The 56,077-nt window shown below is 64.3% G+C and carries 54 protein-coding genes and 1 tRNA gene (2 of these 55 only partly in view); 36 read left to right on the top strand and 19 right to left on the bottom strand.

The annotated features are described in order from the left end of the window. The 6 genes from bioF to AC4BCN_RS00985 all read left to right on the top strand — a co-directional run. Positions 1-1,012 carry the 3' portion of an 8-amino-7-oxononanoate synthase gene (bioF, locus tag AC4BCN_RS00960; RefSeq protein WP_490492359.1) on the top strand. It extends 185 nt beyond the left edge of the window, so only the last 1,012 of its 1,197 coding nucleotides appear in the window; the start codon falls outside the window, past its left edge; it ends in the stop codon at positions 1,010-1,012. Then, positions 1,002-1,793 carry a dethiobiotin synthase gene (bioD, locus tag AC4BCN_RS00965; protein WP_490492360.1) on the top strand — a complete coding sequence of 264 codons (792 nt, stop codon included), beginning with the start codon at positions 1,002-1,004 and terminating at the stop codon, positions 1,791-1,793. Before bioF ends, bioD begins: the two co-directional genes overlap by 11 nt. Positions 1,794-1,838: 45 nt before the next feature. Then, complete coding sequence (bioB, locus tag AC4BCN_RS00970) at positions 1,839-2,885, top strand: biotin synthase BioB (protein WP_070303144.1); 1,047 nt, start codon at positions 1,839-1,841, stop codon at positions 2,883-2,885. Between the two features lie 159 nt (positions 2,886-3,044). After that, positions 3,045-5,072: an acetyl/propionyl/methylcrotonyl-CoA carboxylase subunit alpha gene (locus AC4BCN_RS00975; RefSeq protein WP_490492361.1), complete on the top strand. Its 2,028-nt coding sequence runs from the start codon at positions 3,045-3,047 to the stop codon at positions 5,070-5,072. A gap of 10 nt (positions 5,073-5,082) precedes the next feature. Further along, the gene (locus tag AC4BCN_RS00980; protein ID WP_490492362.1) at positions 5,083-6,015 is read left to right on the top strand and encodes a 2-hydroxyacid dehydrogenase; all 933 of its coding nucleotides are present in this window, start codon (positions 5,083-5,085) and stop codon (positions 6,013-6,015) included. Position 6,016: 1 nt separating this feature from the next. Then, on the top strand, positions 6,017-6,940 hold the full coding sequence (locus AC4BCN_RS00985; protein WP_456148073.1) for a hydroxymethylglutaryl-CoA lyase: 924 nt from the start codon (positions 6,017-6,019) through the stop codon (positions 6,938-6,940). A 173-nt stretch (positions 6,941-7,113) separates the two neighbouring features. Here AC4BCN_RS00985 and AC4BCN_RS00990 read toward each other — a convergent pair. The 3 genes from AC4BCN_RS00990 to rsmI form a co-directional block, all read right to left on the bottom strand. After that, positions 7,114-7,190 (bottom strand) — tRNA-Pro (locus tag AC4BCN_RS00990). A gap of 96 nt (positions 7,191-7,286) precedes the next feature. After that, positions 7,287-7,769 (bottom strand): hypothetical protein, encoded by a 483-nt coding sequence (locus AC4BCN_RS00995; RefSeq protein WP_490492363.1) that lies wholly within the window; start codon positions 7,767-7,769, stop codon positions 7,287-7,289. Between the two features lie 267 nt (positions 7,770-8,036). Beyond that, positions 8,037-8,945 (bottom strand): 16S rRNA (cytidine(1402)-2'-O)-methyltransferase, encoded by a 909-nt coding sequence (gene rsmI / locus AC4BCN_RS01000; RefSeq protein WP_490492364.1) that lies wholly within the window; start codon positions 8,943-8,945, stop codon positions 8,037-8,039. Positions 8,946-9,005: 60 nt separating this feature from the next. Here rsmI and AC4BCN_RS01005 point away from each other — a divergent pair, with 60 nt between their 5' ends. From AC4BCN_RS01005 to AC4BCN_RS01035, 7 genes are all read left to right on the top strand, one after another. Continuing rightward, positions 9,006-10,328 (top strand): penicillin-binding protein activator, encoded by a 1,323-nt coding sequence (locus AC4BCN_RS01005; protein WP_490492365.1) that lies wholly within the window; start codon positions 9,006-9,008, stop codon positions 10,326-10,328. Positions 10,329-10,337: 9 nt separating this feature from the next. After that, positions 10,338-10,697, top strand: a complete 360-nt coding sequence (locus tag AC4BCN_RS01010; protein ID WP_490492366.1) for a YraN family protein — start codon at positions 10,338-10,340, stop codon at positions 10,695-10,697. Between the two features lie 57 nt (positions 10,698-10,754). Then, the gene (locus AC4BCN_RS01015) at positions 10,755-11,351 is read left to right on the top strand and encodes a phosphoheptose isomerase (protein WP_034752465.1); all 597 of its coding nucleotides are present in this window, start codon (positions 10,755-10,757) and stop codon (positions 11,349-11,351) included. Next, entirely contained in the window at positions 11,344-12,027 is a 684-nt protein-coding gene (locus AC4BCN_RS01020) for a BON domain-containing protein (protein WP_230516818.1), read from the top strand. The genes AC4BCN_RS01015 and AC4BCN_RS01020 overlap by 8 nt, the downstream gene beginning before the upstream one ends. Positions 12,028-12,109: 82 nt before the next feature. Beyond that, on the top strand, positions 12,110-12,631 hold the full coding sequence (locus AC4BCN_RS01025) for a peroxiredoxin family protein (RefSeq protein WP_034752467.1): 522 nt from the start codon (positions 12,110-12,112) through the stop codon (positions 12,629-12,631). A gap of 92 nt (positions 12,632-12,723) precedes the next feature. Further along, positions 12,724-13,314, top strand: a complete 591-nt coding sequence (locus tag AC4BCN_RS01030; protein ID WP_139092134.1) for a sigma-70 family RNA polymerase sigma factor — start codon at positions 12,724-12,726, stop codon at positions 13,312-13,314. Further along, the gene (locus tag AC4BCN_RS01035) at positions 13,311-14,006 is read left to right on the top strand and encodes an anti-sigma factor (protein ID WP_490492367.1); all 696 of its coding nucleotides are present in this window, start codon (positions 13,311-13,313) and stop codon (positions 14,004-14,006) included. Before AC4BCN_RS01030 ends, AC4BCN_RS01035 begins: the two co-directional genes overlap by 4 nt. Before the next feature lie 67 nt (positions 14,007-14,073). Here AC4BCN_RS01035 and AC4BCN_RS01040 read toward each other — a convergent pair whose 3' ends face one another. Both AC4BCN_RS01040 and AC4BCN_RS01045 read right to left on the bottom strand, forming a co-directional pair. Beyond that, positions 14,074-14,496 carry a PaaI family thioesterase gene (locus AC4BCN_RS01040; protein WP_034782761.1) on the bottom strand — a complete coding sequence of 141 codons (423 nt, stop codon included), beginning with the start codon at positions 14,494-14,496 and terminating at the stop codon, positions 14,074-14,076. 84 nt (positions 14,497-14,580) lie between these two features. Further along, positions 14,581-15,738, bottom strand: coding sequence for a PepSY-associated TM helix domain-containing protein (locus AC4BCN_RS01045; protein WP_490492368.1), 1,158 nt, complete (start codon positions 15,736-15,738; stop codon positions 14,581-14,583). A 221-nt stretch (positions 15,739-15,959) separates the two neighbouring features. Here AC4BCN_RS01045 and AC4BCN_RS01050 point away from each other — a divergent pair, with 221 nt between their 5' ends. From AC4BCN_RS01050 to AC4BCN_RS01065, 4 genes are all read left to right on the top strand, one after another. Then, positions 15,960-16,505: a YbhB/YbcL family Raf kinase inhibitor-like protein gene (locus AC4BCN_RS01050; protein ID WP_338680198.1), complete on the top strand. Its 546-nt coding sequence runs from the start codon at positions 15,960-15,962 to the stop codon at positions 16,503-16,505. Next, a complete protein-coding gene (locus AC4BCN_RS01055) occupies positions 16,495-17,316 on the top strand; it encodes a helix-turn-helix transcriptional regulator (protein ID WP_338680199.1) in 822 nt (273 codons plus the stop codon). The genes AC4BCN_RS01050 and AC4BCN_RS01055 overlap by 11 nt, the downstream gene beginning before the upstream one ends. A 171-nt stretch (positions 17,317-17,487) precedes the next feature. Further along, positions 17,488-17,727 carry a hypothetical protein gene (locus AC4BCN_RS01060; RefSeq protein WP_490492369.1) on the top strand — a complete coding sequence of 80 codons (240 nt, stop codon included), beginning with the start codon at positions 17,488-17,490 and terminating at the stop codon, positions 17,725-17,727. A gap of 89 nt (positions 17,728-17,816) precedes the next feature. Further along, positions 17,817-19,973 (top strand): TonB-dependent receptor, encoded by a 2,157-nt coding sequence (locus tag AC4BCN_RS01065; protein ID WP_490492370.1) that lies wholly within the window; start codon positions 17,817-17,819, stop codon positions 19,971-19,973. A gap of 61 nt (positions 19,974-20,034) precedes the next feature. On the opposite strand, the gene ung is transcribed toward AC4BCN_RS01065, so the two are convergent. From ung to pdxR, 4 genes are all read right to left on the bottom strand, one after another. Continuing rightward, a complete protein-coding gene (gene ung, locus AC4BCN_RS01070; RefSeq protein WP_490492371.1) occupies positions 20,035-20,703 on the bottom strand; it encodes a uracil-DNA glycosylase in 669 nt (222 codons plus the stop codon). Positions 20,704-20,846: 143 nt separating this feature from the next. Beyond that, complete coding sequence (gene lipA, locus AC4BCN_RS01075) at positions 20,847-21,854, bottom strand: lipoyl synthase (protein WP_034752483.1); 1,008 nt, start codon at positions 21,852-21,854, stop codon at positions 20,847-20,849. Between the two features lie 39 nt (positions 21,855-21,893). Beyond that, positions 21,894-22,598 carry a lipoyl(octanoyl) transferase LipB gene (lipB, locus tag AC4BCN_RS01080; protein ID WP_490492372.1) on the bottom strand — a complete coding sequence of 235 codons (705 nt, stop codon included), beginning with the start codon at positions 22,596-22,598 and terminating at the stop codon, positions 21,894-21,896. A 75-nt stretch (positions 22,599-22,673) separates the two neighbouring features. Further along, entirely contained in the window at positions 22,674-24,146 is a 1,473-nt protein-coding gene (pdxR, locus tag AC4BCN_RS01085; RefSeq protein ID WP_490492373.1) for a MocR-like pyridoxine biosynthesis transcription factor PdxR, read from the bottom strand. Positions 24,147-24,270: 124 nt separating this feature from the next. On the opposite strand from pdxR, the gene AC4BCN_RS01090 reads away from it, so the two are divergent. After that, positions 24,271-25,473: a multidrug effflux MFS transporter gene (locus AC4BCN_RS01090; RefSeq protein ID WP_490492374.1), complete on the top strand. Its 1,203-nt coding sequence runs from the start codon at positions 24,271-24,273 to the stop codon at positions 25,471-25,473. On the opposite strand, the gene yfcF is transcribed toward AC4BCN_RS01090, so the two are convergent. Further along, complete coding sequence (yfcF, locus tag AC4BCN_RS01095) at positions 25,430-26,062, bottom strand: glutathione transferase (RefSeq protein ID WP_490492375.1); 633 nt, start codon at positions 26,060-26,062, stop codon at positions 25,430-25,432. The two genes, AC4BCN_RS01090 and yfcF, sit on opposite strands and share 44 nt — an antisense overlap. A 108-nt stretch (positions 26,063-26,170) precedes the next feature. On the opposite strand from yfcF, the gene gcvA reads away from it, so the two are divergent. Beyond that, positions 26,171-27,076 carry a transcriptional regulator GcvA gene (gene gcvA, locus AC4BCN_RS01100; protein WP_490492376.1) on the top strand — a complete coding sequence of 302 codons (906 nt, stop codon included), beginning with the start codon at positions 26,171-26,173 and terminating at the stop codon, positions 27,074-27,076. Here gcvA and AC4BCN_RS01105 read toward each other — a convergent pair. From AC4BCN_RS01105 to AC4BCN_RS01115, 3 genes are all read right to left on the bottom strand, one after another. Then, complete coding sequence (locus tag AC4BCN_RS01105; RefSeq protein ID WP_034752493.1) at positions 27,069-27,365, bottom strand: DUF493 family protein; 297 nt, start codon at positions 27,363-27,365, stop codon at positions 27,069-27,071. The two genes, gcvA and AC4BCN_RS01105, sit on opposite strands and share 8 nt — an antisense overlap. A 315-nt stretch (positions 27,366-27,680) precedes the next feature. Further along, positions 27,681-29,420, bottom strand: coding sequence for a DUF6600 domain-containing protein (locus tag AC4BCN_RS01110; RefSeq protein ID WP_490492377.1), 1,740 nt, complete (start codon positions 29,418-29,420; stop codon positions 27,681-27,683). A gap of 107 nt (positions 29,421-29,527) precedes the next feature. Next, complete coding sequence (locus AC4BCN_RS01115; RefSeq protein ID WP_490492378.1) at positions 29,528-30,169, bottom strand: LysE family transporter; 642 nt, start codon at positions 30,167-30,169, stop codon at positions 29,528-29,530. Between the two features lie 193 nt (positions 30,170-30,362). Between AC4BCN_RS01115 and AC4BCN_RS01120 the strand changes: the two genes are divergently transcribed. From AC4BCN_RS01120 to AC4BCN_RS01185, 14 genes are all read left to right on the top strand, one after another. Continuing rightward, the gene (locus AC4BCN_RS01120) at positions 30,363-31,310 is read left to right on the top strand and encodes a DUF808 domain-containing protein (RefSeq protein WP_128140663.1); all 948 of its coding nucleotides are present in this window, start codon (positions 30,363-30,365) and stop codon (positions 31,308-31,310) included. Between the two features lie 84 nt (positions 31,311-31,394). Beyond that, the gene (yiaA, locus tag AC4BCN_RS01125; protein WP_128140664.1) at positions 31,395-31,826 is read left to right on the top strand and encodes an inner membrane protein YiaA; all 432 of its coding nucleotides are present in this window, start codon (positions 31,395-31,397) and stop codon (positions 31,824-31,826) included. Positions 31,827-31,871: 45 nt separating this feature from the next. After that, positions 31,872-33,980, top strand: coding sequence for an EAL domain-containing protein (locus AC4BCN_RS01130; RefSeq protein WP_128140665.1), 2,109 nt, complete (start codon positions 31,872-31,874; stop codon positions 33,978-33,980). A 195-nt stretch (positions 33,981-34,175) separates the two neighbouring features. Beyond that, positions 34,176-35,837 (top strand): methyl-accepting chemotaxis protein, encoded by a 1,662-nt coding sequence (locus AC4BCN_RS01135; protein WP_490492379.1) that lies wholly within the window; start codon positions 34,176-34,178, stop codon positions 35,835-35,837. A 24-nt stretch (positions 35,838-35,861) separates the two neighbouring features. After that, entirely contained in the window at positions 35,862-37,310 is a 1,449-nt protein-coding gene (gene hemN, locus AC4BCN_RS01140) for an oxygen-independent coproporphyrinogen III oxidase (protein WP_128140668.1), read from the top strand. Between the two features lie 9 nt (positions 37,311-37,319). Continuing rightward, complete coding sequence (locus AC4BCN_RS01145; RefSeq protein WP_319991938.1) at positions 37,320-38,087, top strand: sulfite exporter TauE/SafE family protein; 768 nt, start codon at positions 37,320-37,322, stop codon at positions 38,085-38,087. A gap of 22 nt (positions 38,088-38,109) precedes the next feature. Further along, entirely contained in the window at positions 38,110-40,548 is a 2,439-nt protein-coding gene (locus tag AC4BCN_RS01150; protein WP_490492380.1) for a heavy metal translocating P-type ATPase, read from the top strand. Between the two features lie 2 nt (positions 40,549-40,550). Then, positions 40,551-40,727, top strand: coding sequence for a cbb3-type cytochrome oxidase assembly protein CcoS (ccoS, locus tag AC4BCN_RS01155; RefSeq protein WP_490492381.1), 177 nt, complete (start codon positions 40,551-40,553; stop codon positions 40,725-40,727). Between the two features lie 222 nt (positions 40,728-40,949). After that, on the top strand, positions 40,950-42,377 hold the full coding sequence (ccoN, locus tag AC4BCN_RS01160; protein ID WP_034752511.1) for a cytochrome-c oxidase, cbb3-type subunit I: 1,428 nt from the start codon (positions 40,950-40,952) through the stop codon (positions 42,375-42,377). 15 nt (positions 42,378-42,392) lie between these two features. Further along, positions 42,393-43,007: a cytochrome-c oxidase, cbb3-type subunit II gene (gene ccoO / locus AC4BCN_RS01165; protein WP_034752513.1), complete on the top strand. Its 615-nt coding sequence runs from the start codon at positions 42,393-42,395 to the stop codon at positions 43,005-43,007. Position 43,008: 1 nt separating this feature from the next. Beyond that, the gene (locus AC4BCN_RS01170; protein WP_490492382.1) at positions 43,009-43,212 is read left to right on the top strand and encodes a cbb3-type cytochrome oxidase subunit 3; all 204 of its coding nucleotides are present in this window, start codon (positions 43,009-43,011) and stop codon (positions 43,210-43,212) included. Then, entirely contained in the window at positions 43,205-44,125 is a 921-nt protein-coding gene (ccoP, locus tag AC4BCN_RS01175; protein ID WP_034752517.1) for a cytochrome-c oxidase, cbb3-type subunit III, read from the top strand. The genes AC4BCN_RS01170 and ccoP overlap by 8 nt, the downstream gene beginning before the upstream one ends. Positions 44,126-44,129: 4 nt before the next feature. Next, positions 44,130-45,512 (top strand): cytochrome c oxidase accessory protein CcoG, encoded by a 1,383-nt coding sequence (gene ccoG, locus AC4BCN_RS01180; protein ID WP_490492383.1) that lies wholly within the window; start codon positions 44,130-44,132, stop codon positions 45,510-45,512. 54 nt (positions 45,513-45,566) lie between these two features. Next, a complete protein-coding gene (locus AC4BCN_RS01185; protein ID WP_490492384.1) occupies positions 45,567-46,091 on the top strand; it encodes a FixH family protein in 525 nt (174 codons plus the stop codon). Between the two features lie 3 nt (positions 46,092-46,094). On the opposite strand, the gene fnr is transcribed toward AC4BCN_RS01185, so the two are convergent. Then, positions 46,095-46,853, bottom strand: a complete 759-nt coding sequence (gene fnr / locus AC4BCN_RS01190) for a fumarate/nitrate reduction transcriptional regulator Fnr (RefSeq protein WP_139092116.1) — start codon at positions 46,851-46,853, stop codon at positions 46,095-46,097. A gap of 239 nt (positions 46,854-47,092) precedes the next feature. Between fnr and AC4BCN_RS01195 the strand changes: the two genes are divergently transcribed. Next, on the top strand, positions 47,093-50,173 hold the full coding sequence (locus AC4BCN_RS01195; protein WP_490492385.1) for a response regulator: 3,081 nt from the start codon (positions 47,093-47,095) through the stop codon (positions 50,171-50,173). A gap of 67 nt (positions 50,174-50,240) precedes the next feature. On the opposite strand, the gene AC4BCN_RS01200 is transcribed toward AC4BCN_RS01195, so the two are convergent. From AC4BCN_RS01200 to modA, 4 genes are read right to left on the bottom strand one after another with little or no spacing between them, the layout of a single operon-like run. Further along, on the bottom strand, positions 50,241-51,008 hold the full coding sequence (locus AC4BCN_RS01200; protein WP_128140927.1) for a TOBE domain-containing protein: 768 nt from the start codon (positions 51,006-51,008) through the stop codon (positions 50,241-50,243). 25 nt (positions 51,009-51,033) lie between these two features. After that, a complete protein-coding gene (locus tag AC4BCN_RS01205; RefSeq protein WP_128140677.1) occupies positions 51,034-51,735 on the bottom strand; it encodes a sulfate/molybdate ABC transporter ATP-binding protein in 702 nt (233 codons plus the stop codon). A gap of 11 nt (positions 51,736-51,746) precedes the next feature. Beyond that, positions 51,747-52,424: a molybdate ABC transporter permease subunit gene (modB, locus tag AC4BCN_RS01210; RefSeq protein ID WP_034752530.1), complete on the bottom strand. Its 678-nt coding sequence runs from the start codon at positions 52,422-52,424 to the stop codon at positions 51,747-51,749. 15 nt (positions 52,425-52,439) lie between these two features. Continuing rightward, positions 52,440-53,198, bottom strand: a complete 759-nt coding sequence (gene modA / locus AC4BCN_RS01215; RefSeq protein ID WP_490492386.1) for a molybdate ABC transporter substrate-binding protein — start codon at positions 53,196-53,198, stop codon at positions 52,440-52,442. Positions 53,199-53,335: 137 nt separating this feature from the next. Here modA and AC4BCN_RS01220 point away from each other — a divergent pair, with 137 nt between their 5' ends. Continuing rightward, positions 53,336-54,568, top strand: coding sequence for a putative DNA modification/repair radical SAM protein (locus AC4BCN_RS01220; protein ID WP_034752533.1), 1,233 nt, complete (start codon positions 53,336-53,338; stop codon positions 54,566-54,568). Then, positions 54,565-56,028, top strand: a complete 1,464-nt coding sequence (locus tag AC4BCN_RS01225) for a UdgX family uracil-DNA binding protein (RefSeq protein WP_490492387.1) — start codon at positions 54,565-54,567, stop codon at positions 56,026-56,028. The genes AC4BCN_RS01220 and AC4BCN_RS01225 overlap by 4 nt, the downstream gene beginning before the upstream one ends. Here AC4BCN_RS01225 and AC4BCN_RS01230 read toward each other — a convergent pair. Then, on the bottom strand, positions 55,980-56,077 hold the 3' portion of the coding sequence (locus AC4BCN_RS01230) for a bile acid:sodium symporter family protein (RefSeq protein ID WP_051991317.1). The gene runs 916 nt beyond the window's last position; the window shows 98 of its 1,014 coding nt (coding positions 917-1,014); the start codon falls outside the window, past its right edge; it ends in the stop codon at positions 55,980-55,982. The two genes, AC4BCN_RS01225 and AC4BCN_RS01230, sit on opposite strands and share 49 nt — an antisense overlap.

Raw genomic sequence — 56,077 nt, forward strand, 5'->3', positions numbered from 1 at the left:
GAAAGAGGGCGCCGACCTGTATGGCGCCGGCAGCGGCGCTTCGCACCTGATCAGCGGCCACAGCCGCGCCCACGCGCAGCTGGAAGAGCGGCTGGCCACTTTCGTGGGCGCCAACCTGGAACAGGCGCGCGCCCTGTATTTCTGCACCGGCTACATGGCTAATCTGGCTGTGCTCACGGCCTTGTCGGCGGGCGATCCGGACGCCGAGATTTTCTCGGAAGCGCTGAACCACGCTTCGCTGATCGACGGCACGCGCCTGGCCCGCGTCAAGACGCGCGTGTATCCGCACGCCGACCTCGATGCCCTGGCGGCCCTGCTGGCGGCCAGCACGGCACAAACGAAAATCGTCGTCACCGACAGCGTCTTCAGCATGGACGGCCACCTGGCGCCGCTGCCCGCGCTGCTGGCCCTGTGCGAACGCTATGGCGCCTGGCTGGTGGTCGACGATGCGCACGGCTTCGGCGCGCTGGGAGCCGATGGCCGTGGTGCGCTCGAACATTTCAATCTGCGTTCGCCCTACCTCGTGTATGTGGGCACCCTGGGCAAATCGGCCGGCGTGGGCGGCGCCTTTGTGTGCGCGCACGAAGCCGTGATCGACACCCTGATCCAGAAGGCGCGCCCCTACATCTTCACCACGGCGGCCGCACCCGCGCTCGCGCATGCACTGCTGGCCAGCCTGGACATCATCGCCGGGGAAGAAGGAAAACAACGCCGGGCTCACCTGGCGGCGCTGGTGGCGCAATGGAACGACGGCTTGCAGCTGCGGCGCTGGCAAGCCTTGCCGTCGGTGACCGCCATCCAGCCCGTCATCATCGGCGAGAATGCGGACATGCTGGCCGTCGCCGCCCAACTGTACCAGCAGGGACTGTGGGTCGGCGCCATCCGCCCGCCCACCGTACCAGGCGGGACGGCACGCCTGCGCGTGACCCTGTCGGCCGGCCACACGGCGCAGGAAGTGGCGCAATTGATCAATGCAGTCAACACCCTGGAAAGGACTCGCCATGAGCCTTGATGATCCTATCGTGGCGGACGTGCTGGCGGACCTGGCGCCGGCCGTGCAGCCGGCGCCGGCGGCCACCGGCCTGCCATCGCGCTTTGCCTGTTTCGTCACCGGCACCGACACGGAAATCGGCAAGACCCTGACCTCGTCGGCCCTGCTGCACGCGCTGGTCGCGCGCGGCGTGCGCGCCTGCGGCATGAAGCCCGTGGCTGCCGGCGCCGAAATGCGCGACGGCGAACTGCATAATGAAGACGCCGACAGCCTGATCGCCGCCGGCAACGTCACCATGCTGCGCAGCCTGACAACGCCCTATATGCTGAAAGAACCGGCCGCGCCGCACATCGCCGCCGCGCTCGAAGGCGTCAGCATCGAGTCCGTGCCCATCCTGGCCGCCTACCTGGAAATCGCCGCCGCCTCGGACGCCGTCGTGGTCGAAGGCGTGGGTGGCTTCCGCGTGCCGCTGTCTCCAGGTTTCGATTCGGCCGACCTGGCGCAGCAGCTCGATCTGCCCGTGATCCTCGTGGTCGGCATGCGTTTGGGCTGCATCAGCCAGGCTTTGCTGACGGTGGAAGCCGTCGAGGCGCGCGGCTTGACGGTGATCGGCTGGGTCGCCAACACGCTGGAAGTGGAAATGCGCTTCCTCGACGAAAATATCGATGCGCTGATCGAGCGCATCCCGGCGCCACTGCTGGGCAGGGTGCCGCGCCTGGCGCAGCCGAGCGCGGAAGCGGCGGCCGCGTATCTCGATTTCACCGGCTTGCCCAACTGGCCGGCGCAACAGCAGAACACTTAAACCGAACACTTAATCGTAGCAAAAAATAGAAGCGAAGGAATCACCATGTCCGTAGTCCAAGAAGCAGCAAAAACCGTCGAACTGCACCGCCCTGCGGCGCGCATCACCCTGCCCGAAGCGGCCACCTGGCCCATCGATGATGTGCTGGCCCTGTTCGACCTGCCTTTCAATGACCTGATGTTCAAGGCCCAGCAAACCCACCGCGCCAACTTCCCCGATGGCGACGTGGAACTGGCGACCCTGTTGTCGATCAAGACGGGCGGCTGCGAGGAAGACTGTGGCTACTGCCCTCAGGCGGCCCGTTACGACACGGGCGTGGAAGCGAAAAAAATCCTCGACATCGACACGGTGCTCGACGCGGCCCGCCAGGCGAAAGCCAACGGCGCCACGCGCTTCTGCATGGGCGCCGCCTGGCGCGGCCCGAAAGACCGCGACATGGACAAAGTCGAAGAGATGGTCAGCAAAGTCAAAGCGCTGGGCCTGGAAACCTGCGCCACCCTGGGCATGCTGGAAGAGGGACAAGCGGACCGCCTGAAAAACGCGGGCCTGGATTTCTATAACCACAACCTCGATACGGCGCCCGAGTTCTACGACAACGTCATCTCGACGCGCGAATACCAGGACCGCCTGGACACCCTGGGCCGCGTGCGTGAAGCAGGCTTGAAAGTATGCTGCGGCGGCATCGTCGGCATGGGCGAGACGCGTCTGCAGCGCGCGGGCCTGATCGCCCAGCTGGCCAATCTGAATCCGTATCCGGAATCGGTGCCCGTCAACCACCTGGTGCAGGTGGAAGGCACGCCGTTGTTTGGCCTGGAAGCGCTGGACCCGTTCGAATTCGTGCGCACGATCGCCGTGGCCCGCATCACCATGCCGAAAGCGCGCGTGCGCTTGTCGGCCGGCCGCCGCCAGATGGGCGAAGCCGTGCAAGCGATGTGCTTCCTGGCTGGCGCCAACTCCATCTTCTACGGCGACAAGCTGCTCACCACCGACAACCCGGAAGCGGAAGACGACCGCGTCTTGCTCGGCAAACTGGGCTTGCAGACGCGCGGCGCCATGCTCGAATCGGTACAGAAAGAGAAGTGCGGCTGCTGATGACAGCCTTGTCGGGTTACGCCGTACCGGCTAACCCGACCTACGAATACCGCCTCACCAATGCGTAGGTCGGCTTGGCGCAAAGCGCGTAAGCCGACACACCAGCAGACAAGGTCCGCCAAGAGACAGCTGCCCTTTTTGAGAGAATAGAGAGAGACCATGTTCACTAAAATCCTGATCGCCAACCGCGGCGAAATCGCTTGCCGTGTCGCCGCCACCGCGCGCCGCATGGGCATCCAGACCGTCGCCGTGTATTCGGAAGCGGACGCCAATGCCAAGCACGTCGCCGTGTGCGACGAAGCCGTATTGATCGGCCCCGCGCCGGCCAAGGAAAGCTATCTGTGCGGCGACAAGATCATCGCCGTGGCGCTGGCGACAGGTGCGCAGGCGATCCACCCCGGCTATGGTTTCCTGTCCGAGAACGCCGATTTCGCCGACGCCTGCCACGCTGCGGGTCTGGTCTTCATCGGCCCGCCGGCATCGGCCATGCGCGCCATGGGCTCGAAGTCGGCCGCCAAGTCGCTGATGGAAAAAGCGGATGTACCGCTGGTACCCGGCTACCACGGCGAAGAACAGGATGCGGACTTCCTGCACGGGCAGGCCGACAAGATCGGCTACCCGGTGCTGCTGAAAGCCTCGGCCGGTGGCGGCGGCAAGGGCATGCGCGTCATCGACAGCATCGATGATTTCAAGGCCGCGCTGGCCTCGTGCAAGCGCGAAGCGATCAGCTCTTTCGGCGACGACAAGGTGCTGGCCGAAAAATACCTGTCGCGTCCGCGGCATATCGAAATCCAGGTGTTTGCCGATACCCTGGGCAACTGCATTTATTTGTTCGAGCGCGATTGCTCGGTGCAGCGCCGTCACCAGAAAGTGCTGGAAGAAGCACCGGCGCCGGGCATGCCGGCCGAGCGCCGCGCCGCCATGGGCGAAGCGGCCGTTGCCGCCGCCAAGGCCGTCGGCTATGTCGGCGCGGGCACGGTGGAATTCATCGCCAACCAGGATGGCTCGTTCTACTTCATGGAGATGAACACGCGCCTGCAGGTCGAGCATCCGGTGACGGAAATGATCACCGGCACGGACCTCGTGGAATGGCAGTTGCGCGTCGCCTTTGGCGAACCGCTGCCGAAAAAACAGAGCGAACTTGCCATCCACGGCCATGCCATCGAAGCGCGCATCTATGCGGAAAATCCGGAGAAGGGCTTTTTGCCATCGATCGGCACCCTGCGCCACATGCAGTCGCCATCGGCCGTCACATTCGAACTCGGTGGCACGCAATTCCCGCCGTCCGTGCGCATCGATTCGGGCGTGCGCGAGGGCGACGCGATCTCGCCATTCTACGACCCGATGATCGCCAAGCTGATCGTCTGGGGCGCGGACCGCCGCGAAGCGCTGGCGCGCATGGCGCAGGCGCTGTCCGACTACCAGATCGTGGGCCTGGCCAGCAATATCGCCTTCTTGAAACGCCTGGTCGAAGGCCAGGCATTCAGCTCCGCCGATCTCGATACGGGCCTCATCGAGCGCAATCAGGCATCGCTGTTCCCCGCCCTGCAGGCGGCGCCTGACACGGCCCTGGCGCTGGCGTCCGTCGCCCTGCTGCTGGAAGAAAAAGCGGCGGCCGAAACACAATCGGCCAACCGCGCCGACCCGTGGGGCAATGCCCTGGGCTGGCGTCTGAACAGCACCCTGGGTCGCAGCCTGTCGTTCGCCGATGAATTCACCTTGGCCGGTGAGGGCAAGGCCTACGCGGCGCGCGTTGCCTACAAGACGGATGGCTGGCTGTTCAACGGCCAGCCCTTGAGCCTGACGGCGCACACAGGCAACGAGCTGCATATCAAGCTCGGTGAGCGGGCCGTGCACGGCACCGTGCGCCGCGACGGCGAACAGTTCCACGTATTTACCGGCGGCTTGCACTACACCCTGCACTACAACGACCCGATGGCGCATGCGGGCGAAGTGGAAGCGGAGGGTGGCCGCCTGACGGCGCCGATGCCGGGCAAGGTCGTCGCCGTACTGGTGAACAAGGGCCAGGACGTCAAGAAGGGCGAGCCTCTGGTCATCATGGAAGCGATGAAGATGGAGCACACGATCGCCGCGCCGCACGACGGCCTGGTGGAAGACGTGCTGTATGCCGTCGGCGACCAGGTGGCCGATGGTGCGCCGCTGCTGGCCTTCAAGGCTGCCGCATAAGGGTAAGCACATGCGCATCCTGTTACAACGTTCAGACGGCAAGGAAGCAGCGTGGATCAGCGACTTCCGCGACTTGCTGCCCGAAGCCGACATTGTCTTCTGGCGCGAAGGCGAAGCGGTTGAACCGTGCGACTATGCCGTCGTGTGGCAACCGCCCGCCGCCATGCTGCCCGAACTGGCTCACGTGAAAGCCATCTTCAACACGGGCGCCGGCGTCGACGCGCTGTTGAAGTTTGGCGACGCGCTGCCCGCCCACGTTCCACTGGTCCGCCTCGATGACGCGGGCATGGGCGTGCAGATGGCCGAATATGTAAGCCACGCCGTGCTGCGCCACTTCCGCCGTTTCGACGATTACGAGGCGCAAGGCCGCGCCGGCATCTGGCAGCCGCTGCCTGCGTTCGACAAGGCGGACTTTCCTATCGGCGTGCTGGGCATGGGCGTGCTGGGCACGCGCGTGCTGCAAGCGCTGGCGCAATTCGAATTCCCGCTGCGGGGCTGGAGCCGCAGTCGCAAGCACGCCGATGGCGTGGCGTGTTTCGCGGGTGATGAGGGACTCGAAGCATTTTTGCGCGGCACGCGCGTGCTCGTGTGCATGCTGCCGCTCACGCCCGACACGCACAACCTGCTCGACCGCGCACGCCTGTCGATGCTGCTGCCAGGCGCCTATGTCATCAACGTGGCGCGCGGCGCGCTTATCGCCGAACCGGATTTGCTGACGCTGATCCGCTCCGGGCATATCGCGGGGGCGACCCTGGACGTGTTCCGCAACGAGCCGCTGCCGCAGCAGCACCCGTTCTGGCAAGAACCGCGCATCACCATCACGCCGCATATTTCGGCCGCCACCCTGCGCCGCGAAAGCGTGGCGCAGATCGCCGCCAAGATGCGCCGCCTGCAAGCCGGAGACTCTGTCGCCGGCATCGTCAACCGTTTGCAAGGATATTGAGATGAACCCTACTACCAGTCTGCCCAAGCAGGTCAAGATCGTCGAAGTAGGTCCGCGCGACGGCCTGCAAAACGAAAAGGAAACCATCAGCGCCGCCGTCAAGATCGAGCTGGTCGACCGCCTGACGCAGGCGGGCTTCGTCAATATCGAGGCGGCATCGTTCGTCTCGCCGAAATGGGTGCCGCAGATGGCCACCAGCGCGGAAGTGATGGACAAGATCGCGCGCCGCGCCGGCACGATTTATTCGGCGCTGACGCCAAACATGCAAGGCTTTGACGCAGCGCTGGCGGCGAAGGCCGATGAAGTGGTGATCTTCGGTTCCGCGTCCGAAGCGTTCTCGCAAAAAAACATCAATTGCTCGATCGCCGAATCGATCGCCCGCTTCGAAGGCGTGGCGAAAGCGGCCAAGGAACACGGCCTGCGCCTGCGCGGCAGCATCAGCTGCGCCTTCGGCTGCCCCTACCAGGGAGACGTGCCGCTGGACGCCGTGGCCGACGTGGTGGGCCGCATGCGCGACCTCGGTTGCGACGAGATCGACATCGCCGACACCATCGGCGTGGCCACGCCGCGCAAGACGCAGGCGGTAATGGAGCGCGCGATTGCCGCCTTTCACGTGGGCGGGCTGTCCGGCCACTTCCACGACACCTATGGCCAGGCGCTGGCAAATATCTATGCGAGCCTGGAAACGGGCATCGCCATCTATCACTCGTCCGTGTCCGGCCTGGGCGGCTGCCCGTACGCCAAGGGCGCCACCGGCAACGTGGCCACCGAGGACGTGCTGTACATGATGCAGGGACTGGGCATCGCCACCGGCATCGATCTGGACCTGGTGGTGGACGCGGGGCAGTTCATCGCGCAGCAGCTGGGGCGCAAGGGATCTAGCCGCGCGGGTAATGCCATCGCGGCGAAGCGCGCAGCTGTGTAGGTCGGATTAGCGCGCAAGCGCGTAATCCGACGCCACCAAGGACATGGCCAACACTGTTGTCGGGTTACGCGCTGCGCGCTAACCCGACCTACCCGACCGACCCCGGCGTACGTGAACCGTACAGGCGAAAAAAAACCCAAGAGCCGAAACTCTTGGGTTTTTTTCTACAAATTTGGTCGGAGTACAAGGATTCGAACCTTGGACCCCCTGGTCCCAAACCAGGTGCGCTACCGGGCTGCGCCACACTCCGAAGACCAAGATAATACAGGCCGTATCGACTTCGGTCAAGGGTCAGGTGAAACTCTCTGTAAATTATTTACGCGCGGCACTGGGATGCATGTATTTTTCAACATGCCGGAAATATGCGACACTGGCTTGGCAAGTTTTCCCGATCAGACATGAAGGCGACGACGGCAATGGAGTTCAGGATAGAAACAAGCGGCGGCGGCCAGCCCGTGCCGAAGCGCCGCGGCATCGCGCTGGGCATCGCCGTGTCCTTGCTGCTGCATGGCGCATTGATCACTCTGTGGCGCCATGTGCAGCCGGCAGCGCCACCGGATACGGCCCCGCGCGTGGAGTCGATCGCTGTGTGGATACGTCCGCTGGCCGCCAAGCCGCCCCCGCCGCCCGTCGAAGTCGTCAAGCCGAAGCGCGAACCAAAACCCATCAGCAAGCCGAAACTCGCCACGGCCCGGGAAACGCCGGCGGCGCCCACGGCGCCAACATCGAGCCCGCAAGCCATCACGGTCGTGCCGGCATCACCGGCCACACCGGCGGCCAGTCCCGATACCCTCAGACAAGAAACCCCGGAAACGCCAAAGTTCGACATGGAAGCGGCCAGGAAAACGGCACGCAAGATGGCCGGCGAGCGCGATCCATCCAAGGTGGGTACGGCCGTGGGGCAAATCCCCGACAAGCCGCTGCAAACGGAAACCCAGCTGGCGCGCGACATCGCGCAGGGCAAGCGCGGCGATTGCCGCACCGCCTACTCAGGCGCAGGTTTGCTGGCGCCCGTGTTGATGTTGCTGGACAAGAAGGATAGCGGCTGCAAGTGGTACTGGCTTGACTATACGCCAGTATTGGGTAGGCCTAACCCTTATTCCTGCCCCTTCAACTGCAACGCCCGCTCATACAGGGCATTCTTCTTGCGGCCCGTGATCTGTGCCGTCAGATTCGCCGCCTGCTTGACGCTGCATTCGGCCAGCAGGATGTTCAGGATGCGCTCCGCTTCCACGTCTTCCGCGTCCTGCGCTTGCGTCGCGCCTTCGAGCAGGACGACGAATTCTCCCTTTTCGCGGTGCGCATCGGCGCGGATCCAGCTTTCCGCTTCGGACAGGGGGCAGCGGTGGATTTCCTCGAACAGTTTCGTCAGTTCGCGCGCGAACACCACCTGGCGCGTCGGTTCGAACGCTTCCACCAGGGCCGTGGCGCAATCGAGGATGCGGTGCGGCGCCTCATAAAACACCATGGTGGCCGTCACGCCGCGCAGGCTGTGCAGCATGTTTTCGCGCTGCTTGGCTTTGGCTGGCAGGAAGCCGACAAAGTAAAACTGGTCATTCAACAGGCCGCTGGCGGAAATGGCGGTGATCGCCGCCGACGGGCCGGGCAGGGGCAGCACGCGCAGGCCGGCCGCGCGCACGGCGTCGACGATGCGCGCACCGGGATCGGACACGGCGGGCGTGCCGGCGTCGGAAACGAGGGCGATGCGCTCGCCGGCCTGCAGGCGGGCGATCAGTGTTTGTGCCACTTCGCGCTCGTTATGTTGATGCGCCGCAATCAGGGGCTTGTTCAAGCCAAAGCGCGTCAGCAGGTGCGCCGTGTTGCGCGTATCTTCACAAGCGACGGCATCGGCAAGGCTCAGCAGATGCAGCGCGCGCAGGCTGATATCGGTCACATTGCCGATCGGCGTGGCCACTATATACAATGTTGCGATAGGATAGACCTGGTGCGCCGCCTCTGTCATGATGGGCAGGCTGGCGATGGAACTGATTTCTTGTACGGTCATTTTGGAGGTTAAATGCTTGCTAATAGTGTGAAGTTACTGCTTGTTTGTGCCGCGACCGGCATGCTGAGCGCTTGCAGCACCCCTTGCGACGCGCCCGGGCAATTGTGCGCGCCTATTGAATCTAACACAAGGGCGCTGCCGCCACCGAAGCCGCTGCCGCCGCCCGTGCCGCCCAAGCCGCCCGCGCCCGAACCGGTGACGTTTGCCGTGGCCGTACCCGATATTACCGCCTACGACGGCAACGGCGCGCCGCTGGCGCCCATCAATACCAAGCCGGCGACCGGCACGCCGCAAGACATGCCGGCCGCCACGGCGCCGGCGCCATCCGACGGCAAGGTCCACCACATCGGCCTGCTGCTGCCGCTGCGCTCCGCCTCCCTGGGGCCGGCCGCCGAACTGCTGCGCGCCGGCTTCATGGCCGCGTATGAGCGCGACCGCAGCGGCTTTGAAGTGACGGTGATCGACACGGGCGACGGCAGCAGCGACGTGCTGAACAAATTCGCGCAAGCACAGGAAGAACAGGACATCGTCGTCGGGCCTTTGTCGCGCTCGGCCGTCACGGCCGTGGCCAACAGCGACCTGGTACGCAAGCCAACGATCGCCCTGAACCACCCCGACAACCGCGGCGAGGCGCGCCTGCCGGCCAAGCTGCTGGTGATGGGCTTGTCGATTGAGGCGGAAGCGCGCCAGGTCGCCGCCTGGGCCGCCAGCGAACAGCCGGGCGCCAGCGCACTGGTCCTGTCGGCCGGTTCGCCCTCGCAGCGCCGCATCAGCGCCGCCTTCAAGCAGGAATGGCTGCGCCAGGGCGGCAAGATCGAGACGATGGACTTGACGGCCACGAATGGCTACCTGAGCGATGCGGAGCTGGTGCAGCTGCGCGCGCGCCTGGCCGCCACGCCGCCGGGCCTGCTGTTTGCCGCGCTCGACGCCGACCAGGCGCGCCAGCTGCGCGTGGCCATCGGCAGCGATCTGCCCCTGTATGGCACCTCGTCCTTGAATCCCGGCGCCGGGCGCGGCGCCAGCGGCCCCGAGCTCGACGGCGCGCGCCTGCTGGACCTGCCATGGCAAGTGCAGCGCGAGCATCCGCAAGTGATGGTGTATCCGCAGCCGCCGCAACCGGCCGACACCCGGCTGACGGCCGACATGGAACGCTTATATGCGCTGGGCATCGACGCCTTCCGCGTGGCGCGCGAAGTGGCGCTGCGCCCGAACGCGCCATTCACGCTCGATGGCGTAACGGGCCGCCTGGCCGTGCGCTTCGAGAATGAGCAAACAGTATTCGAACGCACGGAACAGGCCGCCACCTATCAGCAAGGCGTGCTGGGCACCTGGCCACCGGCCGCGCCGGCGCCGGCGCCTGTCGCCGTGCCGCCGGCCCAATAAGGACACGCCATGCCACCCCTGCCTTTCCAGAATAAACAGGCACGGGGACGGCAAGGGGAAGACGATGCGCTCGCGTATCTGCTGCTGCAAGGCCTGGTGCTGCTAGAACGCAACTATCTGTGCAAGGGCGGCGAGCTGGACCTGATCATGCGCGATGGCGCATCGGTCGTCTTCGTCGAAGTGCGGCTACGCAGCAGTGCAGCCTTCGGCGGCGCCCTGGCCAGCATCACGCCAGCCAAGCAGCGGCGCATGGTCGTGGCCGCGCAAACCTGGCTGCTGGGGCAAAAAACCGTGCCGCCGTGCCGTTTCGACGCGCTGGCCATCGATGGCGGGCGCATCAACTGGCTGAAGAACATCCTCGATATGTAAGCATTTTTAACAGTGCTTGTCCGCCACGCCGCGCGCCTGCACTATAATCGGCAGACTATGAATAATCAACGCATCCTCTCGCACTTCCACGAAAGTGCCGAACTCAAGATCCAGGCCGCCACCGTACTGGCGCAACCCATTGCGCAGGCGATCGACCTGATGTTTTATGCATTGTCCAACGGCAACAAGATTCTCGCCTGCGGCAACGGCGGTTCCGCCGCCGACTGCCAGCATTTCGCAGCCGAGCTGGTCGGGCGCTTCGAACGCGAGCGCTTTCCGCTGCCGGCACTGGCGCTGACGACGGATACGTCGATCCTGACGGCCGTGGCCAACGACTACAGCTACCGCGAGATTTTCTCAAAGCAGGTGCAGGCCTTCGGCCAGGCCGGCGATATCTTGCTGGCCATCTCCACGTCGGGCAATTCGGCCAATGTGATGGCCGCCGTGGAAGCGGCGCTCGAGCGCGAAATGCGCGTCGTGGCGCTGACGGGCAAGGACGGCGGCGCCATCGGCAAGATGCTGACGGACGCCGACGTGCATATCTGCGTGCCGGCCGAGCGCACGGCGCGCATCCAGGAAGTCCACCTGACCACCATACATTGCATCTGCGACGGCATCGACGTCGCGCTATTCGGAGGAGACGTGAATGACTAAATTCGGTACTGGCCCAGGCTGGAAACGCGTACAACGCCCATTGGCCACCGCACTGCTGTGCGGCGCCATGCTCACCTCGCTCACCGGCTGCATCGAATTGATGGTCGGCGGCGCGGTGATGGGCGGCGTTGCCGCAGCGGACCGCCGCACCCTGGGCGCCCAGACCGAAGACAAGTCGATCGCTGTCAAAGGCGAGTCGCGCATCCCATCGATCACCGGCGACATGGGCCATGTGAACGTCACCAGCTTCAACCGCCGCGTCCTGCTGACGGGCGAAGTGCGCGACGAGGCGATGAAAAATGCCGTCGAGCGCGAAGTGCGCAATATCGAAGGCGTGGAATCGGTGGCCAATGAATTGATCATCGCCGGTCCGGCCAGCTACACCTCGCGCTCGAACGACGCGCTGATCACCACCAAGGTCAAGGCCAGCCTGGTCGACATGAAAACCATCTCGGCCGCCTCGTTCAAGGTCGTCACCGAGAACGCTACCGTCTTCCTGATGGGCCGGGTCACCCAGCGCGAAGGCACGGTCGCCGCCGACGTGGCGCGCGGCGTGGGCGGCGTGCAGAAAGTAGTCAAGCTGTTCGACTACATTTCGGAATCGGAACTGAAGCAGTTGCAGCCCGATCCGGCGCCAGCACGCACCACCAGCACTGGCGACACGGCGCAGCAATAAACGCCTCCTCCGTTTGACCTACGGCTTTGATGCGGCGATATGGCTATAATGGCCGCATCGCCGCGCTTTTCAAGTAAAAACCATGTCAACTTCGCCATCCGCAAGCAAGTCCTGGGTCAAGCCAGCCCTGATCGCCGTCTTCGTGGCGGGCGTGGCCGCCGCCGCTTATCTGTCGCTCAATGACAAGCAAAGCGCACCGGACGTGACCTTCCACGGCATTCATGGCGAGAAAATCACGTCGGCGAGCCTGCGCGGCAAGGTCGTGATGGTCAATTTCTGGGCCACCTCGTGCACAACGTGCGTGGCGGAAATGCCGGACATGGTCGACACCTACAACAAGTACAAGGGGCAGGGACTGGAATTCGTGGCCGTGGCCATGAAATACGATCCGGCCAACTACGTGCTGAACTTCGCCGAAACGCGCCAGCTGCCGTTCAAGGTGGCGCTCGACGTGACGGGCGAAGCGGCCAAGGCCTATGGCGACGTGGCCCTCACGCCCACCACCTTCGTGCTCGACAAGCAGGGCAAGATCCTCAAGCGCTACGTGGGCAAGCCGGAATTCGCGGAACTGCACAAGTTGCTGGAAACGGCTATCGCCGGTTAAGGCTCGGCACCGCACAAAACCTTGTTGCCAAGTGTTATCAACCTGTTATAACCTTCCCAGGCGTGATCCCACTCACCTTGTGAAGGCCAGCCGTGCCCCTAGCCGCTCAATCGCTCGACCCGCAGCAACTGAAAACCTGGCTGCTCGCCACCGGCAACAGGGACGCCACCGCGTTCCGCCAGCTATATAACTCCACCTCATCGAAACTGTTTGGCTTCGCGCTGCGTATATTGCATAAGCAAGAGCTCGCAGAAGAAGCCTTGCAAGAGGGTTTCGTCGCCATCTGGAACAACGCCGCCACGTATCAAAGCCATCTGGCGGCGCCGATGACCTGGATGGCCACCATCGTGCGCAACAAGGCGTTCGATGTGCTGCGGCGCAGCGACGATACCGTGGAAATCGATGCCGAACAGTTTGATAGCGAAGTCATGAATGCACTCCGAGACCCCCAGGCCACGCCGATCGAATCACTGCAGCTAAGCGGTGACGCCAAGGCGCTGGCGTTTTGCATGTCCGCCCTGGAAGGGCTGCACCGGCAGGTGGTCGCCCTGGCGTTCTATCACGACCTGTCGCACAGCGAAGTGGCGCAGCAGATGTCGCTGCCGATCGGCACCGTGAAGACCTGGATACGCCGCAGCCTGGAACGGCTGCGTACGTGCCTGGCGAAACGGGAGGCATCATGAATATCCGCGGCAATGACACCCTGCGCCAGAAACTGGCGTCCGAATATGTGCTCGGCACCCTGAAAGGGGGCGCGCGCCGGCGTTTCGAAGGCTGGCTGCACAACGACGCCGACTTGCGCAATATCACGGCCGAATGGCGCCAGCGCCTGGAACCGATGGCCGAGTTCGCCACGCCCGTGGTGCCGCCCAAGCGCGTGTGGCAGCAGATCGAGCAGCGCCTGCACCTGAAGTCGCAGGGCGGCTGGTCCTGGTTCCGCGATTCGCTGTCGTTCTGGCGTTCGCTGGGCATGGCCTCAAGCGCCATCGCCGCGCTGCTGGTGATCGTCGTGGCCACGCGCATGATGGATGCGCCGCAGATCAGCTATGTGGCCAGCCTGACGGACGAGAAAGCACAAACGGCCCTGCTGCTGACGGCCGACAGCCGCCACGGCGCGCTCGAAGTGCGCATGGTGGGCAACGCACCCGTGCCGAGCGACAAGGATCTGGAACTGTGGGCCGTGCCGAAGAGCGGCAACCCGCGCTCCCTGGGCTTATTGGCCGACAAGGGCAACGTGAAACTGGCCTTGTCCCAGCGCGCCATCGGCAACGACGTGGCCTTGCTGGCCGTCACCCTGGAGCCGAAAGGCGGTTCGCCGAATCCGGACGGACCGACGGGGCCGATTTTGTATAAAGGTAACTGGGTGAAAATCTAACCCGAAGGCAAAAATCCGGGGTCAGTCCTGCGGGGTCTGACCCCAGCAGTTGATTTAGGGTGTCGATTTATTTGGGATATAAAATCATCTGCGTGCAGCGGAACAAGGCAATCGTCTTGCCCGTTTCCTTGCTTTTCACCACAGCATCCCACACTTGCGTGTTGCGGCCCTTGTGTTCGACTTTGGCCGTGCAGGTGAGCGTGCCTTCGCGGGCCGTGCCCAGGTGGTTCGATTTCAGTTCGATGGTCGTGAAATTGCTGGCGCCTTCGGGCAGGTTGACGATGCAGCCATAGCCGGAAGCCGTGTCGGCCAGGGTCACCACGCTGCCCGCATGCAGGTAGCCGTTCGGTGCCAGCAAATGCGGCAGCACGGGCAATTCCGCCGTCAGCTGGCCGTCGCCCACTTCCGTGATGACGATGCCCAGGTGGCCGGGCAGGCGGCCGGTGCCGCGTTCATTCAACATTGCTACGGTGATCTCGGGATTGCTCATGCTGGTCCTTGTGCGGGTGAGTCGGGGATACGCCGGAAAATACTATGATGATAGCAACTTTCCCGGCAACGGTCTGGCGACCGCTTATTTCCGGCCGCGCCGCCGTTTCCACCACACCAATGTCCCCGTCAGCATGAACAGCAGCGGCATCAGGCCAAAGGCGGTAATAAAACTGCGCCCGGCCACGCCAAACGCCTGGCCCGAGTGCAGGGGGAATTGCCAGCCGAGGAAAACGTCTCCGGCCGGCGCCCGCAAGGGATCGCGTATGCGCAGGGGCAAACCGCTGCGCGCATCCACAGTGATGCGCGTGGCGCCGTCGCCCTCGGCGATCTCGCCGGGCTGGCGCACGCGCACGTCATAAGGCTGGTCCTTGCTGGCCGGCAGCACGATGCGCGACACGCGTGCCTGCGGATACAGCTGTTGCGCGGCGGCCATGGCCTGGCCCGCATCGAGCAGGTCGCCGTCCTGCCGCAGATTTTTCAGTTTGGCCTTGTCCGGCGCCGTCGACACAAGCTCCACCAGCGGCACGATCAATTGCGGCAAATTGAAATAGATACCGGAAAAAGCAAGCACGGCCAGCACGGGCGCGGCAAAAAAACCGGCCGCCTTGTGAAACGTGTAGTTGAAGCGGGGCCAGGAACCGCCATGCGACACCGTCAAAGCGCGCTTGATGGCCGTCCACTGCAGGCGCGGCCACCACAGATAGATGCCGCTCAAGGCCATCAGCAGCAGCATCACACCCGAGATGCCCGTAATGGTTTTACCCACTTCACCCGACAATAAATAGCGGTGCAAATGAAACATGCCCGACATCAGCAGCGGACGCGTGAAGCCGAAACGCCCCCAGTCGCGCTCGCCTTTGACTTGCAAGGTGTAAGGGTCGACCATCACCTGGCGCACGATAGCCTGGCTGAAAGGCGACGGCTTGCCGGCCTGGCGGTACGAGGCCACGTACACGTCGCGCGCATCGGCGGGCGGATTGAGCTGGGCCGGCTTGCCGTAGGCGGGGTCGGCCGCGAGCCCGTCCACCACCGCTTGCACCGTGTGCGGCGTCACCTGGAACACCTGGCCAGGCGCGGGCGTGCTCGCCTGCAACAGGGTCGGATTCAGGTACGCGTCGAGCTCCGGCATCCAGGCGATGGCGGATCCCGTCAAGCCCAGCAGGACGAACAGGGCGCCGAACCACAGGCCCGCATACAGGTGCAGCTTGGCGAACAACCACTTGATCGGGCGTTTGGACATGGGGAGGCGACTCGGGGAATTTTGGGCTGCGAAACGATAGCATGAAAGGCCCGGAGTGAAAATCATGCGCAGGCAGGAAACGGCAAGCGCAACAACACGCTCATGGGAACATTGAAATCAGGTGGAAACGAGCGTTTTGGCACCATCATCGAGCGCATCGGCATCGCAAGTCAATGTTGCACGGCATACACTTTCCCCTATACTTCATCGAAAGGAAAACCATGACCACCTCCCGCCTGCTTGCCATCACGCTGGGTCTCGCTTTGCACCTGGACGCCCACGCCGCCGACTTTACCGTCACCAGCACCGACATCGCGCCGGGCCAGACCCTGGCGCCGGCGCAAGTATTCCAGGGCTTCGGCTGCACGGGCGGCAACCTGTCGCCGCAATTGTCGTGGCACGGCGCGCCGGCTGGCACCAAAAGCTACGCCGTCACCCTGTACGACCCGGACGCGCCCACGGGCAGCGGCTGGTGGCACTGGAGCGTGTTCAATGTGCCTGCCAGCACCACGTCCTTGCCAGGCGGCGCCACGGCCAGCACTCTGCCGGCGGGCGCCATGCAAGGACGCAACGATTACGGCGACAGCGCCTACGGCGGCGCCTGCCCGCCACCGGGCGACAAGGCGCACCGTTACCAGATCACCGTGTGGGCATTGAGCGTGGACAAGTTGCCGCTGGACCAGCACGCCAGCGGCGCCATGCTCGGCTACATGCTCAACGCCAACGCACTGGGCAAGGCGCAGCTGACGGGACTGTATGGCCGATGAGATCGACGCGGTGGCCCTGAGCGAACTGCGCATCGCCCACGGCACCATCGAGGCGCGCCGCGCGCAAACCCTGCGCCGCGTGCCCGTCTTCCAGAGCGCCCTGTGCCGCGTGCGGCAGGGAACGAAGCTGCTGGAATGGGGCGCTCGCCAGGCCCGCGCCGGCACGCACGACGTGGTGTTGATGCCGGCAGGACAGGAATTGGGCGTGGCCAACCTGCCCGGCGCGCAAGGCTACCGGGCCGAAGTGCTGAGTTTTTCACCGGCCCTGATCGCCCGTTTCCGCGCGCGCCATGGCGGCCTCGTCGATACCCAGCTGCGCCAGGCGGCCACGGCCAGCCTGTGCGTGCCGCTCGATGCCCACGCGGCGCAGGCCTGGGACCAGCTGATGGCCAGCCTGGCAGGTAGCGCACCGCCCGCGCTGCTGGCGCACCACGCGGAAGGCTTGCTGCTGGCCCTGGCCTTGGGCGGCCATTGCGGCCCGCTGTTGCTGGACCGCCGCGATCCGCTGGCTGCGCGCGTGCAGCAAGTGCTGCTGCTGGACCCGGGCGCCGACTGGAGCGTGGCCAAAGTCGCCAGCCATCTGCACTTGGGCGCGTCCACCCTGCGCCGCCAACTGGCCCTGGAGCAGCGCCACTTCCGCGCCATCCTGGAAGACGTGCGGCTGGGACTGGCCTTGCAGGAATTGCAATCTGGCATCTTACCCATCGGCGACATCGCGGCCGCCTGCGGCTACGCCTCGCCATCGCGCTTCGCGGCCCGTTTCCGCCAGCACTACGGCCTGTCGCCGCGCGCACTGCGCGCCACCCTGTAGCTCCCTCTAGCGCAAATCACGCAACAAGCGCTGACAACGGGGCGATTTTCTTGCTACTATGCGCCCATGTCTTCCCGCCAGCCCACCCGCAAGCTTGCTCATCACGGTGCCGCCGCCCTCCCCCGCCCACCMCGGCGGCYGTRCGGGSCACGGTCMCGKGCGCTGGCCCTCGTGTTCCTGCTGTCGACGGCCGCCTCGCACCTGCACAAGACGTCGCTCGACGCGGAAGAGTGCGCGCTGTGCGCCACGGCCATCGACAAGGTGGCCGACATCGCCGTGCCGCCGGCCATCACCGAGCCGCCCGCCCAGTTACTGCCATACCGCTTGCTGGCCGTCGCGCCCGCAACCCTGGCGCCCGCCGCCACCCTCATCCTGCCGCCCGTGCGCGGCCCGCCTGCCGCCTCACTGTAGTTCCCACGCTGTTTTCCTTTTTCAGGCTGCCCCTTGTCGCGCGATCATGCGCGCCGGGCCGCCTGGCGTTGACTATTTTGAGGTTCATCATGCAACACACACCACGCCTGAGCGCGCTGTCGCTCGCCCTTGCCAGCCTGTTTACCGTTTCCGCCCACGCCGCCGAGCCTGCCGAGGCCACTACCGATGCTGCCTCCCAAGACATGCAAAAGGTGGAAGTCACCTCTGCCCACCTGAAAAGCGCGCGCATCGAGCTGTCGCCGAAAGTCGGCACCACCATCTACAGCATCGACAGCCACATGGTCGACATGCTGGGCCAGGGCGACAACACGCCATTCAATGAAGTGCTGCTGCGCCTGCCGGGCGTGTCGCAGGACTCGAAGGGCTCGGGCGCCCTGCACGTGCGCGATGACCATGCCAACGTGCAATACCGCATCAATGGCGTGCAACTGCCAGAAAGCATCACCGGCTTCGGCCAGTCGATCGACACGCGCTTGATCGACAAGACGGATTTCATGACGGGCGCCTTGCCGGCCCAGTTCGGCCTGCGCACGGCGGGCATTGTCGATATTGAAACGAAAGAGGGCGGCATGACACCGGGCGGGCGCATCGGCATCATGGTCGGCAGCCACGACCACGTGGAGCCGAGTGCCGAATTTTTCGGCAGCGTGGGCAAGTTCAATTACTACCTGTCCGGCAGCTACCTCGGTAATTCCCTGGGCGTGGAAAACCCGCAAGACACGCGCAGCGCCCTGCACGACAAGACGCGCCAGAACAAATCGTTCGGCAGCCTGTCGTATTTCCTCGATGACAACACGCGCCTGGGTGCCATGTTCGGCACGTATAACGGCCGCTTCCAGATCCCGAACAACCCGAATCAGGCGCCGGCCTTCTCGCTCGATGGCCACAGCGATGCGCAGGCGGGCACGACCACGTTGCCGTCGTCGCAGCTCAATGAAAACCAGCGCGAGGTGAACCGCTTCCTCGTGCTGTCGCTGCAAAAGAGCCTGGGCGACGTCAATTACCAGGTGTCGGCTTTCCACCAGTATTCGGAACTGCATTTCACGCCCGATGCCATTGGCGACCTGATCTACAACGGCGTGGCTTCGGACTCGCGCCGCGCGAACAGCGCTTCCGGTGCCCAGTTCGACATCAGCTACAAATTGCACCAGGACCACACCGTGCGCGCGGGCCTGGCCTACACGCGCCAGAAGACGACCAGCGACAACACGGTGGCCGTCTTCCCGGCAATCGATGGCGCCCAGACGTCCACCACGCCAATCACGGTGCTGGACAACAGCGGCAAGACGGGCACCCTGGCCAGCTTTTACCTGCAAGATGAATGGCATATCAGCAAGCCGCTGACCCTGAACTATGGCGCGCGCTTCGACAAGGTCTCGGCCTACACGAGCGAGCAGCAATGGAGCCCGCGCGTCAACCTGGCGTATCAGCTGGCGCCAGGCACGGCCCTGCACGCCGGCTACTCGCGCTACTTCACGCCGCCGCCGCAGGAACTGGCGGCGCAGGGCAGTATTGACCTGTATGCGAACACGACAAATGCGCCGGAAATCGGCCAGTCGGACAACGTCAAGGCCGAGCGCACGCATTACTACGATGTGGGCATCAGCCACCAGGTCAATTCAAAACTGACCGTGACGGCCGATGTGTACTATAAAAAGATCAACAACCTGCTCGACGAAGGCCAGTTCGGCCAGGCATTGATTTTGACGCCGTTCAACTATGCGGACGGCTACGCCAAGGGCCTGGAGTTATCGGCCATCTACAGCGAGAAAAACTGGGGCCTGTTCCTCAACGCCAGCACGCAAAAGGCGCAGGGACGCAACATCAATTCGGGCCAGGCCCTGTTTGGCGCCGATGAGTTGAACTACATCAGCCAACACTATGTCTACCTCGATCATGATCAGAAATACACCTTGTCGGGCGGTGGACACTATCACTTTGGCGATTCGCAAGTAAGCGCTGACTTCCTCTACGGCAGCGGCCTGCGCATGACTCCGGACGGCGGCGCGCCGAATTCCGGCCACCTGCCTAGCTATTTCACCCTCAACACGGCACTCACGCATACGTGGAAAAACACGCCGGTCGGCAAGGTGGAAGGACGTTTGGCCCTGATCAACCTGTTCGACAAATCGTATCTGCTGCGCGACGGTTCCGGTGTGGGCGTGGGAGCGCCGCAATACGGCGCCCGCCGCAGTTTCTATGCCGGCCTGTCGACCAGTTTTTAACCGTTACGCGCGAAGACAGCGGCAGGGAGCAACGCCTGCCGCTGTCGGTTGCCGTACTATTTCATGACTTATCCCAGGTGATGCCTTCCTGGCCATGCGCCTGCAAATACGCATTCGCCTGGCTGAACGGCTTGCTGCCAAAGAAACCTTTGCTGGCCGACAATGGTGAGGGATGCGGCGCCGCCAGCACCAAGTGCTTGCCGGGATCGATCAGGGTGCGCTTGGCTTGCGCATAGCCGCCCCACAGGATGAACACCAGATGCTCGCGCTCGGCGGACAGGTGGCGGATGGCGCTGTCCGTCAATTTTTCCCACCCCTTGCCCGCGTGAGAGCCGGCCGCCCCGGCGCGTACCGTCAGCACGCTGTTGAGCAGAAACACGCCTTGCTCGGCCCAGTCAGACAAATCCGTGCGCGTGCGCGCCACGCCCACGTCGCTGTGCAATTCCTTGAAAATATTCTGCAAGCTCGGTTGCGGCGGCGTGCCATCGGGAATCGAGAAGCACAGCCCCATGGCCGCGCCGGGCGTGTGATACGGATCTTGCCCCAGGATCACGACCTTGACTTGCTCGAACGGCGTCAGGTCGAACGCCCGGAAGATGGTTTTACCCGGTGGAAAACACGGCCCCGCCGCATACTCTTGCTTCACGAAGGCGGCCAGGCGTTCCCAGTAGGGCTGGGCAAACTCGCCCTCCAGCCGCGCCTTCCACGATGCGTCGATGCGTACGTCCATGGCTCCCCTCATATCATGTTTTTAAAACATCATCGATCAGTATGCCAGAATAGATTGTACAGCCGCATGTTGTCATCACGCTACAATCAGGCAAAAAAAAACCGCCCGGCTAAAGCGGACGGTTTTTGATACAACTCAAGTGCTTAGAAATTCAGCGCCGATTCCACGCCGGCGCTGTGCGCCTGTTCATCCGCGTGATACGAGCTGCGCACCATGGCGCCCACGGCGGCGTGGGTGAAGCCCATCTTGTACGCTTCCTCTTCGAACATCTTGAAGACGTCCGGGTGCACGTAGCGGCGCACGGGCAAGTGGCTGTTCGATGGCGCCAGGTACTGGCCTATGGTCAGCATGTCGATGTCGTGCTCGCGCATGTCGCGCATGACTTGCAGGATTTCCTCGTCCGTTTCACCCAGGCCCACCATGATGCCGGACTTGGTTTTCACGTCCGGATACATGGCCTTGAAATCTTTCAGCAGCTTCAGCGAGTGCATGTAATCGGAACCTGGGCGCGCTTCCTTGTACAGGCGCGGCGCCGTTTCCAGGTTGTGGTTCATGACGTCAGGCAAGCCATCCTTGAACAACAGCAACGCTTTTTCCAGGCGGCCGCGGAAGTCCGGCACCAGCACTTCGATGCGGGTATTCGGCGACAGGGCGCGCGTTTGCTGGATGCACTCGACGAAATGGCCGGCGCCGCCGTCGCGCAAGTCATCGCGGTCGACGGAAGTGATGACGACGTAGTTCAGGCGCAGCTTGGCGATGGTTTTCGACAAGTTGGCCGGCTCTTCCTTGTCCAGCGGATCAGGACGGCCATGGCCGACGTCGCAGAACGGGCAGCGGCGCGTGCACTTGTCGCCCATGATCATGAAGGTGGCCGTGCCCTTGCCGAAGCACTCGCCGATGTTCGGGCAGCTGGCTTCTTCGCACACGGTCACCAGTTTGTTTTCGCGCAGGATGTCCTTGATTTCATAGAAACGGGTCGAGGCTGACGCGGCCTTGACGCGGATCCAGTCCGGCTTTTTCAGGCGCTCGACTTGCTCGATCGGAATGATCTTGATCGGGATGCGCGACGTCTTGCTGGCGCCTTTTTGCTTTTCGCTCGGGTTGTAGGCGGGAGCGGCGGGGGCGGTGCTGGAAATGGTCTCAGAAGTCATGGCTGCAAGCCCTTAACGGGCAATGTTTGGTTTGTTTGCTCAGGCATCCGCTGCCTGAGGCGCGCCTGCGGCGCTGTTTGCTTCGCTTACATCGAGTAATACGGTCAATTCATGGGCCAGGGCCCGCTGCACTTCGGCCAGCGGCGCCACCACGCCCATGCTGCGCATGTCCACCGTCTTCAGACCGGAATAGCCGCAAGGGTTAATCCAGGAAAACGGCGCCAGGTCCATCGCCACGTTGAGCGATACGCCATGGTAGGTGCAGCCGTTGCCGCGCACTTTCAAGCCCAGCGCGGCGATCTTCGCACCCTTGTCTGGCCCGCCGGCAATATAGATGCCAGGCGCGCCATCGATGCGCTCGCCAGCGAGATTATACGCCGCCAGCACGTTGATGATGGCTTGCTCGATTTTATGCACGAACTGGCGCGCATACAACTTGCCGCCCGGCTTGTTGCGGCGCAAGTCCATCAGCAGATAAATCACCACCTGGCCGGGGCCGTGGAACGTCACTTCGCCGCCACGGTCCGTCTGCACCACGGGAATCGCGTCCGCGCCAGCCAGCAGATGGCCGCGGTCGGCCGCCAGGCCCAACGTAAACACGGGCGGATGCTCGACGATCCACAGTTCGTCGCGCGTCTCCGTCGTGCGCGCGTCGGTAAAGGTGCGCATGGCGGCAAAGGTGGGCTCGTAATCGACGCGGCCCAGTTCGCGGATCAGCGCCGTTTCGGTGCGGGTGGTGGTCATGACAGATTCTGTAATCAGCTGCCGGCGCCCTGCGGACGCTGCGGCGAAGCCGTGATTATAAGCCAGGCGGCCGTTTCATTCAGCCGTGGGCTCCGGCAACAGCAGCAATCTGCCCAATTTTTGTGCAGCGTGGCGCACCTGGGCCAGGCTCAAGGCCGTATAACCGAGCAGCACGGCCGGCGCCAGCCTGGCGCTGTGGCAAAAATCGCCGAGCGGCTGCAGCGCCAGCCCTTCCTGCGCGGCGCGCGCGCAAAACACCCGTTCATCGCTGTCTGGCGGCAGCCACAGCACGCAATGGAAACCCGCCTGCTGTCCCGTGATCGTGTAGCGACCGGGGGCGATCTGCTCGAGGCAGGCCAGCAACAGGTCGCGCCGCTCCTTGTAGGCCAAGCGCGCCTGGCGCAAATGGCGCACGAAGGCGCCTTCCTCCATCCAGGCGGCCAGCGCCAGCTGTTCCGTCACGCCCACGGAACGGCCCGTCAACTGCACGATGCGCAGCAACTGCGGGCGCAAAATGGGCGGCAGCACCATGAAGCCCACGCGCAGGCCGGCAAACAGGGTTTTATTAAAACTGCCACAGTAAATCACGCGCTGGTACTGGTCCAGCGCCTTCAGGGCCGCCAGCGGCGCGCTGTGGTAATTGAATTCGCTGTCGTAATCGTCTTCCACCACCCAGGCGCCATTGTCGTTCGCCCATTCCAGCAAGGCCAGGCGGCGCGTGACGGACATGGTCACGCCCAGCGGCGACTGGTGCGCCGGCGTCACGTAGGCGAGGCAGGCGTCCGCGTGCGCGGCCAGAGCGGCGCAATCGATGCCTTCGGCGTCGACGGCAATGTCCACCGGCACGGCGCCCGCGAGCGCGAACAGGGCGCGCGCGGCCGGGTAGCCCGGATCTTCCAGGCAGACTTTATCGCCGTCGCGCACGATGCCGCGCGCCAGCAAGTCGATCGCGTGGCGGATGCCGGTCGTGACGACGATATCCTGCGGGTCGCAGCGGATGCCGCGGTATTTGGCGAGGAAGTCGGCGATCTGCTGGCGCAGCTGGGGCAGGCCGGCCGGCTCGGCGCTGCACAGCTGCTCCGGCGTGACGGCGGCCAGCGCCCGCGTGGCGCACTTGGACCAGGCGGCCATGGGAAACAGGCTGGCGTCGGCGCGCCGCGCAACAAACGGCAAGCCGTCGCGCACGCCCGTGTCCGAAGCGGGAGCCGGCGCCACAGCCGGTGCCGCCGGAGCGGCATCGCCAAAGCCTGCCATCAAGAAACGTTCCGGCACCACGGCGCACACGCGCGTGCCGGAGCCGGGCACGCGGGTCACATACGCTTCCGCGTGCAGGCGGTCGAACACGGTTTCGATGGTGCCGCGCGACAACTCCCACCGTTCGGCCAGGGTGCGGCTGGAGGGCAAACGGCTGCCCGCCGGCAGCATCTTCGTCAGGATGGCCGAGCGCAGCGCTTCATACGCGCCGTCCTGCTTGTTGACGCCTTCCTTGTCGAGCCAGCTGGTCGGGCGAGGCAAGTCCAGGGCGTGTGGTGATTTTCCTCGCGGCATGATAAGCGTCCAAGTGGTCCAATGAGTTTTCTGATGAGTGGCACTTCGCATTACACCACAACCATCCTACTCTCACCGTTCCGGTGCGCCAGCGGGGCGCACGCTTGTATGGACCGTGTAAACAATGCAGAAACAAATCGCTGTATGGGCCTGGGGCGGCATCGTGCTGCTGCTGGTCTGCCTGTCGCGCATCAGCATCGACATCTATTTACCTTCGCTGCCGGCCATGGCCGATGCCCTGCATGCCAGCGATGCCCAGTTACAACTGACCTTGAGCCTGTTCATGGCCGGCTCGGCCGCTTCGATGCTCGCTTGCGGGCCGCTGGCCGACCGCTACGGACGCCGTCCCGTGCTGCTGGCCGGCACGGGCATTTTTGTGCTCGCCAGCATCGTCTGCACCGTGACCAGCGACGTGCACGTGCTGATCGCCGCGCGCGTGCTGCAGGCGTTCGGCGGCTGCAGCGGCACCATCATCGGCCGGGTCATGGTGCGCGACCGCTTCGATCCCGCCACGCAGGCGCGCATGCTGGGGAGAATCTCGATGGTGATGGGCTTGTCGCCTATCCTCGCGCCGCTGGCCGGCAGCGTGCTCGACGCGGCATTCGGCTGGCGCGCCGTGTTTGGCGTGCTGTGCCTGCTGGGGGCACTGTCGCTGGGGCTGATCGCCGCGTATGTGCCGGAAACCAGGCCGGCCAGCGTCGCGCCACAAGGAAATACCCTGGTGCTGTACCGCCGCCTGCTGGGCGATGCGTATTTCCTGCGCTATGCGCTGGCCATCGGCTGCGTGTATTGCACGTATTTCCCGTTCATCGCGGAATCGTCCGTGCTGTTGCAAAGGGGTATGCATCTGTCGCCGCACGCATATGCGCTCGTGTTCGCGCTGACGGTCAGCGGCTATATCGCCGGATCGAGCCTGTTTCGCGCGCTGGGACCGCGCCTGGGCGCCGATTACATGCTGGGCGTGGCGGTGCTGATCAATGTGGCGGGCGCGGCCAGCCTGTTGCTGGCGGGTACGTTGGCGCCACAGCACGTGGCCTCGCTGGTGGGGCCGATGCTGCTGGTGATGGTGTCGGTGGGCATGGCGATTCCCGCCTGCCAGCTGGCCGTGCTGCAGCCGTATGGCGACCAGGCGGGCAGCGCCTCGGGCCTGTTCTTCTTCGTGCAGATGCTCATCACGGCCGCTTGCGGCGCCGTCATCGCCGCCATCACGGACGGCAGCGAAAAGCCGCTGCTGTGGGTGACGGCGGCCGCCAGCGCGGCCTTTGCCCTCGTGTGGCGGCTGACTAAATCGGCAACGGCACCTGCGCCAGCCACTGCTGCACGCTAGCGCGCTGCCACTGGGCCAGCGCATAGTCGCGCAGGGCAGGGGGTACGGGCTCGCCGCTCTTGATCAAACGCAACAGCATCAGGGCCAGATCCGTGTCGGCGATGCTCCAGGCGCCAGCCAGGTAATCACCGTGCACAAGTTCGCCCGCGATCTGCAGCAGCTTGGCGGCCGCGGCCTGCGCCGCCGGCGACAGCGACGCATGGTCCGCGCGGGACGGGTGGAACACGACGGTGGAATCGCGCTCGTTGCGCAGCGCCAGCAGATCGCTGCGCAGCCACGCCTGCACTTGCCGCGCCCGCGCCCGCTGGCGTACGTCGCGCGGCAGCACGGATGGATAGTCGGGCGCGGCAAAGACGTCGTCGAGGTAATCAGCAATGGCGTTCGATTCCGTCACGATAAAGCCATCATGGTCGATAGCAGGCACGCGCTGCGTCAGGCTCAGGGTGCTGAATGGCGGCTGGCGCGCCGCGCCCGCGTCCAGGTCGACGTCCTGCACGGTGAAGGAAACCCGCTTTTCGCTCAGGGCGACAAAGGCGGACAGGGCGTACGGGCTGATGCGGTTGCGGTCGACATACAAAATGAGGGACATGGCGGATTCCTGTGGGTAAGTGAACAGGATTCATCATAAAGCGCCGTGTGAAGCTAACAAAACGAGTTATATTCGTTGTTCTTGTTATTTTTATTCACATAAACCGCCATGTCCAGACTGCCCAATTTTTCAGCATTGCGCGCCTTCGAGGCGGCTGCCCGCCACGGCAATTTTTCGCGCGCGGCCGAGGAACTGTACTTGACGCACGGCGCCATCAGCCACCAGGTGCGCAAGCTGGAAGAGGAACTGGGCGTGCTGCTGTTCCTGCGCAACGGCCGCCATGTGACGGTCACGCCGCAGGGACGGCAATTTGCGCTGGTGCTGGGCAAGGCTTTTACGGAGATCGCCAAGGCGGCGCAAGCGCTGCGGCCCGCGCCCGCCAATACGCGGTTGACGATCACGGCGATTCCGTCGTTTGCGGCGCGCTGGCTGGCGCCGCGCCTCGGGCATTTCATCGAACGTCATCCCGGCATCGAAGTGCTGCTGCAAACGAGCGGCGCCTTGCAGGACCTGGAAGGCGAGGGCATCGACGTGGGGATCCGCTTCGGCCGCGGCCATTATCCGGGCTTGCTGGTGCAGCCACTGATGGGCGACGTGTATTACCCCGTCTGCAGTCCCCATTACCGGGGCGGCAACTTGCCGGCCACGCCGGGCGAACTGGCGCAGGCGACCTTGCTGCGCTCGCTCGAACCGTGGCGGCCATGGCTGGCAGCGACCGGCTTGCCATTGGCCGAGCCCGTGGGCGGCGTACTGTACGAGGATTTGTCGATGCTGATACGCTCGGCCATCGATGGCGACGGCGTGGCGCTGGTGCGCCATGTGGTGGCGCTGCAGGAGGTAGCGGCGGGGCGGCTGGTGCGCCTGTTCGATATTGCCGTGCCCTGCGCCGACGCGTATTACCTGGTCAGCCCGCCCGCTGCGGCGCAGCGCGAGCCGGTGCGCGCCTTCCGTGCCTGGCTGGGCGAAGAAATCGCCGCCTTCCGGGCGCGCGAAGCGCCCACCTTGCTTACATGACGATCTTGACCATCGGGTGGCCCGACAGCGCCGTGTACAGGGCGTCGAGCTGCTCGCGGCTGATGGCGCGCACGGTGACGGTCAGGCCCGTGTAATTGCCCTTGCCCGATGGGCGCTCTTCCATGCGGCCTGCGTGGAAAGTCGGATCGTGGCTGATGACCAGTTCCAGCATGGTCGGCGCGAAATCGACATGCGTCGGGCCCATGATCTTGATGGGAAAATCGCTCGGGTATTCGATCAGCGATTCGCTGGGAGGAATCGTCACTTCGGTCGGTGGGGTCGTTTGCATGGGAAATCCAATCAGTGCCGGTCAGAACAGGCAGCGCTTATCGCGCGGCGGCTGCATAAAAGCGTATTGTAGCCAACTTTGAGGGCGGCTGCGCCGGCCGCCATGGCGCAGACGGCAAGGCAAAAAAAAAGCCAGCTTTGTAAGCTGGCGAAAACTATTTCGTTTGGACAAAATAGCCGGAAAAGCGATGCTGTCACTTGGAGGATAAGCAGTGGTCGTACTGTAGACAAACGACGGCGGCTTTACCTCCGGTATGTGACGAACTGCGCATTTCGCGGCTTGAACGTCGATACGGCGCGACAGACGGCACCGCCGTCAGCGCTCCACTTCCTGCATCCGGCCATTGCGGCCGGGACCGCCGCGCTCGTTGTGACGCTCATGGTTGCGCTCACGCGGCGGATTGGCGCGCTCGGCACCGCGCGCTTCCTGGGGCGGACGGGCGGCAGGGGCCGGCATCGGCGGCGGCGCGGGCCGCGGCTGGGCCACGGGCGGCGGGGCAGGCAAGACAGGCGGCGCCGTCTGCAGCACCTCGCGGCGGGGAGCACGCTCGGCGCGGTGCCAGTCGGCGCGGGGCCGCTCCTCGCCACGCCATCCGGGCCGGGCCACATGATCTTGCACGGGCGGCAAGGCCGGCATGGCTGGCATGGCCGGCATCAGGGGCTGCGGCGGCACCGGCGGCTGGGCCGGAACGGGCGGCCGGTTCGGCTGCATGGGACGCGGCGCCATGTGCGTCAGGCCATCGTCCGTCTGCAAGCGGCCGGGACGGTTGACCCAGTCGCGCCGGGGCTCCCTCGGCTCGACGGGACGCTGCCAGTTGCCGGCCGGCGCAGGCGCCGTGCTCAACGGCAAGCTTTGCATGACGGGCGGCGGCATGGTGGTGCGGTTGCGGCGCGGCACGTCGACCGTCCGCGAGCCGCCAAAACGTTCACCGGGCAGCATCGTCATGCCTTCGCGCCGTTCGCGCTCGCCCGCCACGGGGCGGCGCCCTTCGGCCATCCGGTTGATGCGGCGTTCATACTCGGCGCTGGCGCGGTAGCCGGGCACGTAGCGCTCGTGCGGCGACAAAGGAAACCAGCCGACGCCGGGGCGCTGGCCATGCTGTGGCCCGTTATGTGGTCCATGCGTACCGCCGACCCAGCCCACCAGCGCCGGCGCCCAGGGCACGCGGCCACGTTCGCGGCCCGGGGCCCAGCCCCAGCGGTGGCCCAGCAGCACCCAGCGGCCGTAGTGCGAGGGCGCATAACCCCACGGCGCATTGTCGACCCAGGTCCAGCCCCACGGCGCGATCCACGTCCAGCGCCCGTCGCTGTACGGCGCCCAGCCGGCCGGCACCGCGCTGGGCAGCCACAAGGGGCCGTATTGCGCGTCTTCCTGCCAGGCGCCGTAGCGGTCCAGCTCTTCATAGCCGGTCGTATCGTCGGTGACATAGCGCAAGGCCGGCGCGGCGGCGGGCAAGGTTTCGGGCCAGTTGTCGAAGGCGATCCGCTGCAAGGCGCCCGTGCGCAGCTCCTCGTCCGTCAGCTCGGCGCGCTTGCCGGCACGCAAGGTCACGCTGCCCGTCGCGCCATCCACGTCGGCCGCCCCGTCAAGCACGCTGACGACGCTGGTGCCGGGCTGGCGCCCCGCATCAATGCGCACCCAGCCCGGCTGGGTCAATATCACGCGCGCCTGGGCGGTGGTCAGCTCGAAGCCGCGCAGCGCGTCGGGATTGCGCACGCGCACGCTGACCGTGCCATAGCTGAGGTGCAATTTGAAACTGTCGTCATCGAGCTCGCTCACTTCCAGCTCGGAATCGCCATCGAGTCGCACGGCGGCCGCACCCACGCGAAATTCCGCCAGCGCGCCGCGCATGGTACTGAGCCGGTTATCCGTCGTGACGGGCCAGTTCAGCAGGGCGTTTTGCGCATCGCCATCGCCGGCGCGCACCAGCACCTGCCCTTCGACGGTGGAAATACGCCCCACGCGCGCGGGCGGGTCCTCGGCCAGCGCCAGCGAGCACGCCGACGACAGCAGCACGGCGCAGATGGTTTTCAGCAGGGGCAGGGTCGGACGCATGGCGCGCTCCAGGCAGGACGCAGATGAAAGGAAGACAACAGGCTGATTACAGTCCTATCGGGCAAGTACCGCAAGCGGGCTTACAAATGTTTGCATATCGACTTCGTTCAGGATGCTGCCTGGCCACCGCGCTTGACGAAGAACAGGGCCGCGCCGACAGCCATCAGCAAGCCGCCAAAGAAGCGGTTCTGCTTTTTCACGGCCTTCGCATCGCGGAAAAAACGCTGCATCGACGAAGCGAGGAAAGCGTAGCTGTGCATGACGATCTGGTCGATCGTGCACATCGTAACGGCCAGGATCAGCAATTGCGGCAGCAGCGGCGACGCGGGACTGATGAATTGCGGCAGCACCGCCACCATGAAAATGATGCCTTTCGGATTCGTCACGTTGGTCAGAAAACCCGTCAGCACGCGCCGGCGCCAGGACGGAACCACAGCGTCGGCATGCAGGTCGCCGGCCACCGCCACCTTGGCGCGCCATTGCGACAGGCCCAGGTAGATCAAATACAGCGCGCCCACCGTCTTGACGATATTGAAGGCCACTTCGGAGGCCAGCAGCAAGGAGCCGACGCCGGCGCCAGCGATACCGAGCACCACCAGCAGCCCCAGTTGCAGGCCGAAAATCGTCGCGCTGGCCTTTTTCACCCCGTACGACAGGCCGTGCGACATCGACAGCACGGCGCCCGAGCCGGGCGAGACGGCGATGATGGAGGCGGCGATGACAAAGGTGATCCAGGTGGCGAAGTGCATGCGGTTTCCAAAAAAATGGTGGCGATCAACAATTTTAACCCGGTCAGTGCGGCCTTGCCGGCCCGCCCTGAGGTAAGATCGCAGTCATGCCTTACCTGGGCCATCCCTTGCCGTACAACCAAGAATAACATCATGAAAAACAACACTTTCCTCGCTCCACGATTCCCTGCCACCAAAGCGGGAGCGCGCTGAGATGGCCGGCTCCAGCCTGTTGGCCCTGCTCGACGACATCGCCAGCATCCTCGACGACGTTTCCCTGATGACCAAGGTGGCCGCCAAGAAGACGGCCGGCGTGCTTGGTGACGACCTGGCCCTGAACGCACAGCAAGTGGCCGGCGTGCGCGCCGAACGCGAATTGCCCGTCGTCTGGGCCGTCGCCGTCGGTTCGCTGAAGAACAAGGCCATCCTCGTGCCCGCCGCGCTGGCCATCAGCGCGTTTGCGCCGTGGGCCATCACGCCGCTCTTGATGGTGGGCGGCGCCTACCTGTGCTTCGAAGGCTTCGAAAAGATCGCCCACAAATACCTGCATCCGGACGACAGCCACAAGGCCGAGCTGGCCCAGGCGCTGCGCGACCCGCAGGTCGACCTCGTCGCGCTGGAAAAGGACAAGATCAAGGGCGCCATCCGCACCGACTTCATCTTATCGGCGGAAATCATCGTCATCGCGCTGGGCACGGTGGCCGCGGCCACCTTCGCCGAGCAGGTGGCCGTCGTCGTCGGCATCGCCCTTCTCATGACGGTGGGCGTGTACGGCCTGGTGGCCGGCATCGTCAAGCTCGATGACGCGGGCTTTTACCTGGCTGCGCGCAAGGGCGCGGGCGCGCTGATGGACGGCGTGCGCGGCTTTGGCCGCATGCTCGTGTCGGCGGCGCCGAAACTGATGAAATTTCTCTCCGTCGTGGGCACCCTGGCCATGTTCATGGTCGGCGGCGGCATTCTGACGCACGGCTGGCCGTGGGCCAGCGGCATGCTGCACCATGCGGAAGCAGCCGTCGGCGGCGTGGCCGGCATCGGCCCCGTGCTGGCAGCCGTCACGCCCAGCCTGATCAACGCGGTAGCCGGCCTCATCGCCGGTGGCCTGGTGCTGGCCGGCGTCACGGCCGTGTCGGCTTTGTTGCGCATGGTCAAGCCAAGCAAATAGGCTTTCTGGTCTGATGGGACGGCAGGCGCATCCGTGCCTGCCGCCCCGGCCATGCCGGCGGCGCCGTCCGTCCATGGAGACCCTATGCAGACTTCCCCCATCCAACGTCCCAGCAGCGCCTTTATCGGCGCCTCCTGGGCGGCATTGCTGATCGGCGTCATCACCTACCTGTCCGGCCTGTGGAACGCCAGCATGGCGCTCAACGAGAAGGGCTATTACTTCACGATCCTCATGTACGGCCTGTTCGCCGCCATCTCGCTGCAGAAATCCGTGCGCGACCGCGCCGAAGGCATCGCCGTGACGGGCATTTACTTTGGCCTGTGCTGGATTTCCGTGCTGCTGGCCTTGCTGCTGCTGACGGTCGGCCTGTGGAATGCCACCCTGCAGAACAGTGAGAAGGGTTTCTACGCGATGGCATTCCTGCTCAGTCTGTTTGCGGCCGTGGCCGTGCAAAAGAATGTGCGCGACGTGGCGCGTGCCTCGGCCGCGACGCCCGCCGAGATACCGGGAACTTAAACACCAGCCGCGTATCTATCCTTATATCCATCTCGGGAGAGGACGATGAGCGACCAGCAAAAACGTTTGCAGATGGCGCTGGAGGCGGCGCACATGGCGATCTGGGATTCGCGCCTCATCGATGGCCAGGTCATCGACGGCACGGTCAGCTGGTCGGCCAAGGGCGCCGCCTTGCTGGGCCTGGAAGAGCAGGCCCTGACGCAGCCATTTCGCACCTTTCTCGGCTTCGTCCACGTGGATGACCAGGGCAAGGTACTCGAGGTGATGCAGGAAGCCGTGCGCCAGCGCGACGGCTACGCCCTGCAGTACCGCGTCGTCTGGCCCGATGGCAGCGAACGCTGGCTGGCGGCCAAGGCGCAAGTGTTCACGGATGCGGACGGCCAGCCCGACCGCACCCTGGGCATCATCTGGGATATCACCGAGCACATGCTGCGCGAACTGCTGATCGCCGAGCGCAAGGAATTGGCCGAAGTGACACTCAGCTCCATCGGCGACGGCGTCATCACCACCGATCCGTACGGCAAGACGCGCTACCTGAACCGGGTGGCCGAGCAATTGACGGGCTGGAGCAACGAACTGGCACGCGGCATGGATATTTGCCAGACCTTGCCGCTGGCTGACGAACGCACGGGCGAAGCGCTCGAGCACGTGGCATACAAATGCCTGCAGCAGCGCCAGGCCATCGGCATTTCAGCGCACTCGCAGCTGGTCACGCGCGACGGGCGGCGCATCGCCGTGGAAGACTCGGCCGCGCCCATCTGGTCGCGCGACGGCGACATCCTCGGCGCCGTCGTCGTGTTCCGCGACGTCAGCCATGAGCGCAAGCTGAGCCAGCAACTGTCGTGGCACGCCACGCACGACACCCTGACGGGCCTGATCAACCGGCGCGAATTCGAACACCTGGTCGCTGGCGCCCTGCACACGGCCAAGCAGGATGGCCACGTGCATGCGCTGCTGTACCTGGACCTGGACCAGTTCAAGGTCATCAACGATACCTGCGGCCACGGCGCCGGAGACGTGCTGCTGCAACTGCTGGCGAAAATGCTGCAGGCACAAATGCGCGACAGCGACATCCTCGCGCGCCTGGGCGGCGACGAACTGGGCGTGCTGCTGCCGCACTGCCCGCTCGATCACGCACGCGTGATCGGCGAACAGCTGCGCCAGTCCATCCGCGATTTCCGTTTCGCCTGGGATAGCCGCAGTTTTGAGCTGGGCGTGAGCATCGGCATGGTCGAAATCAGCCAGGACAGCAAGTCCATGAGCGAGCTGCTGAGCGCCGCCGACCAAGCCTGCTACCTGGCCAAGGAGCAGGGCCGCAACCGCATCCACGTCTACCAGGAATCGGACGTCATGCTGGCGCAGCGGCACGGCGAAATGCTGTGGATTTCGCGCCTGAACGAAGCGTTCGCCCACGATTATTTCCGCCTGTACGCCATGCCCATCGTGCACCTGCACGACAGCCAGGAACACCACGACGAAGTGCTGATCCGCATCCGCAACAGCCAGGGCGACCTGATCTTGCCGGGCGCCTTCATCCCCGCCGCCGAACGCTACGACATGATGCTGTCCATCGACCGCTGGGTCATCCGCGCCGTCTGCGCGCATATCGAGAGCGTACGCGACAGCCTGCCGCCGATCGAAGCGATGGCGGAAAGCCGGCGCCGCGCACCGGCCCTGTATTCCGTCAACCTGTCGGGCATGTCGCTGGCCGATGCCGGCTTGCACGACTACATCACCGAGCAGTTCGTGCAATTCGCCATCGCACCCGAGCAGCTCTGCTTTGAAATCACGGAAACGGCCGTCATCGCCAACCTGCCCAAGGCGCAAGTGTTCATGCGCCAGCTCAAGGCCATGGGCTGCCGCTTCTCGCTCGACGACTTCGGCAGCGGCTTTTCCTCGTTCGGCTACCTGAAGGCGCTGCCCGTCGACTATCTGAAGATCGACGGCGTCTTCGTGCGCGACATCGCCAGCAACGCCATCAACCGCGCCATGGTCAAGGCCATCAATGAAGTGGGCCACGTGATGGGCTTGAAAACAGTGGCCGAATACGTGGAAGACGACGCCACCCTGGCCGTCATCCGCGAGCTGGGCATCGATTACGCGCAAGGCTACGCCGTGGGCAGCCTGCGCCCGCTGACGGCGGGCAGCGACTAGCTGGCAGCGTCAACTCGCAGGCCGGAAACAATGGGGCATTGCTATTGCTAGATGCGTGCAAACCCGACCAATCTGGAGGATTTTGATCTACATCAATAAATTTGCGCAGGCGACTCCTTACACTGATCTCCATTCTTGCAATCGTGCAAGTCTTACTCACCAATTAGCTATTCAACTGATCAGGAAGCCGCGACCATGCGACAAAATTTGCCAGTGACTAACCGTGAAGTCCTCGTCCTGGACGATCAGGCCATCGTGTCGAAAACGGATATGAACGGCAATATCGTGTATGTGAACCCGTACTTCAGCCAGGTCAGCGGCTTCAGCGAGGCCGAGCTGCTCGGTTCGCCCCAGAACATCGTGCGCCACCCGGACATGCCGGCCGAAGCGTTTGCCGACCTGTGGGCCTCGGTCCAGGCCGGCACGCCGTGGACGGGCCTGGTCAAGAACCGCTGCAAGAACGGCGACTTTTACTGGGTGCGCGCCAACGTCACGCCGATCCGCGAAGCGGGCAAGACCATCGGCTACATGTCCGTGCGCGTGAAAGCGGACAAAGATCAGGTGAAAGCGGCCGAGGAAGCCTACGCGGCCATCCGCAACAAGGAAGGCGGCAACATCGTCATCAAGCACGGCCAGATCGTGCGCCCGGGCCTGGCGCACCTGCTGCACAACCTGACGCACATGTCGCTCAACCTGCGCATCTGGGCCGCCACCTCCATCGTCAACTGCCTGCAGCTGCTGGTGTGCGTCATCAGCCTGTTTGCCAGCGGCGGCAAGATCACCAATTACGCCATCTTCGGCGCCACCCTGTTCGGTTTCCTGATCAACGTTTTCCTCTGGTACACCTTGCGCATGTCTGTGCTCAAGCCGCTGGGCAAGGCCCTGAACGGCGCGCGGGCGATTGCCGCAGGCGACCTGTCGGGCAGTTTCGAAACGGACAGCACGGATGAAATGGGGCAATTGCTGCGCGCGCTGCAACAGATGAACAGCAACCTGATCGCCACCATCCGCGACGTGCGCATCAACGTGGAAACCATGGCCGTGGCCACCAAGCAAATTGCCGTCGGCAATATGGACTTGTCGGGCCGCACGGAATCGCAGGCGGCCAGCCTGGAAGAGACGGCTTCGAGCATCGAGGAATTCTCGTCGACCGTGAAACAGAACGCGGACAACTCGGTACAGGCAAATGAACTGGCCGTGGCTGCCTCGAAAGTGGCCGTGCAGGGCGGCGAGATCGTCTCCGAAGTGATCACCACCATGGACGACATCAATACCTCGTCGAAGAAAATCGTCGACATCATCGGCCTGATCGAAGGCATCGCCTTCCAGACCAACATCCTGGCCCTGAACGCGGCCGTGGAAGCGGCGCGCGCCGGCGAGCAGGGCAGGGGCTTTGCCGTCGTGGCGGGCGAAGTGCGCAACCTGGCGCAGCGCTCGTCCGTGGCAGCCAAGGACATCAAGCAACTGATTGAAATTTCCGTCGGCAAGGTGGGCGCCGGCATGCTGCAGGTGAACCGCGCCGGTGCCACCATGGAACAGGTGGTCAGCTCCGTCAAGCAGGTGACGGCCATCATGCAGGAAATCTCGATCGCCTCGCGCGAACAGAGCATCGGCGTCGACCAGGTCAACCAGGCCATCGCCCACATGGACCAGGTGACGCAGCAGAACGCGGCCCTCGTGGAAGAAGCCGCCGCGGCGGCCACGCGCCTGGCGGAAGAAGCGGCCAGCCTGTCGCAAGCCGTGAGCCTGTTCAATTTCGGCAAGATGCCGCCACCGCGCCGCGTCGCCACGCCCGGCGGCAAGGGCGGCGCCGCGAACGCCGGCAAGCCCACCGCCATGAAACGCCTGGCCGCCTAAACCTTTCAAGACTTCATACACATCATGCCTACACTACTCAGCAGTGCTTCCGCCGACCTGGACGCGGTCGTCGAATTCGACCCGGTCATCATCGGCAAGATGAGCCAGTCCGGCCCCCGCTACACGTCCTACCCGACCGCCGACCGTTTCAATGCCGACTTTGGCTATGGCAACTTCCTCGAAGCGCTGGCCGCACTGCGCATGCGCGGCGGCCGCCGTCCGCTGTCGCTGTACGTGCACGTGCCGTTCTGCGACACCCTGTGCTACTACTGCGCCTGCAACAAGATCATCACGAAAGACCGCAGCAAGGCCGCCACCTATCTCAGCTACCTGAAACAGGAAATCGCCATGCAGGGCAAGCTGTTTGCCGGCATGAACCAGATCGAGCAATTGCACTTCGGCGGCGGCACGCCCACTTACCTGAGCGAAAAGCAGATGGACGAACTGATGGCGCATTTGCGTCAGCATTTCGAATTCGCTTCCGATGAAGACGGCGAGTATTCGATCGAGATCGACCCGCGCACCGTCTCGCGCGAGCGCGTGTTCTCGCTGCGCGCGCAAGGTTTCAACCGCATCAGCCTGGGCGTGCAGGATTTCGACGCCGACGTACAGAAGGCCGTCAACCGCATCCAGCCGGAAGCGGAAACGGTGGCCATCATGCAAGCGGCGCGCGACGCCGGTTTCCGCTCGATCAGCATCGACCTGATCTACGGCTTGCCGAAACAAAACCTGGAAACGATGACGGAAACGCTGCGCAAGGTGATCAACGCCAGCCCCGACCGCATCGCCCTGTACCACTACGCGCACATGCCGCATCTGTTCAAGCCGCAGCGCCGCATCCTCGACGCCGACATGCCCGACAGCGCCACCAAGCTGGCCATGCTGGGCCTGTGCATCGCGCGCCTGACGGCCGCCGGCTATGTCTACATCGGCATGGACCATTTTGCCAAGCCGACGGACGACCTGGCCGTGGCGCAGCGCCAGGGCCGCTTGCACCGCAACTTCCAGGGCTATTCGACGCGCGCGGAAGCGGACCTGATCGCCTGCGGCGTGTCGGCCATCAGTTCCGTCGGCGCCGTCTACAGCCAGAATGAAAAGACGCTCGACGCGTACTATGAAAAGCTCGACGAAGGCGTGCTGCCGATCGCGCGCGGCATCAAGCTCGACACGGACGATTTGTTGCGCCGTATCATCATCCAGATGCTGATGTGCAATTTCGAATTGTCGATCGCCAGCATCGAGCAAGCGCACCCCGTGAAATTCCGCAGCTATTTCGCCGCCGAGCTGGACAAGCTGCGCGAACTGGCGCGCGATGGCTTGCTCGTCATCGAGGAAGACTGGCTGACGGTGACGCCGAAAGGGCGCTTGTTGATTCGCAATATCTGCATGGTCTTCGACCGCTACCTGACCCTGGCGCGCGCGAATACGGCGCCCGACGCGGTGCAGCCGCTGCGCTACTCGAAAACGGTGTAGCGCCACGCGATGAACGCCCTCAGCCTCGTGCCCATGTTCCTCGTCGGCCTGGCCGGCAGCGTGCACTGCATCGGCATGTGCGGCGGCATCGTGGGCGCCCTGTCGCTGGGCGGCGGCGCACCGGCCCCAACACGACCCGTGATCGCCATCGCCGTGGCACGGCCCGCCCTGCAAACCACCTTGCAAACGAACGTGCTGCGCGTGCTGGCCTACAACGGCGGGCGTATAGGCAGCTACATGCTGGCCGGCGCCCTGGCCGGCAGCCTCGCGGGCGCGGGCATGCTACACCTGGCGTCACTACAAGTGGCCGGCTACTGGCTGGCCAACCTGATGCTCGTTGCTTTGGGCCTGTACCTGATGGATGCCTGGCGCGGCCTGGCCCATCTGGAAGCGGCCGGCAACGTCGTCTGGCGCCGCGTGCGCCCCCTGCTCAAACCGTTGATGCCGATGGATACGCCGTTAAAAGCGCTGGCCGTGGGTGGGCTGTGGGGCTGGGTGCCGTGCGGCATGGTCTACAGCGCGCTGCTGACGGCCATGATGCAAGGCTCGGCCCTGAACGGCGCGGCCACGATGGCCGCCTTCGGCCTGGGCACCCTGCCCACCCTGCTGGGCATGGGTTTGCTGGGCACGCGCTTGCGCACGCAGATGCAGCGCCGTCCCGTGCGCATCGCCAGCGGCTTGCTGGTGCTGGGCTTTGGCTTGCTGGGCCTGCTGCGCGCCGCGAATGGCGTCTCGCTGGGCTGGCTCGACGCCCTGTGCGTCACGGGCCATCCATGAAAAGACGCATGAAAACAAACCTATGAATGCTGTTTTACAACCCTCCGCCTGCTTCCATTGCGGCTTGCCCGTGCCACGCGGCTCGAGCTGGAACGTCACCATCGACGACGTGCCGCGCGCCATGTGCTGCCCCGGCTGCGAAGCGGTGGCGCAAACCATCGTCGACATCGGCCAGAGCGCCTACTACCGCGACCGCGACGAATATGCCGTCAATGCGGCCGATGCGACCATGGTACCGCCCGAACTGCGCCTGTACAGCAATGACGACGCGCAATTCGCGCGCGACGCCAGCAGCTGCGAAGCGACCCTGTCCGTCGAAGGCATCCGCTGCGCCGCCTGTGTCTGGCTGATCGAGCGCCAGCTGACGCGCCTGCCCGGCGTGCAGGCGGCCAGCCTGAACGTCGCCACGGAGCGCCTGTACGTGCGCTGGAGCCGCGCCCAGTGCGAACCGGGCGACATCCTGCAAGCCGTGCGGCAAGTCGGCTACACAGCCTATCCGTATGACGCCGTGCGCCATGGCGAGCGCCTGCAAAAAGCCAGCAAGATCCTGGGCCGCCAGCTGTTCGTGGCCGGCCTGTCGATGATGCAGGTGATGATGTACGTGGCGCCCGCCTACCTGGCCGAGGATGGCACCTTGGACGACAATATGGCCAGCCTGATGCGCTGGGCCAGTTTGCTGCTGACCCTGCCCGCCATCTTTTACTCCGCCATGCCGTTCTTCCAGGGCGCCTGGGCCAGCTTGCGCGCGCGCACCCTGGGCATGGACGTGCCCGTCGCGCTGGGTATCCTGGCGGCCTTCTTCGGCAGCGTGGTGGCGACCTTCACGGGCCGCGGCGAGGTGTATTACGACTCGGCCACGATGTTCATTTTCCTGCTGCTGTGCAGCCGCTATTTCGAGCTGCAGGCGCGCCGCAAGGCGGCCTCCGCGCTCGAACGCCTGCAGCACGCCTTGCCCGCCTCCGCATCCTTGATGGCGGGCTTTCCCGACAACCGCGCCACCACCCTGGTGCCGGCCGGCAGCCTGGCCGTGGGCGATGTCATCCTGGTCAAGCCGGGCGAAGCGATCGCCGCCGACAGCGTCATCATCGAAGGGAGCAGTGCGCTGGACCTGTCGCTGCTGACGGGCGAAAGCGCGGCCCAGCGACGCAAGACAGGTGAACAGGTGCCGGGTGGGGCCATCAACGCCAGCGCGGCGCTGATTGTGCGCGTGCTGAAACCGGCGCGCGAAAGCACGCTTTCCGATTTATTGAAACTGATCGAGCGGGCCGGCAGCGGCAAGCCGCAGATCGCGCAGTGGGCCGACAAGGTCGCCGCCTGGTTCGTGCTGGGCCTGCTGCTGTTCGCCGTCGCCGTATTCGCCTTCTGGAGCTGGCATGACCCGGCACAGGCCTGGCCCGTGGCCATTGCCGTGCTGGTTGTGTCGTGCCCGTGCGCACTGTCGCTTGCCACGCCAACGGCGCTGGCGGCCGCCACCGACAGCCTGCTGCGGCGCGGCGTGCTGATCGTCCAGCCGCATGTCTTGGAAACCCTGCACCGCGCCACCCACATCGTCTTCGACAAGACGGGCACCTTGACCCTGGGCCGGCCCGTGCTGCGGCAAATCGAAGGGCTCGGCAGCCTGAGCGAGGACGATTGCCTGCAGGTGGCCGCCGCGCTGGAAGCGGGCAGCGCCCATCCGCTGGCGCAGGCGATCCTGGCGGCAGCCGAAGGGTTGCCAGGACAGCAACCGCGCACGCATGCGGAACAGTTGCAGGAAGTGCAAGGCCAGGGCCTGGAAGGCATCGTCGATGGCGTGCGCTACCGCCTGGGCAACGCGGCCTTTGTCGCCGCCATCGCCGGGCCGCCGCTGGGCGACACGGCCATCGGCATGCAGGGCATGACGCCGCTGTACCTGGGCAAGCAGGGCCGCTGGCTCACGCGTTTCCTGCTCAGCGACGCGCTGCGCCCGGAAGCGCGCGACGTCGTCGCGTATTTCCACCGGCGCGGCAAGCAGGTCGTGCTGCTCAGCGGCGACCAGGAAGCGCTGACGCAAAGCGTGGCGACGGAACTGGGCATCAACACGGCCTGCGGCGAATGCCTGCCCGATGAAAAACTCGATTTCGTGCAGCAGTTGCAGGCAACGGGCGCCGTTGTGGCGATGGTGGGCGACGGCATCAACGACGCGGCCGTGCTGAGCGGCGCCGACGTGTCCTTCGCCATGGGTTCCGGCGCCGCGCTGGCGCAGGCGCATGCGGACACGGTGCTGCTGTCGAGCCAACTGGTGTCCGTGCTCGACACGGCGAAGACGGCTGCGCGCAGCATGCGCATCATCCGCGAGAACCTGGGCTGGGCCACCCTGTACAATCTGACGGCCATCCCGGCCGCCGCGCTGGGTTTTTTGAACCCCTGGCTATCCGGCGTCGGCATGGCTGCCAGCTCGGCCGTCGTCATCGCCAACGCCCTGCGCCTGCGGAAAGCCTGAACATGGAAGCCCTGTATCTCCTCATCCCCTTGAGCGTCGTGGTCGTCTTCATCGCCCTGTGGGTGTACTTCACGGCCTCGGACAGCGGCCAGTTCGACGACCTCGTCGGACCTGGCTTGCGCGTGCTGCAGGACGACGACACGACGGCCCAGCCGGCGCCCGGCGAACCGCATCCCTGACCGCACCAGCCCGGCCGGCGCGCCTGCCCCTCTGCCCGCCCTGATTGCAGGGATCTTGTATGGCTTTTTTGAGCGGAATTTGACCGAAATATCACTTTATTTCGATGCCAGTTCGCTACGCTTATTTCATCCGGGGAATTTTGATCCACATCAAAGTTTTTTCACGGTCAAACACTTACTCTCTGGCCACCATCATAAATAGTAATTCCAGGGAGAGTCTTTGTGGATCAATCGCTGAACTATAACTACAAGATCGTGAAGCAATTCGCGGTCGCTACTGTGGTATGGGGCATCATCGGCATGCTGGTTGGCGTTATCATCGCCGCTCAGCTGGCCTGGCCTGCCCTGAACCTCGACATACCATGGCTGACATACGGACGCCTGCGTCCGCTGCACACGAATGCGGTGATTTTCGCCTTCGGCATCTGCGGCCTGTTCGCTACCTCGTACTACGTCGTGCAACGCACCTGCCAGGTGCGCCTGTTTTCCGACAAACTGGCTGCCTTCACCTTCTGGGGCTGGCAAGCCGTGATCCTGTGCGCCGTCGTCACCCTGCCCATGGGCATGACGCGCGGCAAGGAATACGCGGAACTGGAATGGCCTATCGCCATCCTCATCGCCGTCGTCTGGATCGCCTACGCCATCGTGTTCTTCGGCACGCTGATCAAGCGCAAGGTCAAGCACATCTACGTGGCCAACTGGTTCTTCGGCGCCTACATCCTGGCCGTGACGATTTTGCACGTGGTCAATGGCGCCGTCATGCCAGCCTCGTTCACGAAATCGTATTCCGCCTATGCGGGCGTGCAGGACGCCATGATCCAGTGGTGGTACGGCCATAACGCGGTGGGTTTCATCCTGACCGCCGGCTATCTGGGCATGGTCTACTACTTCATCCCGAAACAGGCCGAGCGCCCCGTGTACTCGTACCGTCTGTCCATCGTCCACTTCTGGGCGCTGATCTTCACCTACATGTGGGCGGGCCCGCATCACCTGCACTACACGGCATTGCCTGACTGGACGCAATCGATCGGCATGGTCTTCTCGCTGGTCCTGCTGGCGCCAAGCTGGGGCGGCATGATCAACGGCATCATGACCCTGTCGGGCGCCTGGCACAAGCTGCGCACCGACCCGATCCTGAAATTCATGATCGTCTCGCTGTCGTTCTACGGCATCGCCACCTTCGAAGGTCCGATGATGTCGATCAAGACCATCAACTCGCTGTCGCACTACACCGACTGGACCGTTGCCCACGTACATGCGGGCGCTCTGGGCTGGGTGGGCTTCATCACCATGGGTTCGATCTACTACCTGCTGCCGCGCCTGGCTGGCCGCACGCAGATGCACAGCACGCGCCTGGTCGACGTGCACTTCTGGGTGGCCACCATCGGCATCGTGCTGTACATCGCCGCAATGTGGATCGCCGGCGTGATGCAGGGCCTGATGTGGCGCGCGGTCAATCCGGACGGCACTCTGACCTACACCTTTGTCGAGAGCGTGAAAGCGACGTATCCGTACTACGTGGTGCGCGTGGCCGGTGGCCTGCTGTACCTGTCGGGTATGTGCATCATGGGCTACAACACCTGGATGACTCTGCGCGGCAGCAAACTCCCCGTCGCCCGCATTCCGGAACTGAACGCGGCGCACGCCTGATAGGAGCGAAAGCAAATGAAATTTTCACATGCATGGATTGAGAAAAACCCCTGGCTGCTGATCGCCCTGGTCACGGTGGTGATCAGCATCGGCGGCGCCGTCGAGATCGTCCCCCTGTTCTTCCAGAAGAGCACGACGGAACCGGTCGCCGGCCTGAAGCCGTATTCGCCGCTGCGCCTGGCGGGCCGCGACATTTACGTGCGCGAAGGCTGCTACAACTGCCACTCGCAGATGGTGCGTCCGCTGCGCGCGGAAACGGAACGCTATGGCCACTATTCGGTCGCCGGCGAGTTCGTCTACGACCGTCCGTTCCAGTGGGGTTCCAAGCGCACGGGGCCCGACCTGGCCCGCGTGGGCGCCCGCTACAGCGATGAATGGCACCGCACGCACTTGAACAACCCGCGCGACGTGGTGCCCGAGTCGAACATGCCGTCCTACCCCTGGCTGGCGAAGACCAAGCTGGTGCCTGACGAAATCGTGCCGAAGATGCGCGCCCTGAAACGCCTGGGCCAGCCGTACAGCGAGGAAGAGATCGCCGCCGGCCCCGCGCAGCTGCAGGACAAGACGGAAGAAGACGCCCTGGTCGCCTATCTGCAAGGCCTCGGTACATTAATCAAAACAAGGAATTAGCATGGCAATCGAAAACCTGTTTGACAGCGCCAGCAGCGTCATGACGGTGGTTTCCTTTACGACGTTCGTGGGCATCCTGTGGTGGACGTTCAGCCGCAGCAACAGCGACTTCGACGCGGCGGCACGCCTGCCGTTCGCCGACGAGGCGCTCGACTATCCGGCCGAAGCCGAGATGAACCTGGCGAAGGAGCATCACCATGGCTGACTTTACCAATGGCTTCTGGAATATCTACATCATCGTGCTGTCCCTGCTGGGCATCATCGGCTGCGGCGTGCTGCTGTACTCGCAGTCGAAAGTGAAAGTGGTCGCCGGCGCCCCCGCCGACGGCACCACGGGCCACGTCTGGGACGAGGACTTGAAGGAGCTCAATACGCCGATGCCGCGCTGGTGGATGTGGCTGTTCTACATCACCATCGTCTTCGCGCTGGCCTACCTGTTCCTGTATCCGGGCCTGGGCAACTATGCCGGCAGCCTGGGCTGGAAATCGACGGGCCAGTACGAGGAAGAGCTGAAGAAGGCGGAAGCCGACTACGGTCCCCTGTTCAACAAGTACCTGAGCCAGGACTTGAAGACGGTAGCCGCCGACCCGCAGGCACAAGCCATCGGCCAGCGCCTGTTCCTGACCTACTGCGCGCAATGCCACGGTTCGGATGCGCGCGGCAACAAGGGCTTCCCCAACCTGACGGACAAGGACTGGCTGTATGGCGGCGAACCCGACATCATCAAGACCACCATCCTGCACGGCCGCAATGGGCAGATGCCACCGATGGGCGCCGCCCTCGGTTCCGAAAAAGATGTCGAGAACGTGGCCCATTATGTGCTGAGCCTGTCCGGTTCGACCTCGGATCCTGTCAAGTCGGTGCTGGGCAAGGCCAAGTTTGGCGCCTGCATGGCCTGTCATGGCGCCGATGCGAAGGGCAACCAGATGCTGGGTGCGCCGAATCTGACGGACAAGGTCTGGCTGTACGGCGGCAGCGCCGATACCATCATGGAAACCGTACGCAAGGGACGCAGCAACACCATGCCGGCCTTCAGCGATTTCCTCGGCGAGTCCAAGGTACACGTGCTGTCGGCGTATGTCTGGAGCCTGTCGAATCCTCAGACGCCCGTGAAATGATGTAATGGAACCTCAAGTCATCAAGATGTATGCGGCCCGCGAGCAGATCTACCCTCGCGAGGCCAAAGGACGCTACGCTACCTGGCGATGGGTATGCGTATGGCTTACCCAGCTCGCGTTCTACGGCTTGCCGTGGTTGACCTGGAATGGCAGGCAAGCCCTGCTGTTCGACTTGACCACGCGCAAGTTCTACATTTTCGGCGTCGTGCTGTGGCCCCAGGATTTCATCTATCTGGCGGCCCTGCTGATCATCTGTGCGTATTTGTTGTTCCTCGTCACGGCCATTGCCGGGCGGGTGTGGTGCGGGTTCTCTTGCCCGCAAACGGTATACACGGAAATCTTCCTGTGGGTCGAACGCCGCATCGAGGGCACGCGCAGCGCGCGCATGGCCCTCGACAAGCAGGGCCCGTCCGTGCGCAAGGCGTTCAAGAAGACGGCCAAGCACCTGGTGTGGGGCGCCATCGCCCTGTGGACGGGCTTTACCTTTGTCGGCTACTTCACGCCGATCAAGGAACTGGCGCAATCGGTGGTCACCTTGAATTTCGGTCCCTGGGAATGGTTCTGGGTCTTGTTCTACAGCCTGGCAACCTACGGCAACGCGGGCTGGCTGCGCGAGCAGGTGTGCAAATACATGTGCCCCTATGCGCGCTTCCAGAGCGCCATGTTCGACCAGGACACCCTGATCATCACCTACGATGCCAAGCGCGGCGAACCACGCGGCGCCATGAGCAAGAAGGCCGGCCACAACGACAAGCTGGGCGATTGCATCGACTGTACCCTGTGCGTGCAGGTGTGTCCGACCGGTATCGATATCCGCAACGGCCTGCAGTATGAATGCATCGGCTGCGCCGCCTGCGTCGATGCCTGCAACAGCGTGATGGACAAGGTCGAGCGGCCGCGTGGCCTGATACGCTACAGCACCGACCATGCGATGGAAAACAACTTCAATTCGAAGCAGATACGCCAGCGCGCCATGCGCCCGCGCGTCTTGATCTACACTTCCATCCTGGCCCTGATCATCATCGCCGTATGTACCTCGCTGGCCCTGCGCACGCCCCTGAAAATGGACGTGATCCGCGACCGCGGTTCGATGGGACGCGAAGTGGAAGACGGCATGATCGAAAACGTCTACCGCCTGCAGATCATGAACACGTCCGAGCAAAGCCAGCATTTCAAGATCAGCGCTTCCGGCTTGCCGGGCCTGACCTTGCTGACGCGCGAAGAAGTGACCTTGCAGCCGACGGAAACGCTGGGCTGGCCGATCCGCCTGCGCGTGCCGCACGGCGTGGGCGAGAAGGGCTCGAACAAGATTGCGATCGAATTGCAATCGCTGGACGACCCGTCGCTGCATGTGCGTGAAAGCGCGGTCTTCATCGTGCCGCGTTAATGCAGGAAGGCCGGTCCCCGCATGGGGGCTGGCCGTTTACACAGGAGAAATACCATGTCCGACAGTCTGAAACTGCAGCCTCCCGTTGCACCGTGGTACAAGCATCGCTGGCCATGGCTGCTGATGATCGGTCCCGGCCTGTCCGTGGTCGTCGGCAGCTTCATGGGCTATATCGCCTTTACGCAGCCCGACGCGCTGGTGGTGGGCGACTATTACAAACAGGGCAAGGCGATCAACCAGGATTTGAAGCGCGACACGATCGCCAGCGACCTGGCCATGGATACGAGCCTGGCGTACGACGTGGCGTCAGCGCGCCTGAGCGGTTCCGTGCACAGCTTCGGCAAGGCCTACCAGGGACCGCTGCAGCTGCACCTGGCGCATGCGACCCTGCCGGAAAAGGATATCAAGCTGCTGGTGCAGCCCGATGCGGCCGGCAATTTCTCGGTGCCCCTGCCGATGCTCGAACGCAGCCGCTGGCAAGTGCTGGTGGAAAACGACAAACGCGAGTGGCGCCTGTCCGGCATCTGGACCTGGCCCGTGCAACGCAGCATCGCGCTGCATGCGGATGAAGAGTTATAAGCCTTACTTGCAGACGTCCGTGCCTGCCGTAATGGCTTTCAGCTTGGCTGGTTGCAATATTTCGATCTCGCGGTTCGACACCCGCAGCCAGCCTTCCTTCTTGAATTTCGACAATAAACGGCTGACGCTCTCGATGGTCAGGCCCAGGTAGTTGCCGATTTCCTCGCGCGACATGCGCAGCTGGAATTTGCTGCTCGAATAGCCGCGCGCCTCATAGCGCGACGCCAGGTTGACGATGAAGGCGGCAAAGCGCTGCGTCGCCTGCATATTGCCCAGCAACAGCATCACGCTTTGCTCGCGCGTGATTTCCTGGCTCATCATGCGGTGGAAATGACGGAGCAGGGTCGGCATATTGCCCAACAATTGCTCCAGGCTGGAAAACGGAATTTCACACACTTCGCTGTCTTCCAGCGCCACCGCATTACAGTGGTGGCGGTCGGCGCTGATGGCGTCCATGCCCAGCAGTTCGCCGGCCATCTGGAAACCCGTCACCTGCTCTTCGCCGCCCGGATTGATCTGGTATGTCTTGAAGTGCCCCAGGCGGATCGCGTACAGGTTCTGGAACGAGTCGCCGATGCGGAACAGCGAGGCGCCGCGCACGATCTTGCGGCGGCGGCCGATGATCTGGTCCAGCCTGTCCATGTCGCCCATATCGAGGCCCATCGGCAGGCACAATTGATGCATGCTGCAGGTCGAGCATCGCGCACGCAACGCTTCCACGGTCACTGTGGGCAAGGTTGGAGTGATTAGCGCTTCAGTCATGTCGGTACCTTTTAGAAAATGCAACAACAAGTTTACTGCATACCGGGTTGCCGTGTGCCAATTTCACCGCAATTTCGCTGAATAAACGACGTTCCGACTTTAATTATATGGCAACATCGTCAAAAGCCCATGCGGGTAGGGGCATTTGTGCGGCGGCGCTTGCCAAGCTGGGGTATTGATAGGAAAATTCCTGACAGCATTATCTGCCGCCTGTGCCGCCCGGTACTGAAAAGGAAATCATGAAGCCTCTCGGCATCAAAGCAAAAGTCGCGCTGGCCACCAGCCTGACCTCGATCGCCATGATCGCGCTGGTCACCATGATACAGGTGCAGCACATGCGCGACGACTTCACCCGAGTACTGCTGAGCCAGCAGTCATCCCTGATCAGCCGCACCGCTGCCGAGCTCGACGACAAGCTGGGCATGCTGCTGCAGATCGTCACCCTGACGGCCAGGCAGCAGCCGCCGGAACTGATGGCCCAGCCGGCCCAATTGCGCCAATACTATTCGCGCCGTTCGATGCTGGTGCTGTTCGACGACGTGCTGGTGCTCGACGCGCATGGCGCCGTCGTGGCCGACATGCCGGAAGTGGCGGGGCGCACCGGCATCAACGTCGCCGAGCGCGAGTATTTCCAGACCGTGCTGCGCACGCGCCAGCCCATGATCACCGAACCGATGCTCGGCAAGTCGAGCGGCATGCCCATCGTGCAGATGGTGGCGCCCGTGCTGGCCGCCGATGGCCAGGTGGCCGGCGTGGTGATCGGCGTGCTGCGCCTGTACAAGGACAATCTGCTGGGGCGTCTGCGCTCGGAAAAGATCGGCAAGAGCGGCTATTACTTCATCCTCACGCGCGGCGCCGTGCCGCGCTACGTGCTGCATCCCGATACCAGCCGTTTGCTGCAGCCGCGCCAGCCGAGCGCCAACCTGACGACGACCCAACTGCTGAAGGAAGATGGCGAAGGCAGCATGGTCAGCACGAATAGCCGCGGCATCAAGGCCGTCAACAGCTTCAAGCGCCTGAAATCGGTGAACTGGCTGCTGGCCACCTCGCTGCCCGTCGCGGATGCCTTCGAACCGTTCGATGGCGTGCTGTACCGGCTGGTGCTGTGGAGCATCCTCGCTTCGCTGCTGGCCGCCGCCGTGCTGGGCTGGGTCACCGTGCGCCTGCTGTCGCCGCTGGTGCGCCTGCGCAACACCCTGCTGGCCCTGCGCACCAGCGGCAGCCGTTTCACCCCCGTGCCGGTGCAGCAGCGCGACGAGATCGGCGAACTGACGGAAGCGTTCAACGGCCTGATGAGCGAGCGCGACCGCCTGCAGCAGGAACTCGAATCGCGCGCGGCGGAACTGGAGCAGGAACGCGACCGGGCCGAGGCCGCCAACCGCGCGAAAAGCGATTTCGTGGCCAACATGAGCCATGAAATCCGCACGCCCCTCAATGCCGTGCTGGGCATGGTGTATTTGCTGGGTAATACCAAGCTTGATACGGAACAGCGCAAGTATCTGACCATGGTGCGCGTGGCGGGCCAGTCGCTGCTGGGCATCCTCAACGACGTGCTCGACTATTCGAAGATCGAGGCACGCCGCATGGAACTGTCGCCCGTCGAATTCGACCTCGACGAAGTCATGAATACCCTGGCCACGACGATGACGATGAATGCGGGCGAAAAGGAACTGGAACTGGCCATCGCCGTCGAGCCCGACGTGCCGCGGCGCCTCTTGGGCGACGCGCAGCGCCTGCAGCAAATCCTCGTCAACCTGGCCGGCAACGCCATCAAGTTCACGGAGAGCGGCGAAGTGGTGGTGGCCGTCAGCCTGGCCGAGAGCAAGAGCGAGAGCGGCCGCGCCTGGCTGCGCTTCGAAGTGCGCGACACGGGCATCGGCATGACGGAACTGCAGCAACAGCAACTGTTTGCCGCATTTTCACAGGGCGACCAGAGCATCACGCGGCGCTTCGGCGGCACGGGCCTGGGCCTGGCCATCAGCAAGCAGCTGATCCACATGATGGGCGGCGACATCGCCGTCGCCAGCAGCGAAGGCAAGGGCAGCCGCTTCTGGTTCAACGTGCCGTTCGAGATGCTGGCGCAGCCGGCCGAAACTCGGCGCACGCCGGCCCTGGGCCAGCTGCGCCTGCTGGTGGCCGATGATAACCGCACCACGCGCGAACTGATCGTCAAGCTGATCGAGGCATGGGGCTGGCTGGCCGACGAAGTCGATTCCGGCTTTGCCGCCATCGAACTGTACCGCGAACGCCTGGCGCAGCAGCAGCCGTACGACGTGGTGCTGGCCGACTGGCACATGCCCGTGATGGACGGCCTGGCCACGGCCAAGGCCATCCGCCAGGCGGCCAGCGGCCAGCGCCAGCCCATCGTGGTGATGGTCAACGCCTTCGCCCGCAACCACCTCGAGGAAATCTCCAGCGCGGCCGAGGCCGACGTCGTGCTGATGAAGCCGATCACGGGATCGAGCCTGTTCGATGCCCTGCATCAGGCGCTGATCACGAAGAACGACGGCGGCGAGCAGCGCATCCTGCACCAGCCGCTGGGCACGGAACTGGCCGGCGTGCATTTCCTGCTGGTGGAAGACAATCATTTGAACCAGGCCGTGGCGCGCGGCATCCTCGAACACATGGGCGCCACCCTCGACGTGGTGGGCGACGGCTTGCAAGCCGTGGAACGGCTGCGCACGGAAGCGCTGCGCTACGACATCGTGCTGATGGACATGCAGATGCCCGTCATGGACGGTTTCAGCGCCACCCACATCATCCGCACGGAACTGCGCCTGAGCCTGCCCGTGATCGCCATGACGGCCGGCGTGCTGGCGTCCGAGCGCGAGCGCTGCATGACGGCCGGCATCAGCGACTTCATCGCCAAGCCCGTGGTGGTGGAAGAGATGATGGAAGTCATCCTGCGCCACCTGCCCAAACGCCCGCAAGTGCAGACGGCCGAGCCGGTGCGCGTCGCCGATGAAGAGGTGTTTTCCATGGCGCCGCTGATGCGCGTGATGGGACGCGACGCGAAGGGGCGCGGCGTGCTGCGGCGCATGGTCGAAGACGCGCTGAACAAGGGCATGACGCCCGTGCGCGACGCGGAAACGGCCTTGCAGGCGGGCCGTCACAGCGACGTGGCGCGCATCCTGCACAGCGTGCGCGGCTCCGTCGGCACCCTGGGCACGAAACGCCTGATCCGCGCCGCGTTCGCCACCGAGGAAGCGATCGACGCCGGTCGCCTGGACGAAGTCCCAGGCCTGCTGGCGCACACGGCGCAGGAGCTGGAACTGGCGCTGGCGGCGGCGGCGGATTGGTTGTCGCGGTTGAAGGATTAGGCCTGCAACGTAAAGCTGGGGTCAGACCCGCCGGGTCTGACCCCGGAACTTTGCTCAGCGCCGCCGTTTACGCCGGTACACCGAGGATCACACTAGATGCTTTAAACATCGCCGTCACGCTGCCGCCAAGTTCGATACCCAGGTCCGTGCTGCTCTGATTGGTGATGATGGCGGCGATCGTGCCGCCGCGCGGCAAGTCCAGCACCACTTCCGTGTTGACGGCGCCCGTCTGCACGCGCGTGACCGTGCCGGCCAGCTGGTTGCGCGCGGAAAAACGCGCGCCTTCGCTGTCGGCCACGAGGATGATGGACGAAGCCTTGATCAGCGCAAACGCTTCGGCGCCAGGCACCAGGCCCAGGCTTGCACTGCTGCCCTGCGTGACGATGGCCACGATGTGCTGGCCGCCCGGCAATTCCAGGGTGACTTCGTCGTTGACGGCACCCTGTTTCAGTTCGGCCACCTTGCCCAGGAATTGATTGCGCGCCGTCGTTTTCATGGCCATTCTCCGTATGAGTAAAAGATCGTCGGCGATGCCTTCGGCCTGGCTGCCCAGCTGGCGCAGGTAGCGCGCATGCTCGCGTTCGATGATGCGGAAATTGTCGACCAGCTGGCGCCCCCGTTGCGTGAGCCGCGTGCCGCCGCCGCCCTTGCCGCCCGTCAGGCGCTCGACCAGCGGCTCGCCGGCCAGGTTGTTCATCGCGTCGATGGCGTCCCAGGCCGCCTTGTAGCTCATCTTCACCAGCTTGGCCGCCTGCGTGATGGAGCCGCATTCGGCGATGGCGCCCAGCAGTTCCACCCTGCCGGCGCCGCCCAGATTTTCTCCGCCCACCGTCATCCATACCGAGCCTTGCAAGCCGATTTTATCCAATGCGTTCACCCAATGCCATGTGGTCTTCCCTGTTATCGATCTGTCCGTCGCGCAAATACAGCACGTGTTCGCCCAAGATGCGCGCATCTTCCGGATCGTGCGTGATCAGGATCATGGGCACGTCCAGGCGCTGTTGCCACTGGCTCAGTTCCAGCCGCATTTTGACACGCAGGGCCGGGTCGAGGGCGGCAAACGGCTCGTCGAGCAGCAGCGCGGACGGCTCGGCCACGAGCGCCCTCGCCAGCGCCACCCGCTGGCGCTGGCCTCCGGACAACTCGTCGGGGAACTGGTGCGCCAGTTCCTGCAAGTGGAAGGCGTCGAGCCAATGCTCGACCTTCTGCAATTTTTCGCGCGCGCGCGGATTGAACCAGCCGCGGCTCAGGCCAAAGCCCACGTTCTGGCGCACCGTCAGGTGCGGGAACAGCGCGTAATCCTGGAACAGGTAGGCGACGTTGCGCTGCTGCGGCGGCAAATTGATGCCGGCGGCCGAATCGAACAGGGTGCGCCCGTTCAAACGGATATGGCCTTCGTCCGGCGTGAAGAGGCCGGCAATGGCTTTCAGGGTCATGCTCTTGCCGGCGCCGGACGGGCCATACATGGCGATGCGCTGGCTGCCGGACGTGCATTGCACCTGCAGGTCGAAACGGCGTTTGCCGGAGCGCAAGGTGGCGCGGATGTCGAGATCGAGTTGCATGGGCGTCATCCTCAGCGTCCTTTGTGCGCGACGCGCCCGGGCGCCAGGCGGCCAGCCGACAGCAGCACCACGATGCAGACCACCGAGATGATCACGACCAGCGTATTGGCCACGTCGTCCTGGCCCGCCTGCACGGCTTCATACACGGCTACCGACAGGGTCTGCGTCTTGCCGGGAATGCTGCCGGCCACCATCAGGGTGGCGCCAAACTCGCCCAGCGCGCGCACGAATCCCAGCAGCACGCCGGCCAGGATGCCGCGCCAGGCCAGCGGCAACGTGACGCGAAAGAAGATCGCCATTTCCGAAATGCCCAGCACGCGGGCCGCCTGCTCGAGCTGGCCGTCGACGGCCTCGAAGGCGGCGCGCGCGGGCTTGAAGACGAGGGGAAAGGCGACCACGGTGGAAGCGATCACGGCGCCCTGCCACGTAAAGATGAGGTTGATGCCGAAGTTGTCCTGCAACCAGATGCCCAGGGTACCGCGCCGGCCCAGCAGCACCAGCAGGTAGTAGCCGAGCACGGTGGGCGGCATCACCATCGGCAGGGTCAACAGGGCGTCGAGCAATTCGCGCCCGGGAAAACGCGTGCGCGCCAGCAGATAGCCCGTGCCGATGCCGAGCAACAAGTTGAGCGCCGTGGCCCACGCCGCCACTTTGAGCGACAGGGCCAGCGCGGTCCAGGCGATATCCATGCGCAGTCGTTTGCTTTATGGTTTCTTGAAACCGTACTTGGCGAGGATGGCTTGCGCCGGCGCCGTCTGCAAATAGCTGACGAAGCGCTTCGCTTCGGCCCCATTGCCGCTGCCCTTGATGGTGGCGATCGGATACAGCACGGGCGCGTCCAGCGACACGTCGAGCACCACGTTGACCTTGTCTTTCATGATGGCCGCGTCGGTGGCGTAGACAAAGCCCGCATCGACTTCGCCGCGCGCCACGTAGTCGAGCGACTGGCGCACGTTCTGCGTGCCGATGGCCTTGGGCTGCACGGCGTCCCACAGCTTCGCCTTCTTCAGCGCGCCTTCCGAGTATCGGCCGACAGGCACGCTGGCCGGATTGGCGATGGCCACGCGCGTCACGCCCTTGTGCGTCAGGTCAGCCAGGCTCTTGATGCCCAGCTTGCTATCGTGCGGCACGATCAGCACCAGGCTGTTGCCGACGAAGTCCATGCGCTCGGCCGGCAAGACGAGGCCCTGCTTTTGCGCCGCATCCATGGTTTCCTGGTCGGCCGAGGCAAACACGTCCACGGGCGCGCCCTTGACGATCTGCTGCAGCAGCACGCCCGAAGCGGCGAAGTTCAGGGATACCTTGCTGCCCGGATACTGCGCCTCGTAGCTTTGCGCCGCCTCCTTGAACGCATTCGTCAGGCTGGCCGCGGCCGACACCACCACTTCGCCGGCAAGGGCGGACGAGGCGGCGGTGGCGAAGAGGGCGGCGCCGAGCAGTGTGGCTAGGGAGGTGAGGCGCATGATCGTATCCTTGATGAGAAGAGAACCTGTCCCGTAATATACACCGATATATAGCGCTCTGCCATCGCACAGGTCAAGCCAGCGCAAGCTGCATTCCCTGATATACTGTATATAAACACAGTATATCGAGGTGAGCCATGGAACTGACGGACAAGCTGGAAATCCTGGCCGACGCGGCCAAGTACGATGCGTCCTGCGCCAGCAGCGGCGCGCCCAGGCGCGATTCCATCGGCAAGGACGGCTTTGGCGCCACCTCGGGCATGGGCATTTGCCACAGCTACACGCCGGACGGGCGCTGCGTCTCGCTGCTGAAAGTGCTGCTGACGAATTACTGCCTGTACGACTGCCAGTACTGTGTCAACCGCCGCACGTCGAACGTGCCGCGTGCGCGCTTTACCGTGGCCGAAGTGGTGAAACTGACGAGCGACTTTTACCTGCGCAACTACATCGACGGCCTGTTCCTCAGTTCCGGCATCATCCAGTCGGCCGACTACACGATGGAACAACTGGTGCAAGTGGCGCGCGAGTTGCGCGAGGTGCATCAGTTCCGCGGCTACATCCATTTGAAAACCATCCCTGACGCCGACCCCGCGCTGATCGCGCAGGCGGGCCGCTATGCCGACCGGCTCAGCGTCAACATCGAATTGCCGACACAGGACAGCGTGCAAAAACTGGCGCCGGAAAAAAGCGTGCACACGATCAAGCTGGCGATGGGGTCGATACGCCGCAAGCTCGACGAGAAAGCGGAAGAACCGCGCGCGCCGCGTTTCGCGCCGGCCGGGCAAAGCACGCAAATGATCGTCGGCGCCGACGCCAGCGACGACCAGCAGATCCTCTCCACGGCCGAGACCTTGTACGGCAGCTACAAACTCAAGCGCGTGTACTACTCGGCCTTCAGCCCGATCCCCGACAGCCCGAAAAGCGTGCCGCTGGCGCCGCCACCGATGCTGCGCGAACACAGGTTGTACCAGGCCGACTTCCTGCTGCGCAGCTATGGATTCCAGGCCAGCGAACTGCTGCCCGCCACGGGCGGCAACCTGGCGCTCGATATCGATCCGAAACTGGCGTGGGCGCTGGCGCACCGCGAACATTTTCCGCTGGACTTGAACCGCGCGGCGCAGCACATGATCGCCCGCGTGCCCGGCATCGGCCTGCGCAATGCCCAGCGCATCGTCGACCTGCGGCGGCTGCGGCAGGTGCGCTACGCCGACCTGTCGCGCCTGCGCTGCAGCATGAAGAAAATCGCGCCGTTCATCATCACGGCCGACTACTTTCCCGCGCGCGACACCACCGCCTCCGAACACCTGCGCCGCGCCATGGCGGAAGCGCCGCAGCAAATGAATCTGTGGCCGGAGCTGCAGGCCGCATGAGTACGGTGGTGCGGCTGGCGCAGTCGTTCGACCAGTGGCGCGCTGCCGCACGCGAACTGATCGCGCGTGGTGTGCCACCTGCCGACGTTGCCTGGCAGTCGCGTCCCGGCGATGGCGACCTGTTTTCCGCCACGCCGGATGCGACCGATACCAGCGCGCCACTGCTGCGCCTGCCCCGTCCCCTGGTGGAATTGCTGGAAAGCGCCGCCTGCTTCAACGTGCCTGACCGCTGGGCCCTTTTGTACCAGGTGCTGTGGCGCTGGCAGCAGGGCCAGCACGACGTGATGTCGCCGGCCGACGCGGACGGCGCGCGCCTGCACGCCATGGTCAAGGCCGTGCACCGCGAAGAGCACGACATGCATGCGTATGTGCGCTTCCGCGAACGGCCAGAATGCGAGGGCGCGCCCCGTTTTGTCGCCTGGTTCGAACCCGTGCACGAGGTGCTGCCGCAGGTGGCGCGCCACTTCGCCCGCCGCATGGGAGCTACCAGCTGGATGATCGCCACGCCCGCCGCCAGCATGCTGTGGGATGGCACGACCTTGCACGCGGGCCCAGCACTGATGCAGGGCGCGGCCGATATCGACGATGCGGGCGAAGCCCTGTGGCTGACCTACTACCGCAGCATCTTCAATCCCGCGCGCGTGAATGCGGATTTGCTGCACAGCCATATCCCCTCGCGTTTCTGGAAAAACCTGCCGGAAGGGGCCATCGTGTCCGCCATGCTCAGCGGCGCCGCCAACGGCGAACGCCGCACGGGCCAGACGGCCAGCGTGGGCCAGCGCAACGGCGCCACCACGATCCCGATTGCCGCCGAACGCGCCCAGCCGGCGCGCGAGGTAGCGACGAGCCTGGACCAGTGCCGCCGCTGCGAACTGTGGAAAAGCGCCACGCAAGCCGTGCCCGGCATTGGCCCGGCACAGGCGCGCATCATGCTTGTGGGCGAGCAGCCGGGCGATCAGGAAGACCTGGCGGGCTTGCCCTTCGTGGGCCCGGCCGGCGCACTGCTCGAGCAAGCCATGCAGGAAGCGGGCATGGCGCGCGACAGCATCTATCTGACCAATGCCGTCAAGCATTTCAAGTGGGAACCACGCGGCAAGCGCCGCCTGCACAAGACGCCAGCGCAACGCGAGATCCTCGCCTGCCATGGCTGGCTGGAAGAAGAGATTGAGCGTGTCCAGCCACAGGTGATCGTGGCGCTGGGCAGCACGGCATTAAAATCCGTGCTGCAAGATGGCGCGGCAAGCATGACACCGCTGATCGGCACGACGATCGAGCATGCGGGACGCTCGGTGATTACCGTGTATCACCCGGCGTATGTGCTGCGCGCGCCCGATGAGTCCAGCCGGCGGCAGGCTTACGCGGTCATAGTGGCGGGGCTGCGGCAGGCGCTGCGGCTAGAGCAGGATAGCCATCACAGCGTTGTCGCCGGCACATCCTGTCCCTCATCGCGCCGCGCATAACGCTGCGCGATCACGGCGCAGATCATCAGCTGAATCTGGTGGAACAGCA

The sequence above is a fragment of the Janthinobacterium sp. Bl 1 genome, from assembly GCF_058215535.1.

Excerpts from the sequence above, each read along its gene's own strand:
- ccoP (WP_034752517.1), top strand. The coding sequence starts at position 43,205 with ATGGCTGACTTTACCAATGGCTTCTGGAATATCTACATCATCGTGCTG.
- AC4BCN_RS01195 (WP_490492385.1), top strand. The coding sequence starts at position 47,093 with ATGAAGCCTCTCGGCATCAAAGCAAAAGTCGCGCTGGCCACCAGCCTG.
- AC4BCN_RS01105 (WP_034752493.1), bottom strand. The coding sequence starts at position 27,365 with ATGCAAACGACCCCACCGACCGAAGTGACGATTCCTCCCAGCGAATCG.
- AC4BCN_RS01200 (WP_128140927.1), bottom strand. The coding sequence starts at position 51,008 with ATGACGGTGGGCGGAGAAAATCTGGGCGGCGCCGGCAGGGTGGAACTG.
- yiaA (WP_128140664.1), top strand. The coding sequence starts at position 31,395 with ATGCAGACTTCCCCCATCCAACGTCCCAGCAGCGCCTTTATCGGCGCC.
- AC4BCN_RS01130 (WP_128140665.1), top strand. The coding sequence starts at position 31,872 with ATGAGCGACCAGCAAAAACGTTTGCAGATGGCGCTGGAGGCGGCGCAC.
- AC4BCN_RS01025 (WP_034752467.1), top strand. The coding sequence starts at position 12,110 with ATGTCAACTTCGCCATCCGCAAGCAAGTCCTGGGTCAAGCCAGCCCTG.
- fnr (WP_139092116.1), bottom strand. The coding sequence starts at position 46,853 with ATGACTGAAGCGCTAATCACTCCAACCTTGCCCACAGTGACCGTGGAA.
- AC4BCN_RS01205 (WP_128140677.1), bottom strand. The coding sequence starts at position 51,735 with ATGCAACTCGATCTCGACATCCGCGCCACCTTGCGCTCCGGCAAACGC.
- AC4BCN_RS01145 (WP_319991938.1), top strand. The coding sequence starts at position 37,320 with ATGAACGCCCTCAGCCTCGTGCCCATGTTCCTCGTCGGCCTGGCCGGC.
- bioB (WP_070303144.1), top strand. The coding sequence starts at position 1,839 with ATGTCCGTAGTCCAAGAAGCAGCAAAAACCGTCGAACTGCACCGCCCT.
- AC4BCN_RS01050 (WP_338680198.1), top strand. The coding sequence starts at position 15,960 with ATGACCACCTCCCGCCTGCTTGCCATCACGCTGGGTCTCGCTTTGCAC.
- AC4BCN_RS01185 (WP_490492384.1), top strand. The coding sequence starts at position 45,567 with ATGTCCGACAGTCTGAAACTGCAGCCTCCCGTTGCACCGTGGTACAAG.
- AC4BCN_RS01120 (WP_128140663.1), top strand. The coding sequence starts at position 30,363 with ATGGCCGGCTCCAGCCTGTTGGCCCTGCTCGACGACATCGCCAGCATC.
- AC4BCN_RS01020 (WP_230516818.1), top strand. The coding sequence starts at position 11,344 with ATGACTAAATTCGGTACTGGCCCAGGCTGGAAACGCGTACAACGCCCA.
- AC4BCN_RS01135 (WP_490492379.1), top strand. The coding sequence starts at position 34,176 with ATGCGACAAAATTTGCCAGTGACTAACCGTGAAGTCCTCGTCCTGGAC.
- AC4BCN_RS01035 (WP_490492367.1), top strand. The coding sequence starts at position 13,311 with ATGAATATCCGCGGCAATGACACCCTGCGCCAGAAACTGGCGTCCGAA.
- AC4BCN_RS00985 (WP_456148073.1), top strand. The coding sequence starts at position 6,017 with ATGAACCCTACTACCAGTCTGCCCAAGCAGGTCAAGATCGTCGAAGTA.
- AC4BCN_RS01150 (WP_490492380.1), top strand. The coding sequence starts at position 38,110 with ATGAATGCTGTTTTACAACCCTCCGCCTGCTTCCATTGCGGCTTGCCC.
- AC4BCN_RS01090 (WP_490492374.1), top strand. The coding sequence starts at position 24,271 with ATGCAGAAACAAATCGCTGTATGGGCCTGGGGCGGCATCGTGCTGCTG.
- ccoG (WP_490492383.1), top strand. The coding sequence starts at position 44,130 with ATGGAACCTCAAGTCATCAAGATGTATGCGGCCCGCGAGCAGATCTAC.
- AC4BCN_RS00995 (WP_490492363.1), bottom strand. The coding sequence starts at position 7,769 with ATGTCGAACTTTGGCGTTTCCGGGGTTTCTTGTCTGAGGGTATCGGGA.
- AC4BCN_RS01115 (WP_490492378.1), bottom strand. The coding sequence starts at position 30,169 with ATGCACTTCGCCACCTGGATCACCTTTGTCATCGCCGCCTCCATCATC.
- AC4BCN_RS01110 (WP_490492377.1), bottom strand. The coding sequence starts at position 29,420 with ATGCGTCCGACCCTGCCCCTGCTGAAAACCATCTGCGCCGTGCTGCTG.
- AC4BCN_RS01170 (WP_490492382.1), top strand. The coding sequence starts at position 43,009 with ATGGCAATCGAAAACCTGTTTGACAGCGCCAGCAGCGTCATGACGGTG.
- rsmI (WP_490492364.1), bottom strand. The coding sequence starts at position 8,945 with ATGACCGTACAAGAAATCAGTTCCATCGCCAGCCTGCCCATCATGACA.
- ccoS (WP_490492381.1), top strand. The coding sequence starts at position 40,551 with ATGGAAGCCCTGTATCTCCTCATCCCCTTGAGCGTCGTGGTCGTCTTC.
- gcvA (WP_490492376.1), top strand. The coding sequence starts at position 26,171 with ATGTCCAGACTGCCCAATTTTTCAGCATTGCGCGCCTTCGAGGCGGCT.
- AC4BCN_RS01010 (WP_490492366.1), top strand. The coding sequence starts at position 10,338 with ATGCCACCCCTGCCTTTCCAGAATAAACAGGCACGGGGACGGCAAGGG.
- lipA (WP_034752483.1), bottom strand. The coding sequence starts at position 21,854 with ATGACTTCTGAGACCATTTCCAGCACCGCCCCCGCCGCTCCCGCCTAC.
- AC4BCN_RS01015 (WP_034752465.1), top strand. The coding sequence starts at position 10,755 with ATGAATAATCAACGCATCCTCTCGCACTTCCACGAAAGTGCCGAACTC.
- AC4BCN_RS01055 (WP_338680199.1), top strand. The coding sequence starts at position 16,495 with ATGGCCGATGAGATCGACGCGGTGGCCCTGAGCGAACTGCGCATCGCC.
- modA (WP_490492386.1), bottom strand. The coding sequence starts at position 53,198 with ATGCGCCTCACCTCCCTAGCCACACTGCTCGGCGCCGCCCTCTTCGCC.
- modB (WP_034752530.1), bottom strand. The coding sequence starts at position 52,424 with ATGGATATCGCCTGGACCGCGCTGGCCCTGTCGCTCAAAGTGGCGGCG.
- hemN (WP_128140668.1), top strand. The coding sequence starts at position 35,862 with ATGCCTACACTACTCAGCAGTGCTTCCGCCGACCTGGACGCGGTCGTC.
- ung (WP_490492371.1), bottom strand. The coding sequence starts at position 20,703 with ATGGACGTACGCATCGACGCATCGTGGAAGGCGCGGCTGGAGGGCGAG.
- AC4BCN_RS01220 (WP_034752533.1), top strand. The coding sequence starts at position 53,336 with ATGGAACTGACGGACAAGCTGGAAATCCTGGCCGACGCGGCCAAGTAC.
- bioD (WP_490492360.1), top strand. The coding sequence starts at position 1,002 with ATGAGCCTTGATGATCCTATCGTGGCGGACGTGCTGGCGGACCTGGCG.
- AC4BCN_RS01040 (WP_034782761.1), bottom strand. The coding sequence starts at position 14,496 with ATGAGCAATCCCGAGATCACCGTAGCAATGTTGAATGAACGCGGCACC.
- AC4BCN_RS00980 (WP_490492362.1), top strand. The coding sequence starts at position 5,083 with ATGCGCATCCTGTTACAACGTTCAGACGGCAAGGAAGCAGCGTGGATC.
- pdxR (WP_490492373.1), bottom strand. The coding sequence starts at position 24,146 with ATGCCGCGAGGAAAATCACCACACGCCCTGGACTTGCCTCGCCCGACC.
- AC4BCN_RS01045 (WP_490492368.1), bottom strand. The coding sequence starts at position 15,738 with ATGTCCAAACGCCCGATCAAGTGGTTGTTCGCCAAGCTGCACCTGTAT.
- yfcF (WP_490492375.1), bottom strand. The coding sequence starts at position 26,062 with ATGTCCCTCATTTTGTATGTCGACCGCAACCGCATCAGCCCGTACGCC.
- AC4BCN_RS01005 (WP_490492365.1), top strand. The coding sequence starts at position 9,006 with ATGCTGAGCGCTTGCAGCACCCCTTGCGACGCGCCCGGGCAATTGTGC.
- AC4BCN_RS01225 (WP_490492387.1), top strand. The coding sequence starts at position 54,565 with ATGAGTACGGTGGTGCGGCTGGCGCAGTCGTTCGACCAGTGGCGCGCT.
- ccoO (WP_034752513.1), top strand. The coding sequence starts at position 42,393 with ATGAAATTTTCACATGCATGGATTGAGAAAAACCCCTGGCTGCTGATC.
- lipB (WP_490492372.1), bottom strand. The coding sequence starts at position 22,598 with ATGACCACCACCCGCACCGAAACGGCGCTGATCCGCGAACTGGGCCGC.
- AC4BCN_RS00975 (WP_490492361.1), top strand. The coding sequence starts at position 3,045 with ATGTTCACTAAAATCCTGATCGCCAACCGCGGCGAAATCGCTTGCCGT.
- AC4BCN_RS01065 (WP_490492370.1), top strand. The coding sequence starts at position 17,817 with ATGCAACACACACCACGCCTGAGCGCGCTGTCGCTCGCCCTTGCCAGC.